Raw genomic sequence first — 51524 nt, 5'->3', positions numbered from 1 at the left:
CAAAGAGAGCCTGCCGGCCCTCGCCTACTATCTCTGGTGCGTGGTGATCTACATCGGCATGTCGTCGACCAACTTCAAATCGCTTTACCAGAGCAGCTTCTTTTTCTTCCCATTCCTGGTGGCCGTCACGGTGGCGCTGTCGCGTGGGGTCGGGACGTTTGACGTCCGCCTGTCGGCCACGGTGTCCGCCGCGCTCCTCGCGCTTGCCGTCCTCTTCATGCCCGCCAGCACGACATTTCAGGACAGCAGGGGCAGGCCCGGCGTAAACGAAATGATGGCGCAGATATCAGCCCTGGTGGCTGACGGCGTGAAGAGCGCGCCACTCTGCGGTAACCCGGTTCCATTGTGGGGAACGATTTCGCCCTACCCGATAACGCAAGAGGCTGTGCTGCTCGATCAGGCTCAGAAGTACGGCAACAACATCGACAAGAATTATCTCTACGTGGTCCGCACCATGGATGAAGCTCGGGCATCTATAGCGAAATCCAACTTCATCCTGGCGCCGAACCAAGCAGGCCTGAAAGAAGGCCTCGGTCAAAACCTTCCGGGGCCAAAGCTGCATGACGAAATGCTGCAGCTACTCCGCAGCGACAGCCGGTGGACCGAGCATCCTATCAATGCCAGCGACCCACCGACCTTGTTTATCCGCAACGCGTGCTAGAGGCGGTCGATAACGAACGGCCCTCCCTTCGCGCATATCTGACCATCGATATAACTCCCCGCTCCGCTCGGAGAGAATGATGCACCGAACGTCACCGCAAGGCCGGACGGCGTGACAGAATGCGTTATCGGCGGTGAGCCCGACGGCGATGTGGCGCCCGACATCTGGATGATTTCGGCAATGCTGCTCGGCCCAGCACGGATCAGGTACTTGGTCGAGATCGCGCAGCCGGAGATACCGCCTGAGACACCGACCACGTCGAATTCGACGACCGCAGACGCATTGGCAACTAGGGTCAGCGAGAACAGACTGAAGCCCTGTGCACCCGTCGCGTTCGTCGTGATGAGCCGGCCGGCGCGCCACTCCGATGCCTCCTGATCGTAGATCTGGCTGTTTCGGATTGGAGGAATTCCGCCAATCTTGGCACCGCCGCCGATGTTGCAGTTGATCAGTTTGATGTTGGTGTAGCCGATGGATCCGGTGCTTGACGCTCCGAAATAGTAATCGATGCCGGCGTCGGCCTGTACGTTGCTAATGCAGATGCGCTGGCGATAGACCGTGTTCGGGCCGATACCGATGATGACAGATCCTGTGGTCCCGCCGAAATGACCGCCATCAACCACGATGTCGCCGACCACATGACCGGAACCAGAGAACTGGAACACGGCGCCAGGCGTGGGCGTGCCGTTGACATTGCCGCCAATGCCGCCGCTGATGTTGTAATAGGCGTTGCCCGTTCCTGACCCTGTATCGAACTTCCATCCGGAAATCGCCGGGTTGTTGTAGCCGCGGATCGTGATGTTCTCGAAGGACGTCCACGCGACATTGCATTCTAGACCGAAAGCGGTCGTCCGGGCCACCTTCGTCACGCAGAACCAGGAATAGAACCCTTCCATCTGCAGGTTGGTGAACGAATTCCACTGGAAATACGTGGTGTTGTTTCCCGTCACCAGGAACGCGCAGCAGCTCGTGTAGGTCAATGCGAGGTTCGACCAAGCAGCACGCATCGTCATGTTGTCGACACGGCACCGCTCGATCGTGGCGGCATTGACCTGGATCTCGAAGATCGGGGCATTCAGGTCGGACGAGAAGATCACCGACTTGCCGGGTCCATCCCCTTCAAGGATGAAGGAGAAGTCGACAATCGTAGTCGTGGCCGTGACCTTGAAATTCCCATCGGGAATGTAGATCGGCAGACCGAGCGCCTTGGCGGTGTCCACAGCGGCTTGGAGCGAGACGCTGTCATCAGCGGTGCCATCGCCAACGGCGCCGAGCGCGCGGATGTTCACCCGACGGGTGGATAGCTCGTACCAGACAACCGTCGAGCCGTCGGAGAGCGTGATCGAGAGCTTTCCCGGGTGGGTCGGCTGGCTGCCGACCTTTCTATAGGCCGCGCCGCCGCTATCGCCCTGGGCATAGTAGCCGTTCGTCTCGATGAGATCGGGCCCCACCGATGGATGGAAATTGGCGATCACGTAGGCGCGCGAAAGGTCACTGTCGCCCAGGATGTCGAGCATCGCCTCAGAAACTTTGGTTACCATGGGGTCAGGCCTTTATTTCTTCGACGATGAGACGGACGCCGGAGACGCCGCCAAACAGAGGAGTAGCGACGTCGCCATTCATTGAGATGTTGACAGCCGAACTCGGCCCGACCCGCAGCGAGATGGTCTGTGCGGTCAGGACACCGGGGGTGTATTCGACGCTGCCGCAGACCGGGATGCGAGCGCTCGCGGCGGCGCCAACGACCATGGCCGCGTGGATCGCGTTGGCGTTTCCGTTGAAGATCGCAGAGATGATGTTGGTGGCGGCAGCCACGGAGCCCCAACCGTCGTATCGGATGCGGATCTTGTTCGTGATCGTCTTCGGGGTGATTGAGACGGAGATGAGCTGCGTTCCCTCGCCGATCTGCGGGATCGTGTTGTCTGCGGGGATCTGGGTGGTTAGCGTCGTGTTGGCGGTGTAGCTTCCAGTGATACTGTCGACGACTGCACCGGCGGGCAGGAACAAGTCGCGGAGCTCTGCCGCGCTGATTTCCTCAGGGTCACCTGCGCCCGCCGTCTTGCGGCCGAGAAGCCGAAGTGTCGCGCTGATGTCCTGCATCTTGTCGTAGGTCACCGCGCCGCTGGCCAGCTTTGGATTGGTGACACTGCCGTCCGACGGTGTCAGCACGTTGATCGCGTTGCTGACCCTGACGGCGCCGGTAATCCCGGACGGGATCGTTATCCTGATGCACGGGGTTCCGGCGATGTAGACCAACTGGAATGGGGGACTATCGCCACCTGGTACCTGATCGACTCCGCCGACCGTCACGAACATGTTGTTTTCTGAGCCGGGGTCTACGAGAAGCGTATAGTCCGTCTGCACACCGGTTCCGGTGAGCCGGGCGGCGATGGCCCAGTTGTTTCGGGCGAAGTCGGCATAGGCTGCGGCGGCTTCGGCTGCAGCGATTGCGGCTGCGGTTGCGGCTTCGATCTCGGCGGCGCTGACAATGGTCTGCGAGAAGCTGATGGAGTCGGTCCCGACGACGATCGGATTGCTTGAGACGACGCACCACAGGCTGCGCGTGTAAGTCGCCCCGTCGGTGACGAGAAGCTGCGTTCCTTCGACGACGTCATCCGTGCGGTTGAAATCCTTGGTCCGGCGCCATTGGCCGGTGTCGCAGACATAAATACCGTTCTCGTAGGCGGCCGTCTGATCCTTGACCAGAACACGGTTGCCGGTGACGACGGCGACACCGTCAATGGTCTGTTCGCCGTAGAGCGTGATATTGCCGGTCGTGGCGACGAGGCACGGCCCCTTGATTGCCGCCGCGGATGATAGGCCATCCAAGCGGTCGATCTTGATCGAGGTCATAAATTCTCCTCAAAAAGAGAAAGGCCCCTCGAAAGGAGCCTTTGTTTTGCGTTCCGGTTTGGCGTATGTGTTGAAAGTCAGATCAATCACGCGACCCAAAGGCCGGATGACTAAGAGCACTCAGCAGTTCATCGCTTTCCTTGCCGCCATGCTCGGCTTTGCCGCCGTCGGGGGCTTGATGATCAAGGAGCCATGGACGAGAGGCCTCGAGCTCCCGATAGGAATTCTCTGGATCGTCGGGCTTCTCGGCACGATAGGCTTCATTGTCAGCGGCCGGGATGGCGCCAAGGCGCTTGTCTCCTCAACCCTTCTCATGTGGCTCGCCGCTCTCGTCGGCGCCGCCTTCATAGCGTGGATGGCATTAGCGGGCGCTGGCCATAGTCTTTGAGCCGCTGCCTCTGCAGCCGGTTCGTGTAGCCGGGGCTTGCCCAGTTCCTCAACGAGTTCAGAAACAGGATGTCCAGCGCCGGTCGCGCATAGGTAAGGTTGATGAACGGCGTGTTTTGAAGCGCGAGGTTCAACAGATCCCCCGCCATCTTTGGCCGCTCGCCCTTCTCCAAGGCGGTCCTGGCTTTCAGCGGCACATTGACGATATCGCTCAGCGTTCCAATGAATGGGCCAGAGAATGTCTCCAGAGCCCCAGAACCGAAGCGGTTGGCCTCTCCGAAGAGGAAGTCGCCATAGATGCCGAGCGCCCCGCCCTGCGTGAGAGCAGCCGTGATGACCTTCGGGTCGAGCGGATCGCGTGGTGGCCAATAGCCCTTGGCCAGATCCTTCATCGTCATAGCCATGTAGCCGGCGACAGTCAGTCCACCAATGAGCGCTCCAAGGTGTGGAGCGTTGTTCATGATGCGCTCGTACTTGGTCGCGCCCTTGCCGCCGAACAGCGCGCGTCCAAGGATGCGCTGGGAGAAGGCGATCGGGAAACCCTTGAACTGCATCACGAAGCGCGCGGCCTCGCCGGCGAAGGTTCCCGGTCGAGTCCCGAGTGTCGAAATGCGGCGGGCCGCGGCGTCTGTTTCCACGATGGCATAGTTCGTTTCATCGGCCACGAAGCGCAGCGCCTGGAGCTCCAGATCGCGTCTGGCCTGATCGAGGATTTCAACCCTTCGCTCCGGCGTCTTGGCACTTGCCAGACGATCGGCAACCAACGGCTCCACAGCGGCGTCAGGAAGCTCACGGATCGCGTCCGGCGTGATGTAGGCGTTTCCGTTCACCTCGCGCCGGGTCGCCTGCCGTAGGGCCTCCCATTGGCGTTCACCGATGCCATGAAGGCCAAGCACATGAGAATAGTTGGCTGGCAGGTCAGCGAAGGCCGTGTCTGCCCTCATGCCCATCTCGGCGGCCACCGTGCGGCCAACGACCGAGCGACCGACATCCGTCCACCAGTTGAGGCCGTTCCACTTGAAGAACGACTCCGTCAGCTTGGACATCTTGCCGACTGGGCCATCATTGGCGAGGCCATGGGAAAGGACATCTCCAATCAGGCTGTCGAACCCTTCACCGAACAGGTAGGAGATTTCGGCCTGCTCCGCCTTCGGGCGTCCCTTCAGGATGCCGCCGATCTGCTTGACCATCCCATTGAAAAAGCCATTGCCTCGGAACATGGATGCCTGCGCCGCGCCAACCACGTCGGTCGGCATGGCCGTCAGGACCGCACCGCCAAGCTTTGCCATGCTCTGGACGGCCCTGATGTCGTTGCTGATCTTGGCCGCGTTGACGTTGCCTGGACGCGAGATCGCGCCGGACATGACATCGAAGGCGCTCCGCAGCGGGCCGGCGTCGGCATTGAGCTTCTGGATGGCCTTGACCTTCTCCTCGGGAGAGAGGCCCGGATTATCCCTGAGCTTGCGGCGCTGGCTCTCGACGAGGCTGTTGAACATGACTTCCGGGTTCGGCCCGAACATGTCCATCTGGGCTGCGAGGTTGGCCGCCCTGCGCTGGTGGGCCATGATGCCATAGATCGAATTGCCGTAGCCGAATGCATCCCGGTAGGCGATGGCGCTCTCCGCATCCTTGAAATGCAGCACGCGAGTCTTGCCGAGCGACTTGGCGAGGTTGGCCGGGTTGACCCGCTGGCCCTTCTCCTTGGCCGTCGCCTTGTTCGGAACGCCGGTGATGATGGTGTCGTAGATATCGCCAAGGATACCGCGGACCTCATCGCCGGTGACAGCATCCGGAAAGGTTCGGCTCAGATCGAGCAATGGCGAAACCTGTTCCACCCACGCTTCCTTGCCGGCCCTCATCATCTTCATGTCGTCATGGACCTGGGCCCCTGCCCAGCCATCGAGCTTTCCAATGGATGCGCCAAGGCGGTTGAGATCCGTCCGGCTGGCTTCGACGTGCTTGGCGAAGACGCTGGCGAGATACTTGGCGTCGTCATTGCCGGTTACACCGGGCTTCCCACCTTCACGAAGCTCGCCCATCTCGCGGAAGACGTCGTCGGAGAGACGCTTGTCGGCGAGCACGTTGACCAGATGCGGTCGGTTCTTCTGGATCTCTGACATCATCCCACCGACGAAGCGGGCCTCATAGCCGAGACGGCGGGCATGGACCGAGTCCCGAGCTCCGGCGATCCCCTGTTGCGACCCCTCCATGACGGCGAGGATCGAGTCCCTCGGGGATAGCCCCGCCTTCTGGAACGCGTCGATTGTCTGCTCGAGGCGGTCGCGGGCGAGGATGTTCAGGGCGGCATGTTTCTTCTGCAGGGCGGCAGCGATGCGCGTCCGCTCGGCAGTCGCCTCTGCGATGCCCTTGATCCGGTCAGCAACGTTGTCCGTCACGCCTGAGGCCTTGAGACGTGCCTTCTCCTCTGCCGCCTGTCTGTAGGCTGCGGCAAGGTCACGGTCGCTCAGCTTGGCGCCAGCAGCCTCGGCCGCATTGGCCGCGGCGGCATAGCAGGAAGAGCGCACGAAGTCGTTGTCAGCCATCTAGATCACACATGAAGCAAAGGATTTCAGGGCTTCGCCATAGGCGTTGGCGGTCTTGATCGTCTCGTCCGCCTCGTCGAGCGCGGCGATGTCTTCTTCCGTCAGGCGGCCTTCGGCGCGAAGCTGGTCGATGTCGGCCATCTCCGGGAACTCTCCGGTCTCCGGATTGACCCGATACTGCTCGGCCAGGGCCTTTGAACCTTCGGGCTTGCCAACGCGCTTTGCGGCGTCGTTGACGGCAGGATCGACTGGCGTTTGAGGAACGCGGGTATCGATCGGCGCAGCGGGGCGCTGTGTCGCGCCGATCTGCTGGACTGGTTCCGTGACGGCGGCCGGCATACCGTTGGCGGCCACAGGCTTGTCGACGTTGTTGTCTAATACGGCGGAAGGCGCTATATTCCCTTCTGCCGGCACGTCTCGCCCGGCTTCGGGGGTGCCAATCGAACGGTCCCCGGCAGTATCCCCCACGAGGTCACCAGCCTGTGGGCGGGATCCGGGCGAGACCGGCGGCCTCCTCTCCGACAAGGCTCTTGCCTCTTTTCCAGCCTTTGGCTTGTCGATGTAGGTCGTCACCAGATGGCGACCGTTATCACCCATCATCGTGTCTGCGTAGACAACCGTCCTGCCGTTGCGCTCTATGCGCCATTCACGGCGAAGCCCGTCTTCACTGACAGACGAAGGCTCATAATCGCGGACCACATTCGGCAGATCCACGATATCCTCTTTCGAAACCTGAAACTCTGGCGGCTCCTTGCTTTTGTCACCGTGGCCCCAGATGACCTTGACAAGCCCCCAGCCCCGCTTGCTGAACTCGACTTCGTTCACATCCCTGAAAGCGCCTCGCGACACGATCATGCCGTCAATGTCGTCAGGCGTAATCGAAACCAGCGGATCGCGTGTCGGTCCGGTCGGGTTGGTGCGAACGGAGTCGTATGCCTCGGAGAGGCGCCCCACTTCACGCGACAGGTTGTCGGCATAGCCGGAGCTTGCCCGCGACAGGTTCACTTCGCCTTCCCGGATCATGCCGTCCAATGCGTCATTCAGGGCAACACGAGACGATTGGACATTGTCCAAGGTGGCGAGTTTGGCCTCTGCATCGGCCCTAAGTTCCGCAGGCGATGCCCGCCCGAAGCGGCCATGCACAGCGCCGAAGGCCCCACCGATGAGCGCGGCCATGGCGATCTGCGAAACCGTCGACTGCCAGGAGACGTCATCTCCAAGCTGTTCCCTGACCGGTGCCGTGGTGAGGCCGGCAAGCGCCGTGTTGGCCGCTGCGTCCCCTGCCGCCGTCACGGCCCGTCCAGCGATGCGGCCGAAGCGCGCGACGTTCGCCGCCTGCACCACCTCTCCGAAGATCGGGATGTAGTTGATCGGGTCGATGGCCTGACCGCCGAGATTGCCGAAGAAGGCCGTGATCGGACGCTTCTGGGCATAGAAGTCGCGGACCTTGCGGATATCGTCCTGCTCGGCAAGCGAAGCAGCCCGTTCATCCGTCATCCCCTCGGACCATGGAACGTCCGCCCTATAGGAAGGCGAGCGCTTGTACTGGTCCTCGGTGATCGTGGCCGACCCGTCATAGGACGTGCCGAGCGCGCGACGGAGCAGGACGGACGGATCGATCGCGCGGTTGATCGATTGCAGCGTTTCCGAAAGCCAGCCATCCGCTTCAGGAGGGGCGGCCTCAGGAGTGGAGAAGTTCCTGATCCCTGTACCAAGGCCGAAGCTTTCGACAACCCCGCCCTTGGCCTGATCCCAGAACGTCGAGCCAAGCGACATCGGCTGATCGAGTGCCGACACCGCCAGGTCGCTGTCTGTCATTACCCCGCCGCGCGGAGCCGGAATGAAACTGAAGCTCATGGTTTGTACGTCTTCACGTCCTGGTCGCGCCGGCCGCGCAGATTGGTGTCACCACCGCGAATGTCGATGACCAATGGCCCCGAGTTTTCCAAGCTTCCACCCGCTGCAGCGCCGCCTGTGTTATGCGAGACCTGCGTCCCCAGATCTAGGATCGTCTGCAGCGGGATCGACAGCGGAGTGACTCCATCCGCTCCCGGTACGAACTGGCCGGTGTATGGATCGCGAAGGCCGACGCCATCGCCGGAGACGACGAACACCCCGTTTTCAAGGATGTCATCAATGCGGTTCTGCGTGGACTGATCGATGATGGCGCGGCCGCCATCGGCGACATCGGCCTTGGAACCGTCGATGACCCGCTGGCGCTGAAGTTCAAGTGCGGCCTTGAACGATGTCTTGGCCGAATTCAGCCCGCTGTAGAGCGTGTCTTCATCCGTATCGCTTGGGACCGGAAGGTTGGCGTTCACACCATAGCTGCCGTCGTAGACCTTCATGTCGCCGAACAGATCCTTGGAAGCACCGGCGACGGCGGTCTCCAGATCCTGCCCCTGAGAGACACGAAGCTGGACGGCCTTCTTCATCAGTTCGCCGCCGCGCTGCGCACGCTCAAGGCTTGCCGTATCTCCATAGGCCACGCCATAGGATGCATCGCCGATCGCTCCAGGCGCCCAGACGGACGAGTAGAGCTGATCGTCGATATCGGCTGGCTTGACGTCGCCGGACATCGGAAGCTTGCCGGTGTCGGTCAATGCGGCCTGCAGCAGACGATTGGCCGCGCCAGAGTCCCCACGCGCCGCTGCTTCCACAGCACCTTCGGTCATGGCCGGGAGACCGGCGTCGACCAACTGATTGAAGACGGCCTGGCGTTGCGTAGGGTCAGGCGTGGAAAATACAAGCGAGTTGACCGCCGCAAGCCGTTGATCATCCGTCGCTTCCGGGTTCTTGAACGTCGTAACAGCCTGATCGGCAACAGCCTTTGGAAGCAGCTTCATGTCCGTGATGCCGAGCTGCTGCTGGGCGGTCGCCGTGGCGTTCAATGCCGCCTGATAGTTGCCCGTATTGGCGGCATCGCTCCAAGCCCGGGCGACATTCGGGAACGCCTGCTGCGTGTAGGTGGCCGGATCAGCCCGGCGAGCCGCAAGGGTGGTGGTGGCCGCGCTGTTCAAGGCGTCATAGCGCGCCGCCTGAAGTGCAGCGTCATTGCCGCTCGATGTGGGCTTGGCCTCGTTGACCATGGCCTGTATGTCGTCGGCCGACATGGTTCGGAAGTTGTATGCCTGCTGGCTTACCTCCAGAGCGGCCGAGAACTTGTCATATCGCTCGTTGCCATCCTGCGCCCCGTAGGCGTCCATGAACTCTGTGCGGGTTGGAATGGCCCCGCTGTAGGTTCCGGTGTTCTGGATGGCGGTAGGAGCGTTCTGGACGACCGTTTCGATGTTGCCGCGCTGCTCGACGGCCATCTCGCGCTGGCGAGACTCGGCCTGATTGAATACGACCTGCTGTTCCTCAGGAGAGAGGTTCTTGAAATAGGCTGGGGCCTCGGAACCCATCTTCTTGTTTGACCATGCCCGCACGTCGGCGGCGCTCATGCCCTTAAGGAACGGGTTGGCGTCAACAGCATCCTGGCCCACGATGCTTGCGACCGAAGCGCTGGGGTCTGCTTTCAGGACCTGCGCCGCGCCTCTGGGCCCAAGAAAATGGGCGAGATAGATATCGCCGTCGGTCGGCTGAATGCCTTGGTTGCGGAGGAATTGCGCGTTGTCGTTGGCGAGGTAGGCCGTCATCTCCTTGGAGAGAGCCTTGTCATTCCGAAGCGCGAGAACCTCCTCTGCCGTGCGTCCATTGAACAGATCTGGGCGGTGGGCCTTGGCCGTCGCCAGCCACGTGGAGTCGATGAACTGACCCGCTCCGGTGGCAGAAGAGTTCGGATTCTTGGCGTTCGCATTGCCGCCGCTTTCCGCTCCCACGATACGATCGACGACGTTACCCGGCCTGAACTGGCTTGGATCGCGTTCAGCTTCAAGCTTGGCACGGTTGAAATCTGCGTTCCTCACGAACTTGTCGCGACGGGCTGAAGCCTGATCTGGCGTCAGCAGGCCACTCTTCTCGCCGGTGGCGATAGCGCCCTCGATATCGGCGCGTGCCTTCGTCCTTGCGGCTTCCGAGCTGTTCGGGTCCACATAGATGCGCCGGTTGGTTTCAAGAGCATCGTCGAACGCCACGGTCTCTGCCTGTTTTCCAAGCGAGCGCGCCTTGTCTCCAATGGAGTCGTTGACCCGGGCCGCATCGGTCTGGGCGCCAAGCTTCCAGCGCTCGCGCATCTGTGGGTCGCGGATCAGGTTGGCGGACTTGTCGACGATATCGCCGGTCTGCTTCGGAGCACGCTGGTTGAACGTCGAATAGTCGCCATCGTTGGAGAATGTGTTCTCCACGTCGATGAACCCTTGGGCCTTGGCCGCTTCCGCGCGCGCAAGATCCACCGTGTTCTGCTGGCGCTTCAGATCCTCGCCAAGGGCCGAGATAGACCCGCCGAGACTTGCCAGACCACGGCCAAAGCCGGACGTGTCGTATTCTGCGATCTGACGCCCGGAGCGCCCCGAGGGCTGCTGGCTGATATCGAACTTCGTGGGTAATCTTGCCATGTTCAACCGAACGCCTTGCCAACGCCGCTGGCGACCTGCCCGAACGCGCCAAGCTGACTGCCGAGGTAGGAAGCCCTGCCGGCTGCCCTGCGGCCCTTGGCGCTATCCCTGAGCCCCGCTGCGCGCTGCACACCGCCATAGAGGGTGGTGCCCGCGTTAAGCTCGCCCTGCCCCGCCGTGTCGCTCATGAGCTTGACGATGGTCGGAGCATCGGAGCCAGCACCACCGCCGGAGGAAGCCGCCAGAGCCTGTGCCCGGGAGTTGGCGAAGATCGCCTCTTTCCGGTTCTGTTGGGCCTCGCGCTGGGCCGCGGCCATCTCTTCGTTGGCCTTCTGGTCTTCCTGCTTGGCGATGTAGTCCTGATTGGTCTTCTCTGCCTTGCCAGCAGCCAGCGTACCGGCTGCCGTCAGGGCTGTGCCGGCAACGGTGGCAACGGTGCCGATGTTGCTGCTGAGCCACGCGCCGATAGCCGCGATTTCCGCCATACTTCCATTCCCTTTTCGATGCCGTGCAGCTTGAACCCCAAGACTGTCAGCAGCCGTTCGGATGTCTCAAATTCAGTGTCGCGCGGGGTGTAGACTTCCGTCTCGCCCAACTGCCATGCCTTGGCGAGCAACGCCTTCGTCCGGCGCATGACCGTGATCGCGTAGCTTGGCTTTCCATTTGGAAGACGAAGCCAGATCCAACATCTCCCGCCGCCCCAGGCCAGACCATACGAACCGACGATCTGGCCCTCGTCGATGCCGACATAGGCAACCGCCGGAATGCTGATATCGACGCCTTCGACGGCCGCGATGGTCGATGGGTCGACCTGGACAATCTCAAGCGTCATCGTTCGTTCGTGTTGATCCCCATCACCAGTCCCAAGGCGGTCATGGTGTATGGGCTGGAGCATTCGATGCAGACGCGGGAGTCCGTGTCCCACTCGCCGGGGAATGGAAAGGCTTCCTCATCCCTGATATCGCTGAGCACGATTGCCGGCTGTTCTTTCCCGTCGGCGTGCATCGGCAGACGATCGAGCGCCCGATATGGGTCATCGAACGCTTTGCCGTAGCGAATGCCGGCGCGGACGAAATCCGTGAGGATCAGGCCGAGGTTGTCGACCGTCTTCTTCTGCAGCATCGCTGTTCCGCCCTGAGCGCCATAGGCCAACCGAGCCGACTTGTAGCGCGCCCGGTATGGAAGGCCGGCCACCCAGTTGGTCACGGGAGCCGGCAAGGTGATATTGCCGACGACATCGACGACGAAGGTCAGCGGCACGCCGGGAGCCGATTCCACCGGCTGGCCATCCGCCCAGACCACGACAGATGCACCGGTGAGATGCTGTCCGACGTGGACCACGCTTGTGGCAGGCGGGTTTACCCCGGCCGTATAAGCGTCCATGACCTTGCAGAGCGTGGTCGGTCGAACATCGGTGTCCATGGCCATCTTCTCGATGTAGCGCACCGTGGAGCCGTTGATCGTCCGGCGGATCGCGAAATAGACTGTGTCCTGAATGAGCGACGGCAGGACCGCCACGCTCTCGAAGTCACCATCCGTCTCGATCGGGATGAAGGCAAGAACCTCCTGATCGGCCTCGTAGACCATGCAGACACATGATCCGTCATTGAGGACGAGCCAGATGCGGGTATCCGGCCGGCGCTGGACGGAGATCGACTTGACACCGCTTCCGAATAGGTCGGTCGTCAGCTTGCTGATCTGCGTCGCGATGTAGTCGGAGGACTCGCCGTTGAAGGTGAGTTCCAGCAATGCAGTCCCTGCCCGCTCCACGAAGATGCCGCGCATGTCGACCTTGATCGGGTCCACACCGGCCGCGCCCGTCGTCGACGAGTCCCTGATGCCGAAGTTGGTCGGGGTCAGCGGTTCATCCAGCGATGAGGACTTCACCGTTGCGATAGCGCCTTCCGTGCCCACCAGAAGCCGCTTGAGCGAGAGTAGCCACTGGGTGCTGTTCACCCCGCCGGTCGCGATCGAGCGCGAGATAGGGCCGCTGTCGCCTTCCACGGTGTCGTCGAAGGACGCGAAGGCATCGGAGACAGAACCCCAGATGCGATCCGCTCCAGACCACCACAGACGCCCGTCAGAGAGCGCCACGGCCGACGGCCAGCCGGAAGCGTCTGACCATTCAGATGGGCGCCAGTCGCGCGTCCAGTGGTTATTGAGGAACGGGGTGATGACCTCGATATTGACCTGGGTCGGCGAGACATAGTCCGTCACCCGGCAGATCCCGGTTCCACCGCCGCCGAAATACTGGATGGTGATGGAGGCCGTTCCCGAGACATACCCACCCGGCGCGAAGCCGACTCGATAGTAATAGACGGTGTTGTCGGCATTGTCGTTGTTGCCGGTCGTTCCATTGACGGTCACGGTACCGACGTCCACGAAGCCGGTGTCCGGATCGTCATAGGACCGCTGGTAGACAATCGTTCCCGACCATGTGCCGGCTACGGTGAATGCGAAGTCGCGGTCGCTGTCCGTGCCGGCGCGGTAGATGCCGGAGACCCGGATCGTATCCGTATAGGTGTCGTCCTGAGCCAGCGACTGGATGACCACCTGACCGGTGTGGGTCAGCGAGAACAGCGCCCCGACGTGCTGCGGGGTGAAGTATGGTGAACTGGACGTGAGGCTTGTATTTCCCTCAAGCGTGCCAGGACGCAGGCGCACCGCCTTGTCCGGCGATGGAAGCAAAGGACCGTCGTCGGAGACATAGAGAGCGACGGACCACGAACGGGTCGCACGGCGCTCGATGCGGCGCTGTTGATAGCCCTCGCATGCAACGAAGCAGACGTCGGCTGATTGGGCCACGCGAAGGCTCGGGAGGTCCGAAAGCAGCCAAGGCGTCGGCAGGATCATCGGGCCCGCGGCTTCGATCTGAATGCTGTCCACGATCTTGTTATAGCGGAGCTTGGACGTGAACTGGACGTAGAACGTGCCGGTAGGCGTGAAGGCCAGCGAATGCACGCCGGTGGGCAGCGTCGTCTCGGAGACATATTCGTCGCCGCCGCTGGTGGACCCGCATCGGAACGTCACAGGGCCACGCTCGACCACGATCCGAAGCGCATGCTCGACGTTCGGCGTGGACGTAGTTACCGACCGCAGGCAAACAGCGATACCTTCGATGTTGACCGCATTCATGGTCAGCTTGCCGCCGGAGATCGTGGACGTCCCGCCGCCGACGCCAGCCGTGTTCCAGCCGGTGGCAGAGGAGAAGTCGCCATTGACTACCGTGCTCGAGACAGCCGGACGCGTCACGATGACGTCGTTGACCATGACCCGGAAGTTCTGGTTAGTGAACTCCATCAGGGCCGCATCGGAGACGCCGAAGATAAACTCCTTCAGGCGCGCCTCGGCGTCGGTATACGTGGACGTGAGATAGCCAAGACCTGGGCGCATGAAGCCGGGACCAGTCGCGCGGCAAAGCAGGTTCGTCTGGATCTCGGCGGCCAGCCGCATGCGTTCCAGATCGATGCGCGGCAGTGCCGTCGAGTCATGGACGCCGGTGGAAAAGGCGTGGAGATAGGTGTTGACCTTAGCCACGCCAGCGCTCTCCGCGGTAGCCGGTGTTTCTCGAACGGGTCCACTTGCCCGGGGGCTTCTCGCGGACACGCTCGTCTACCGCGTCCTTGGTCTTGGCGTTCTGGAGCCGCTGCTCGAACAGGGTATAGAGGTCGTTGCGGTTGCCCTTGTCCGAAGAGATCGGTAGCCCGCACTCGAACGCCAGATAGGTCTCCAGAGCCTTGGAGAAGCTCTGACGCCATGCGCCGACGTTCCAGCCATAAGCAGGATCGTTGGAGACATACTGGACGTAGATCGGCGTATGCGAGGTGTACCAATAGCCGGTCTGGTCCTCGAACTCCCTGATGCCCTCTCGGTAGTCGACATAGGGCGAGATGGAGGCCGTTCGGACCCAGTCATCGGGCTTGGAGTAGGCGTAGTCGAACCCGAACAACGGCTGAACGTCCTCGTCCGGTTGGAGCGCCACCGAACGAATGGCGAAGTTCCAGAGGCCCTGCTCCAGCATGAAATCAACGGATGGACCCCACGCGGAATCCAGCTTGCGCTTGACCACGATGTCCTCGGTCAGAGACGAAAGCTCTGACGGCCCAAGGAGACGCAGGGCGCCCTGATAGATTGCCAGCCTGGAAGCCATCAGCCCCAATCCCCTGTTTCGATCATTTTCTCCCTGAGCCCGTCGGCGACAAAGGAAGGAAGCATTCGGACACCGACCAAGCCGGGCCTGTCGATGAAATATCCAATGCTGGACAGCCCCTGGCGATCCCAGCCGAACACGACGTAGCCCGCGAGTTCACCCGGCTCGTGAAAGCCGGAGATCGTGGCTGCGCAATCGACCAATTGTTTTTGAGGTTCATCCCGCTCGACAGTCGGGAGCTTGTGAAGGATGCCGCCCGACTTCAGCTTGACCTTGCCGATGCGGCACCCACTCATGCTGCGAGACCCTGAGCGCGGGCCGCATGATCGAGCGCCGCCTTGATGGCTTCGATCTTGGACTTGTGGTTCCGGCTGATCTCGACACCGCCATCCTTCAGGCGGGCACGCCAGCCGGTCTTGGAGTGGTGGTCGACGACATAGCCATCCGGGATGGTCGCATCAGCCTCGGCGTTCTGCTCTTCGGAGAGATTGGCGTCGGCGGCTTCCGAGATCCATGCGCGCAGGATGCGGGTCTCGACGAAGCCGATGCCCTTGCCGGTGACGCGCAGCGTGACGTCGAAGTCGTTGTGGATGACGTCGATCAGGTCATAGACCCGGATGCGCTCGGCGTGATGAGCCCAATAGCCAGGCTTCAGGACGTCTTCGAGCGTGTGATCCGCATCGACGATCACGTGGTGCTGCGAGCGCACATACTCGGCAGTGTTGCGCATCTTCGTGGGGTGAAGGGTTTTCATGATTGCCTCATTCATGGGTGGGAGAGTGTCCAACGAGAACCGAGAACGAGCGGCAGCAGGAGAGCGCCGCCGCCCGTATCCGGTCACGATGGAGGCAACATCGCGACACGAAAGCCGCGATCTGCCGCGTTTAGACAGCCGCTACAGCCTGAACCGTGGCGGCAGCGCCGCTCGTGCTCAGAACCTGGTAGCGGGTGTGCTTCGGGGTAGCGACGTTCACCGCATCCACAAGGTCACCCTTGCGCATGCCCATCGTTACGCCGTTCGTGAAGAAGCTGGCGCCGATGATGGTTGCGTTGCTGTCCGCATCTTCGTTGTAGTAGATGAAGAGGCGGGGAAGCGCGCCACTGGTCGGGTTAATGACCATGGCAAGGTTGTCAGATTTGTAGGCCATGTTCAGGTCTCCTTACGTGGCAACGAACGCGGAGCCATCGTGAGTCATCTTCACGACGCCGTTGTTCTGGAGAAGCTTTGCCCCATGGTAGACCGTGGCGCGCGACCAGGACGTGTCCTGCTTTTCGTCGTAGCCGATGGCGATCTTTTCTTCGCCAACGTTCACGGCGTAGCCGATCGCATTGCGGTGGTACATGTAGCAAATCTCGGCGGCCGTACCGAGGCCGGTGATGCGGCTCGAGACGATCCAGTTGATGCCGGCCCAACGGAAGAACTTCCGGGCTGGACCGTTCAGCGGCTTGGACTCCACGAAGTCGCCGGAAGCGAATTCCGTCGTCTGCAGGAGGTAGCCACGGAAGGCCGGGGAGATGACGGCGAACATGTTGTTTTCGTCTTCGACGTCGACATCATTGTTGCCGAGGATGGCCTGCGCACCGGTGACCATGTTGAGCGTTGCGGTCTGCGCCGTCGACGGGAAGTCGTTGGTCGCATTGGCGAGCTCTGCCAGGATGGTCAGGTCGATGTCACGGTTGATGACGTTCATCGACGCCATCTGCATGACCTTCTTCTGATCTCCCTGGGAGGCGAAGATGTTGAAGTTGGTCAGCTCGTAGGGCGCATGCTTTTCGACCAGGGTCGCAACGGGCTGCGAGTTGGTCGGGTTGCCATACGGGATCTGGCCGTTCGTGCCGCGGGTCACAGCGGTATCGCCGCCGGAACCAGAGACGAGGAACGTTGCGGTGTTCCCGTTGATGACGCTTTCCTTGGTGGTGGATGCCTTGAGCTGGCTCGTCCGCTGCTCAAAAGCCGCCACAAACTCTTTCCGGTACTGAGTCAATGCCGCTTCAATCGACATGTGGCTCTCCTTTCAGGTTTTGAGGGTTGGGATTTGGGCCGGAGCAATCGAGGGTGGCCGAAGGACATGCGGGGCCGTTACCGGGGTGGCCGCTGTCATCCGGGGCTTTCAAGCTTGGCGATGTCTGGGGGATGCCTTCACTCAGGGGCCGTTGCCGGGGTGGCCTTCGTGTCGGCGGTAATCAAGCCAGCGCTATTTGCGCTTGGCGTCTCGCTCGAGGATCTGGGCGTATTCCTTGTCCATGCCCTCGGAATAGTACTTGTCGATGTCGGTCTTCATGGTCTTCTCGATCTCGGCGCGGCGGCTGTTGTGCCGCTCCTGCGCATCGCTCGAGGAGAAGACGACATCACCAAAGGCGTTGCGCCCCTGGTCGGATGCCCATTGGACGAAGCCCGGGATATCCCCAAGGCGACGCCCGTCCGGCAATCTTGCCTCGGTCCATGCATCGCCGATATCGCCGGCAGACGACATGAAGCGCTTGGCGAGCGTCAGGTTGCCCTTGTATTCGTCGCGGGACCATGCATCGCGCAGGGCGTCCTCCGCCTCTTCGCTGGCCTTGGTGTCCGCCTGGGTCTGCGCCTCGGCTGCGCGCTCCGACATGTCCACGTACCATTCGGCCGCCATCTCGACGAAGGCCGGAGGTGCGTTCTTGCCATGGGCGAACTCGGTGAAGCTGGACAGCACAGGCTTGTCTGCATCGACCAGGCGCTTGGTCACCGGCTCGGGGAGCACATAGCCCGTCGGATCGGCAGGGATGCCCTGCTCTTTCCGCCATTCGGCCATGGCCTTTTCGTCCTTCGGATCAGGCATGTCGCGCTTGATCTTGCCGGAGCGGATGGTCTTCTGTGCCTCTTCCAGCGCCTTCACGACTCCATCCAGGGAGCCGTAGCGCTTCAGAAGCTTGAGCCGATCCTCGTTGTCGCCAGCCGCTAGCTCGCGCCAATTGTCCGGAAGAGCCGCGCCCTTGTCCTCGCCGCCCTTGTCGGCAGTGTCACCAGTGCCCTTGTCAGCGTCCGTGGTGCCGGTATCTACCTTGTCACCACCTTCGCCGCCTTCAGTGCCCTTATCGCTGCCAGCGTCCTTGTCAGCGCCGCCAGCGTCATTGTTCTGTGTATCCGCCTTCGCCGTGTCATCCACGACCTCTTTGATGTCTGCGATTGCCTCAGTCATGATTGCCTCATTCACTGGCCTTGCGGCCTGCCTCAGTTTTCTCAGCCATCTTCTCGGAGCGTGACCGGCCTTCGATCAGCTTCAGGGCCTCAGGCTCTCTCATGCGGGCGATCTGGAGCCCGATGTGGCGTTCTCCCTCGTTGAAGGCGCTGTCTCGTTCGTTGGCAGCGTAGCTCAGCGTGCCGATGTGGCAGGCGTTGAAGAGCAGCCATTCCATGGCCCGCTTCTGCTGCCCGTCGCTCGCCTTGCCGTCGAAGAGCGCCCGGAAGGCGTAGAGCACTTCCTTGTCGTAGGCGGCTGGCTTAGCGGTCATTGTGTGCCCACATGCCTAACTCGGTGAAGCCAAGCTCAACCCTCTTCAATTCGCCTGCCGAGGTCTCGTATTCGATTACCAACCCGCCTTCGAAGTCGAGGTCGCCGTCGCCATATGTCCCGAATGCCAGGATCCTCGATCCAACGAGGTCCGAGGGGATGGCTTGGCCCTCGTCGTTTGCTGATGGCAGCAACGCGATGATGCGCTTCTCAATATTGCTCATGCGCTATGCTCCGGCAGGATCAACCGGCTCGATGCCGACTGCCCGCTGGTAGCCTCAGTGCCGAAATCCACGTTAGCGTCGGCCATCTTGCGGAGCTCGAAGCGCTCGCCTCTGGTCTTGGCCTGCCCGATGGCAGCGCCTGCACAGAACGCCAGAACTCCGACGATGCTGTCATGCGTCATCGGAGTCTGCTGCGTGAACTTCTGGATGGTGTCGCCGATCGCCAGCATGAGCTTTTCATGCCGCTCGTCGACCTTCACTTTGGTAAAGGACATAGTTGCCTCCTATGTCGGTTGCTAAGCCAGTCCTGCGTTCTGCAGGGCCACCGAGGCGCCGGCCACATCGGTCGCCACCCCTGCCCCTTCGCGGAGCGCTGCAGCGGCCTGCGTGAGACCGTCCACGGCGTTCTGTTGCTGCTCCTCGCTCTGCTGGACCTCTTCGTCGTTGAACCAGTCAGCGGGCGCGCCTGTGCCCTTCACCGCGTCCTTGGTCATCTTCTTGAAGTCCATGGTCGACGGGATGGTCTTGTCGAACTGCGCAGCGCCGGCGAGGATCTGCACGCTCTCCTGGAACGATGCGACGAGCTGACGGCCTTCTGCGGTGTTCAGCGGGCTTTCGAAGGAGAAGGTCGTCTCCTCGCCATCCAGCAGATCAGGCAGCTCACCCAACTCGAACTGGCGATTGTGAAGCGCCAACTGGAAGCCTGTGTCGAGCAGCGGCAGATGATATTCGCTCTCGATCGGGCCGAAGAATGGAAGGGCTGCACGGCGGAACTCCGCAATGCGCTGCTGTGTCTCGTAGGCCGTCATCTCCCGCGTATCAGGCAGGAAGAGCTTGTTCAGCAGGAACGCCTCGGCGATCATCTCGCGGACGTCCTGCTTCATCTCCATGCCGATAGAGACGTTGCCGGTCTCGATGGTCTGGAACAGCTTGCGGATATCGTCATCCGCTTCCAGATCCACATAGGTCATGCCGCCGGCATACATGTTGACCGCATCGCGGAACATCTCGCCCTTGGCAACTGTCGGCGGGTCTACGGCCTTTTCACCCTGCTCGAGGATGATGCGGGCCATTGACTGGATCATGCGTCCGTCGGGCAGCGAGTTGATGGTGGACGGCGAGAAACCCTGCGGAATGTTCGACAGCGTGCGCCAGCGCGGCACCACATAGTTGAATACCGGCAGCCCGGCCTCGCCAAGGATCTGCTCGTGGTCGATGTCGACGTAGATCGAGATGAACGGAGTCTTGCGGTACTGCCGGCGCTTGATCTTGTCGTCCCCATAGATGTCGTCGACCGGCATCAGGATATGGCGAACGTTGAATTCCTTGGACGGGTCGGTCTCACAAGCCTGAACGATATCGGCGTGAACCTTGTCCTTGTAGAGCTTCTTCAGGTTCCGCGCCGTCTTCTTCATCTTGCGCTGGAGATGGTCAACCTTGCCGACCTCGTTCAGCATCCATGCGCAGTCACGCGGGTGCCACGCCCTGAACAGCATGTGATCGCGGGTCGGCGACTCCTCGACAGAGATGACGCCGTTGCCGAACGCCACCCAGTCGTGATCAACCTCGGTAGTGGCAGCGACGAAGTTGGAACGGCGGTCGTAGACAAGGCGACGGTAGCTCTTCGTGGCGTGTTCCAGCCAGCGAGCGGCCTCCGGATCCTCATCAATCTCCTCGCGGCCGGTCTTGACCTCGAACCAATCCCCTTGGCGGAGCATGGCAGACGGAGCATTGCCGAGCGTTTCCCGAGCCTGAACCGGATAGGACTCCATCAGGCCGGTCGTGAAATCGTCGCCTAGCGCAAGCTCACGCGTGAAGTCCGACCGAAGCGGGTAGTAGTTGTCGGCGATGTCCTGGCAGAGGGAGTCGTATGGCGCTTTCTTGGCGAAGAGAGACTGGCCGATGCGGCACAATTCTTTTGCACGACTATCGAGCATTCATCTCACCATTGTTGGGCTTGGCGAACTCCCCGAGGAGAGCAAGAGCGGCGGTATCGTAGGCCGCCGCTGCGTCTGCCTTTTCAGTGAAACGGCCAAGGCGATGGGTGATCCCCTTGACAGTTATGATGGCTCTCCACCGGCGGGTCTGGCGGCAGAACGAAACACCTTTCGCCCCAGACGAATTGTTCTTTTGCGCTCCACGGTTACCCATATTCTGGTAGTGCTCGCAAATACGCAGGTTCCGTTTGGTATTGTTGAGCTTGTCGCCGTCAGCATGATCGACATGCTCATCGCGTCCAGCACCGGCAATCAATCGATGCATGGAATACGTGACCGTCTTGCCGTGCTCGTTGGTATAGGCGGCGCGCGCATAGCCCTGCGACGTAAGACTCCATGTCATGGAGCCAACGAGAGCGGCGTCTGACGCGTCAATCTTCGCCTCTTTGCCGCGAGTGAGAGGGACATAGGCAAAATGCCCATCGAACCGGAGCGGGCGCGGGTTGCGCTCACCCAGCTTCCTTGCCAGACCTATGCTCGCCATCAATCAGTTCGCCTGACCCAGGAGGGAGTTGCCGTAGGCCTGCGTACCCGGCTGGCCATTCCCTGCCGAACTGCGCTGCTGGCGGCTGGTGAGCACAGTCGACGCCCGGCCTGAACGCGACTGGGCCTCTACGGCTGCCTTGCGACGGGCTTCCTTGATAGCCGGATCTTCCTCGTCAGGCATGCGCGTGACCGGCGTCGGGGTTGGCGCGGCGGCTTGTGAGCTTCCACCACCGAACAGCTTGCCCATGGGCTATCTCCTTCTCTTCATGTTGCTGTGGCCAAGGTTGACCTGTGGCGAGCGATTGACGTTCGCGCTATCTTGCCTCGTCATGGCCGGGAACAGCGATGCCAGCCCCCATATGGCGGCGTCAGCCCTATCCGGTGATCTGCTGCCAAGGTAGCCAGCGGTGGTCATGGCGCAGAGCTGGTCTTCCATCTCCGGGAAGTGCCCGACGAGAGAAACCTTCTGCTGTTCGAAGAGTGCGGCGATCGGCTCCGCTCTGGCGATCTTGCCCCTGCTGGCCTTGACTGCCCGGTATGGAACCGTGCCGCCGGTCTTGCGCTCCGGGTTTGTCGCGGCGCTGCGGATGACCTCTCCAACCATGGCGCCGCCGAAGTTCTCTTCAGCCACGATACAGTCTGCGTCCCATCGATCGAAGGCAGACACAGCAGCCTTGCCCCACTGGGCAGGAGCCATACGGCCTGAAAGGTCTTCCAGAATGTAGCCACGGCCATCCTTGCCCAGACCGCAGACGACCAGCCCTATTTCGTCTGAGCGCGTGTCTTCGTCGCCGGATGCTCCAGAGGGATCGACAGCGACAACGATGCGCACCATCTCTGGCACTTTGCCGTCAACGATGCGCTGCTGGTCGAGGAGCTCCAGCGTCCATAGAGCGCTGTCCGACGTGTCGGCAAACTGGCCAAGCATGAAGCGCCGGCGCATCGCCTCGGACATGTTCTGCAGCTCTTCCAGATACGTGGCCGGCAGATTGGCCTCGTTATCCTTCGGGTTCATGATCAGCGCCGCGAAGTTATCCGGATTGAGAACCGGCGTGCGTCGATCTGGATCACGCTTCTCCATGAACAGGCGATATGTCCAATGCGCCATGCCTGGAGGATTGCAGTCGTAGTAGGCCTTCAGCCTCATGCCTGGCACGTTCTGCGCCAGACGGGTCATTGCCATGTTGCGCGAGGCCCACGGGATCTGCGAGCACTCGTTCAGATAGATCGTGGCGTATTCCTGCCCGAGGATCTTTTCCGTTCGCTCCTTGTCGTCGAGACCACCGAACCAGACCTCAGAGCCGTTGGGCAAGGTCATGAACCAGTCGGTCTTATCCAGCCGGCTCCGCTCTGCCACCCCCGGATAGCAAGCTTCCAACACCTTCGGCAGCGTGTCGTAGATGATCGAGGCTTTGATGTGGTTGAACCGGTAACGCAGGATCGCGTGGCGGCTCTTGAGGGCGAGTGCTCGGAAGAGCAGCGACTTCAGGAGAATGAACGTCTTCCCCGATCGGGAGCCACCATAGAGCATGCAGTGCGTTGGATGGCCGCCGAGGATGTCGACTGCGATCTCTTGCTTGCGCGTGAGAGAGACCATCAGAGAAGCTTGGCGTCCTGCGAGGTGACGATGATCTGCACCGGATCGCCGCCCTTGCCTGTCAATTCGTTCTTGTCGGCGAGTCCCAGATCACGTGCGATGATGCTGTGGTTTAGCAGCCCAGCAGCAGCGCCTTCGAACTTCTGAGCCCTGATAATTTCGTCCACGCGCGTAGAGACCTCGGAAAAGTCATCTTTCGTCCGGTACTCATCCCACGTGCTTCGGTTGATATCCAGAAATATACACAACCCTGCAAGCGTCATGGCTCGCATCTTTGGAAGCTGCTGCACTTTAACCGAACCTTGATAGGCGAAGGCCTGGCTCTCATACAGCGGGTTCTTCTCTACCCACTCGAAATACTCGACGCATGCGTTCCAGAGGTCATCTGGCGTTGCGAATATGGGTTTGCGGCCGTGGCTGCTGCGGACCTTCCAGAACTGGTTGCCCTTGGGAGGAGCCATCGCTTTACACCTGCGCCGCTTCTGCGATCAGCTCGAGCGGGTTTTCCTTGCACTTGAAAGACACGATGCTCGGGCCGCCGATGACATAGCCCTCTCCGCTCGGGACGATGGTCGTAACCGACGACATGCGAATCCATCGGGTTTCTTCAGGACCGCCCACGCTGGTGACTTTGATGAAGCCGGTCACGTGGGCGATTTCCTTTTCTTCGTCTGTCATAGCTTGTTGCCTCCAAGCCGATGCTTCTGGTTATGGCTTCAGAACTAGGAAGCCGACGACGAGTGTGCCGTTGATAGCGGCTGCGGCTGCGATGTTCTGGATCGTGATGACCACAGAGCCGTTGCCCGGGGTGACGTCAGCAACGGTCGGGATACCTGTGGTAGCCGTGCCCTTGCCGACGGTGACCAGAACCGTATCGCCTGCCTGGATCTTGGAGTTCGTCAGGGTGAGGACATGGGTTGCGGCCGCTGCCGTGGTCAGAGCGCCGGTCGTGATCTTGCCCTGCGTCTTGTTGAGCGTCGCAGTACCGGTGCCGCCGGTTCCGGTTGCCGTTGCGGTCTTCGTGCCCTGGTCGGAGACGAGAGCGCCGGAGGATGGCTCAACACCGAAGTTGCGGCCATAGAGAGAGTGAAAAGCTGGCATGTGGAGCTTCCTTTGTCTTTGCTGTTGCTGTGGAAGACGGACTTAGTACAGAGCGTAGAGGCCAAGAGCGGCCGTCGTGCCGGAGTTCCTGATGGTGTGGACGCGCCAGGCGTAGTCGGTCCCCGCCTTGACGACGCGGGTCACGTTGGTGGTCGGAGCGTCCTCGAGAGTCATCACCACGGTGCCGTCGGCATTGGCGCCGAGACCGCGGGACACTTCAGCGAGTGGAACATCGCCGCCGCTATAGTCGATCGCCACCATCTTGGACGCGCCGGCCAAGACCGCTATGCTGTTCTTGCTGATCTTGTTCGCTGCCATGCCGTGATCTCCTTAGAACTTGATGCCGGCCGACTTCAGCACGGACTCTGCGGTCTTGATGACCTTTGCCCATTCCTGCTTCGTTCTCGGCTTGGCCTTCTTTGCGGCCGCGATCTTCCGCTTCGCTGTGGTGAGCGATGGCTTCTTCATCGGTTTGCCTCTTGGATCAGTTGGCGCCGGATACCCAGCAGTACTTGCATACCTGCGGGGTTTGGCAGGAGGCGAGCGCGAGAAGGGATGAAATGAGCAGCAGACGCAAAATCATTTCTATCCACTCGCTATGTCGGCGGAGAATTTTCTACAGTTTGTTCATTCCTTCGACGCCACGCTGCATGCGAGCGAGTGTACGGCTGTGAAGCCAGTGCTGGGCTTCCTCGATCTTGGTGAGGGCGAGCGCGTTCTCTCGGCAGGCGAATTGACCGGCTTGGAAGGACCGGAGGCGGTCGGCAACGATGGCGAGCAGCACCTCTTGCGTCAGGCCGTTGACGCCGTTCTCGTTGATCGGCCCGTTCTGGAAGCTGATCTGCCACGACTTGGCGGCAATGCCGACAGATTTGTCCGGAGGCGGTAGCGTCACTCGGTATTCGTGGTTCGCACCACCAGCACCGGGTTCATCGGTGACTTCGATAAGGATGCGGTCGTTTGCAGGATTTACCTTATGCTCGTTGATCGTGCGCATTTGGCACTCTCCTTGGGTTTATTGGTGGAATCAGAAACCCCGCCAGCGGTTAAGCTGACGGGCTGTGATTGGCTGGAACGGCAGGGATCGAACCTGCGACAAGGTGGTTAACAGCCACCTGCTCTACCGACTGAGCTACATTCCAATGTAGGTTGCCGAGCCATGCCGTGGCATGGGCGGATAGATGTCACCTCTCGGCTCGGGGAGGAACGACCAGGCACGGACCCCGATCTTCACGAACTACTGTCCGCCTTCCCGATCTCTATGCGGCCCTCTTTCCGCGACGCCGTCGATTTGCCTTTTCGAGCCGCTTGATCAGCGCTGCGAGTTCAGGACTATCCGGGTCGTGGAAGGGCTTGGCCCCTGGCAGCAGCATGTGCAAATCATGTTTGGCTGCAGGTGTTCTAACCTTATCCAATTCACTAGACGAATTCGGCATCATTGGCGACACCCTGGACCAGTTAGGCTCATGTAACGATTTAGCGTTTTTAATCAACGCGCTGGAAATGCTTTCATACTCAGATTGAACCCAACGATCCGCTGTCCTACGAATTCGGTTCTCTTTCTGGCAGAAACTGCGCCATGAACCGGCGACATGCGGGGCTGCGAGGCACATTGCCCATCTGCCGAGAAGGTAACGGCGCTCGTCTTCCCTCACGTATTCCAGCATCCAACCGTATAAGACTTCCTCGGCTCTGGATATGGCCCGTGCATCTGGCCGGTACCGAAGTTTCACCTCCTTGTAGTCAAGGATGTGCTCAGGCCAGAAAGCTTTCAGGTCAGCTGGCCAGAGACCACGAACGCCGACATGAAGCATGGTATCGGCGGCTTCAACGAACCGGGCCCTGACGATCAGGCTGGTGTCAGCGATCACCGCCGCATTCTCTGTCAGGTCTTCAAACCGCAAGGCGCTGTTCTGGTTCATCAAGGATGCTCTCCAAACGATCGTAGATGTAGGTTCTGAGGGTTGCGCGTACTGGCCATGGACGGCGTGCGACTGATTTGCCGCGGAGGATGCCAAGGGGGATGGTGTCGAAGGCGTCGAGGACTTCCGAAGGTCTGTCCAGTGCCCAATCCTGGCGCTGTATCAGGATGTCGGATATTGCACCGATCGTCTCGCTCCAGAGTTCGTCACGGTTGTTCTTGGTCTGCTTGATGCAGCGAAGGACGAACACGAGATGACCGTCACCGTACTGATTGCGGATCTCATGCATGGTGCCTCTGGCATGGCTCTGCGCGGCCGCACGACGTCGGTAAACCGGAACCAGCTTGATCCCGAGACCGTCTAGGAGCGCGTCGAGCCTGCCTTTGCTCATGCCGCCTCCTGCCGCGCCGCATGCGCCTTGACGGCCCGCGCGACCGTTGCCGGGTCTATCCGGTGCATCACGGCCACCGCGAGCATGCTCATCCCGGAGCGAACGTCCGCAATGATCTGGTCGACGTCGTAGGAATAGACCCAGCGTGTCTCCGGGGCAGGAACCCGGCGCCTGCTGGCCTCGCGACTGATGCTCTTCGAGATGGTGCTGTGGTCTCGGTTGAAGGCTCGGCCGATCGCCGATGTCCCGGCCTTGGGGAAGGCCACGGCCACGTCGAAGATGATCGCGTGCCGGATTTTGATCAGCGCGCGCATGCGGCGCGGCCCGACGATATCTCGGAAGGAGACACCGCGCTCGGCGCACTTCTGCTCGACGAAAAGCCGCATCGCTGTCTTGCCGTCCATGCGGGTCAGATGGGATTCGTACGCGGTGGGGGTTTCAATGCGGAGGTTCATGCCGTTGCCCTCCGGCGCTCGACTTCGATCCGCTTGCCCTTTCGGAAGATCGCTTCGGCCGCCTTCTTCGCCACGCCCTTCTTGCTGCCGCCCATGGAGGAGATTCCGACGATTGGGCTGTTGAGGTATTCGAAGAACGCGGTGTTGGCCGCCTTCAGAGCCTCGGCCTCGGTCGCGAAGATGATGTCGTGCCGGCCGTTACGCAGCACTCGGTTCTCGGCGTGGTGCACCATGCGGAAATAGCCGATCCAGCCGGTCGGGGTCTTCATGGCGCCTGCGTCAAATTTGTTCATCAGAAAAGCTCCCGGCTGTTCATCTGCGCCTTGTAGGAAGGCCCGTAGCTGGTGGAATTGCCGTCCCAGGCGATGTCTCGGCGGCGGGGAAACTCGCTCTCGCGAGACAGGGAAAGCAGGATCTCCGCCTTGCCTTCTGTCTGATCCATGAGGGATTTCCAGACGTTCCAGTCCGGTGTTCCCTCCCCCGGCTCCATTCCGGCCAGGATCGGCCGCGGCTGGAATGGGATGATCACCTGGTCGGCGTCCTTATCCATGTTGCCGATAAGGTCGCGGTAGGTCGGGCGGCGGTGCAAGACTGCGTGAAGGCGCTTCTCGAGGCTGCTGCCCTGATACTCCTGAAATGCAGACTTCTTCAGATGGGTAAGTGCGACGACCGGGAGATCAAGTTCCATGGCGAGGTCTTTCAGCTTCGACGTCGCGATCTGCCCCTGCTTGAACTCCTCCTCGTATTGCATCTTTCCTTCCCATTGGATCTTGCCGATGTGGTCGACGAAGACGGCGCCGATGTTGTGGGATTTCTTGAGGGCCCGCGCCTTGCGGCCGATCTGGTCGAGCGTCATCTTTCGGGTGTCGATCTCGATATGCTGGGACCGCTTGATCTCCACACCGGCCTCGAGAAGCATCTGGACTTCCTGATCGGAGACGCGGCCGCGCTGCTGCTGACGGGCCGATATGCCGGTTCGGCGGGCCTGCTCGCGCATGATGATCTGCTTGACCGTCATCTCGCCGCTGTAGAGGAAGACCGGGGCCGACTTGGCGATCTCGAACATGCATTGCATCGCGAGCGCTGTTTTGCCCTGCTTGACGCCGCCGCCGATGATGATGAGCTGTCCCTTCTGCCATGGGCCGGTGAGCTGCATCACCTCGGGAATGCCAGGGTCCACCCCTTCCGCCTTGCGGCCGCGCGACGCGTCGTTGACGGCCTCGAATGAGTTGTCGATGGCGTCGGCAAGGGAAAAGGTCGCTTCCTCACCAGCGAGGCTCCTGGTGACCTCTGCGAGGCGCTGGCGTAGCGCATCGACGTCGTCGGGTATCCGCAGCTCTTCCTCAAGCGATATCTGCCTGAGGTCATCGGCGAGTCCGTAAAGCTCACGCCGGGCAGCGGCGGCCGTGATTGCCCTGCACCAATCCTTGACGCCGAAGTATCCGACCGCCTCGCCCATCAGGCGGGACATGTACTGAGCGATGCTGATCCCGCCGATCGGCTGGTTAGGCAACATGCCCTTGAGCGTGATCGGGCTGAACGTCTTGCCGGCGGTGCGCAGTTCGATCATGCCTTCGAACATCAGCCGGTGGATCTGCTCCTCGAAGTGGTTGGGCTCAAAGCTCGACGGGATATCGTCGATGCAGTCGTTCCTCATCAGGAGAGCGCCGAGTAGCGCCTGCTCGGCCTCGATCGCGTCGGGCAGTGTCGGCGAACCGTGGATGTCTCTTGGATGGGCGTTCATGCTGCACCCACCATCGAAAAGAGCGTGTCAGTCTTTTCGCGATCGAGTTCCGCGATATTCTTTAATGCCTGTCGGAAATAGGATGGCTTGAGCTCGAAGCCGATGCCCTTCCGACCGAGCTTGACGGCGCTATAGACCTCGCTGCCAATGCCGAGAAATGGTGTGAGGACAGTTTCGCCAGGAGCAGACCAAAGATCGAGGCATCGCTCGATCACGTCCAATTGCAGCGGGGAAATATGCTGCTCGTCCTTTTCGTCGCGACCAGCGCGGTACTGCAGCGTGTTCGTCTGATTGATGTCCATCCAGACCGGCGACGCGTATCGCTGCCAAACCAAGATTGATCGCCACTGCTCGAAGGGCCACGCCTTGCGCCCCTCAGCTTCGGTCTGCTTGCGATGACGCTCGTAGGCTTCGCGACTGATATCTAGGCTGTCGTCACCGGACCAACGATCGAACATGCCATCGACAGGGTTTTCATTGTCGCCCGGCTTGCGAAACGACACGATGTAGTCGGCAAGGCCCATGCCACTGATCGTGCTATCCTTCGTGATCTGCTTATGAAGCAACCGAATGGACTTGGTCCGCTGCTGAGCGATCACCGGGTCTTTCCAGATGCAGACCTCGGAATGAAATATCCACCCGGCATCTTCGTAGGCGCGCACGATCTCACCACGGAAATCGCGCATACCGATAAAGCCGTGCCGTGTCTTGCTGGTCGGCAGTTGCATGCAATGGACGGAGTGTATGCGGCCGGCTTTTGTAACGCGAAACAGCTCGGAGATCAGGAATGCATAGTGCTCCCAGAACTGCGGACCATCGTTGTTGCTGATGTCTCGGTCATAGTTCGAGAACTTGTAGAGCCCCTCGAATGGCGGGCTATGAATACCGAAATGGACGCTTTCGCCTGAAACACCGCGGATGAGCTCGCAGGCGTCACCCTGATAAATGGCATAGCGGTCCGTTATAACCTGGTCGACGGCGTTGATCATGCCGCGCACTCCCCTACCCAAGATGGAATTTTCATCGGAATTTTCGGATCGTAGTCCGGTCGGTCGCGCACGGACCCGCGCACGGCTGCGCTGGAAAGATCGGCCATATGCAGAACCATGGCGGCGGCCATGCGCTCCGCATCAATCTCTTTGCGTCTGATATTGGCGACGGTCGCTCCTTCCATCTCGGATGCGATGAAGTGAACGTTGACTGGGTTTGTTTGCCCGAAGCGCCAGAAACGACGGATGGCCTGATAGATTTGCTCGAAGCTGTCATTGAGCCCGACAAACCCCGTATCGGCGCAGTGCTGCCAGTTCATGCCGAACCCGGCGATCGATGGCTTGGTGATCAGGACGCGGATACGACCTTGCGAAAAGTCGACCAGCTTGTGCCGCTTGTCGTCGTCCTTGTCAGCACCGGAGAGATTGACCGCTCCTGGGATCAGCTTCGCCAATGCATCAGCTTCACCGTTCAGATTGCACCACCAAACGAAGGGACGGTCCGCAGGTGTCATCTGCACCGCGAGATTGACGCGCTCGCCCACGCTGTCCCTGCGGGCCGCTATGCGCTCCTGCAGAGTGCGCGCTTCCATCGGGAAGAGCAGTCCGGTGTCCATGCTCGGTGCGTAATCGACGCCTGCCGTGTGCTGGTGGTAATGGAGCGGAGGAAGATCGTATCCGGCGTTGTCGTATCCAAGATCGGAGGGCTTTCGGAGCATGACTGCCCATGATGCCATCCACTTCCAAAACTCCGTTTCCGCGTGTCCCTTCAATCGCCACTTCTGCGTGTCGCCGCCGTCGTGTGTGAAAAATGTGGCTAGCATGTCGGTGTAGGACATGACGCCGAGGAATTCAGCGTGGTTCCCGAGCTCCATGAAGTCGTTTGGCGCCGGCGTTGCGGTGGCGGCAAGGCGGAACGGTATCTTTGCGCATTCCTCGATGAGGCGGGTCCGGTACTTGCCATCAGTGCTCTTGAGGATCGAGCTCTCGTCCAGGCAGATGCCGCCAAACGCCGACAGGTCAAAGTGATCCATCTTCTGGTAGTTCGAGACGTTCACTCCCCACCCTTCGTCCGGATGGAATGATACAAGGTTGGCAGCCATACCGAACTTTTCGGCTTCCGATATATGCTGCTCAGCAACCGCGAGAGGTGCGAATATCAACGTCGGCTTGCCGGTGTGCTCTGACACCCTGGATGACCATGTGATTTCCATGAGGGTTTTGCCCAGGCCGGTGCCGGCGAAGACCGCGGCGCGACCGCGGCGAAGAGCCCAGCGGACGATATCGGCCTGATGTGGCTTCATGACAGCCGGAAGAACGCCCACGGCGGATATACCGGTCTCAGGGTCGTTGATGCGCTTTCGGGCAAGGAAGTCAGCGTAGGCGTTCATGCCGCGCTCCTCTTGGCTTCGAAAGCACCGGACCGAAGCTCCATGAACCGCTGCTGCATCCACTTGATTTCCGGAATGGCGCAGTTGTGCCAGCATGTGCAGACCCCGACCGCCTCGGCCGCGTCGCGCTGCTCTGCCTTTGTGGTAGGGAGAGCGATGTGTTCGCGGTTGCAGGACTCGATCGCCAGATCCTTCCAGTCCTTTCCCTCCGGCGGCTTCACGCCCTTGCCGTAGTAGACCGGGCGCCAGGACGTGGCGGCGATGGTTCCATAGGGAATGTTGCGGATCTGGCAGATCGCGATCACCGCGCCGGCGATACCGGTGAGCTGCAAAGCAGCCGGGTTGATCGTGGAGACTGTCTGCTCCTCGCCGGTGAGGTCGGTCTTGCCCTTCTTCTTGAACTGCCGAACGCCGTGTTCCGGGCGCTCGATGGCGACGAAGTCGGGACGATGGTCCTTGACGAGGCGATAGAAGAGGTTCGCGGCGATGGCGTATTTCTCTTCCCAGTCGTAATCCTTGACCGAGAACGTGCCGCAGATGATGGAAGAGCGATGCTTGGCGCTGTCGCGCACTGCCCATCCTGATGTTGTTGCGAGGTCGAGACCCATCACGATCATTGTCCTGCCTCCGTCGGAATGAGCCTGTAGAATGTGGCTGACCCTCTGCCGCCGCCGCTGGTGACGATCGACCAACCGTAAGCACCGATGAACTTGCGCAGGTAGTAGAGTTGGGTCGAGAGCACGAGGGAGGCATTGTCTGGACCGCCGTCGGCTCGATCGTCGTAGAGGAGCGCTAGAACGCTCTCCTTGGCCACTGTTCGGCCCACACGTCGGGAAAGAAGCTCGAGGATGGTTTTCTGCTGCCCGCGAGCAACACGCTCAAGCACGGCATCTATTGGCGCTGCCTCTCCAATGAAGCCTTGGCAGCAAGGGCATGTATAGCTCTGGATTCTCGGTGCAATATTCATCGTGTCGCCCTCGGAGAGAAGTTCGGCGCATTCGCGCGCCGATAGTCGGGCGTCTGGCTTGGGAGGATCAGACGCCTGCGGGGAACTCAGTCTTCGTCGTCGGTCGGCGGCGCTTCCGGGTCGGATGCGGCCTCGATGCGGGCAACGATGTCGGGGACGATGGTCTCGTATTCCTTCTTTCCGGCCTCGTAGCTCTCAAGCCACGCCTTATCCTCGGTACTGCCGGCGGCGTAACTGGAGATGCGATCAAGGCCGTTCAGGCCGGCGTGGAAGCCCTGCGCAGCGATAAGCTGCTCGCGGCTGGCGCGATCGGCGAGAAGGTCGCCCTGCGGATTGTCGTGAATGAGACCTAACCAGATCAAATTTTCACGTTCAGACCGATGCTTGTCGACCGGCTTATCCTGATCCTCGGCGAGGAAGGACTTGAGGTAGTGGTCAAGCTTGGCAGATGCGAACCCGGCAGCCTTTGCGTTCTGCCGGTTCGACTTCTTCTGCTCTGCGAGTTCGCGCATGCGGGCGGCGATCTCACGATCCTTGCGGTGGTAGTATGAGAACGTGACCCGGCGGTCACGCTCTGCCTTTTCTGCGTTATGCCCTGCGGCTGCCGTCATCGGTCACCTTCCTTTCGCTTTCCTGATTTTATCCGCCAAAGCCTCAGCCTCAGCAGCCAGACCTTCAAAAGAGCCATCAGAGTTCCTCGTCATCTCGATGTGAATTTCATGCTGGAGGCGCGCGATCTGCTCCTGGCAGTAATCCAAATACGCGCCTCGGACCCGACCGAGGACAGTCAGCTTCGGGTCTTTGGTTTCGCCCTTCATCAGGCGCTCATAGCTTCTCTCGGACATGCGACTCCGCTTGGCGCATTCCTTGACGGCTAGGGGTTGATCCCCCCAGCCTTTCACGACCAATTGAAAGAGCTTTTTGGCATAGCCAGACGCCCTGTCCGGCGAGTACGCATCTACAAAAGACATCTGTTTTCCCTGCTGTTTCTTTGATTCGTTCTGGTTGAATTTCATCCAGTTCATGTTTCCCAGCCCTGATATGTTGACCATCGTCGGGGCTGGGGTTTTCAGGTTCTGCGTCAGACGCCGCCGACGCACTTGTGAAGCCAGTAGGAGTCCTCAGGAGTGGAGCCGGTGCGATCCAGACGGAAACGCTGCCTCGACAAGCCCACCCTGATCTTCGCCAATGAGATGCAAAGCATGTGGAAGGAAAGAACCGGCTCAGACCGCCAAGCCAGACCGGAGATTTCCATAAGTGACTTTGCAGATACCGCCACCGGATACGCATCGCTGAGGGCCTTATAGATAACGGCTTCTCGCGATGGCTCCGGGAGGGTTTTGGAGGGAGAGACGCTCACAGCGCGCCTCGCATCTGGCCTTCGAAAGCCGAGATCAGAAATGCCGGGTGAACGCCTTCTTCAGCGCCGGACACATCGTCCTCGTCCTTGGCAATCTCGCCTGACTTCCAAGCGGCACGAAGAGCGAAGACCGCACAGCCGAAACAGAAGCCGACAACCAACGCGGCCAACAGGCTGGAGAAGAAAATCAGAAACCCGCTCATGCCAGACCATCCTTCCTGTCTCGCTCTGTCTCAGCGTCCTGCCGGAGAGCCTCGATGTGAAAACCGTAGATTTTTGGCGCGCCCCAGATCAGGACGAGCACGAGGAGGATCGGCCAGATCACTGCCGTGTCCTCAACTGCTTGGTCGAAGCGCAGTATTCAGACGTGCCAAGCGATACTGCGATGTCGGTGTAGGCTCGCTGCATGCCGCGGACGATGTTGAACGCGTCGTTCAGCGTGACGTTTTCCTCGACGGAGCCATGAACGATGATCTCGCGTAGGAAGTCGCTGTCCGCCTTCTCGCCGCAGGTATCGACCTGCAGGGCGAAGAGAGCTGCCATCTTCAGGCTATCGCCCGCTGCGGCCGGAGTTGCCAGGATGAGAGATGCGATTGCGATTGATGCGAATTTCATTTTCCCCTCCATTGTCTTGGTTGATTTGACCGATCGTTCGGCGTCGCGCCTTCAACGGCGCGCTGGGCGACTGCATCGAGTGAGCTGCGTGGGAGGATCGGAGTCACTGTCCGCTCCCGCAGTCGTCGAGAATGAATGCCGGGGAATCGCCGCCCCGGCTCGGCCTACTCGCATCTCCCGTCACGCGGTCGGCTGTCACCTTTTCGGACTGCCCTGTTGCGCCGTTGTCATCGGATGCTTTCGCTCGGAATGGATACTCTGGAACTACGAAGTGCTGCCACGCGACGGGAGCCTTGCCGTTCGTCGCGAAACCGGACCACTGTCCGCGCTTCTCGTCCCAGTAGGACTTGATGACCTTCTTGCACTCGGATGCGAGCCAGAGATGACGGTCGCGCGGGGCGGCGGTGATGTCGAATGACCACTGGTTCATGCCGACACCGCCAGATTAGCCGCAGCAGCTACTTTCGCTTCCCTAACCCGATCTTGTTCCCGGTTCTGCTTGAGAACCACAGACTCGTGTCCAAGCAACCCGCGCAGAGCGTCGGTCGGCCAGTTGACGTATTGACCTCGTCTAGCTGCAACTATGGCAACTGCAGCGACAACCTTGCTGGACCGATAGCTCTTCTTGGAAGCCCGCTTTTCGTAGTCACTTTCTCGGAACCCCAGAACCGCACATGCCTCTGCAAGCGTGACTCCATGAAATGTCATGAATGCCTGAAGGGCACCTTCTGGAAGAGTGTCAGTTCCGGCGGTGTCCTTAATGTTGAGATAAGGGCTTCCGGTAGTGGCGCAGCGCTTGACGAACTCAAGCACCCTGCCTCTCGCGTGGAAATATTCTCCGGAGATGCAGTCTTCCTTGAGGCTGATGTGGAGAGCTTTCTCCATCACGTATCCGCCAAGAACAGTTGCTTCAATTTCGACGGTGAACGGCATTCCAGAGCCGATTTGCTTGGCCCTTTCATTCCATCCGTACGAGCAGCCTATTTTGTACGCTCCTATCGGATCCCCCGTTGGGCCGATGCATCTTGCGAAATAAACGCGCTGGCTCCGATCGATCATTGCGCCGCCTCCGCCGTCTCGGCCGCATCGATGAACGCCATGATGCGGTTGTATGTGTCGATGCTGATCGGTTTCCCGTCCTTCAGCCTCGCGATGAGCTTCCCATCGTTGACGGCCTTGCGACCGAACGTGGAGGACGCCATGCCTGTTGCTAGGCAGTGCTTTTCGATGCTGTCGATGATTGACTGGTTCGTGATCATGTTGACCACATTAGATGGGCTTTATCCCATTTGTCAATGGGCTTTAACCCACGTGACCTTTTTTTCGTCACAAGTTATCGATCAAACATGACAAAGAAGATCGAAATTCAACCAGATTGGCCAGAATGGAAGCGCGAGGTCGCCGAGCGACTGAACGCTCTCGACAAGTCTATGAAGCACGCTTCGCTAGAGGCTGGGCTAGGCGAGACGTGGGTTCGTGACGCTTTGAAACGTGACAAAGACCCAACTCATGGAAACTTGACCAAGATCAGAAAAGTGCTTGGTCTACCTATTGGCGAGCCGCAACTGATCACGGATATACTGACCCTTCGTGTCGTTGGGAGGGCGCAAGCAGGTGCGTTTTTGGATGTGTCGCTAAGTGATGAGAGTTACGAGAATGAGACGATCCCGATGGCTCGGGACGGCAGGTATCCGCAAGCGCAGCAATATGCGCTTCTCGTGGTCGGAGACAGCATGAACAAGCTGTTCGATGATGGTAGTTATGTAACATGCGTGAACTGGGCGGACACCGGTCTGTTGCCTCGGCCAGGAATGGTGCTCCACGTCGAGCGGCATCAGGGTTCTCTCGTCGAAGTGACGCTGAAGAGCCTGTTTATGGTCGATGGCGAGCCAATGTTGGTGCCAATGAGCACAAATAGCGCTCACCGTCCGATTCGCTTGGAAGGAAATGAGGGGACGGAGTTCGTCATCAAGGGTCTTGTTACTGGGTCTTGGAAGCCAATAAACTTCTGATCCCCACCCTTCCAATTACTCCCCTCAGAGCAAGAATCTCAAACAAGCAAAGTACCCTTTAGAAATTCAGCTTTATATATTGGACCCGCAAATCTGCGACCCTATTGACCCGCAGATTTGCGACCCTAGCCAAAGTCGAACGGCAACCGGATGTGGTAGTAGTTCGGTTTTCGATGTGACCTGACAACGATCAAGACGCCCTTGTCTTCGAGCTCCATTACAGCTCGGATGACCTTGTCTTCGGATAGCCCCATTCTCTTGGCTACCTCGCGCTGCGTATACCAGCAGCACTGGTCGTCGCCGTTCATCCGTTTGGCCAGCCAATAGCCGACGCGGAAGGCCCGATCGGTCAGTCCATCCACCTCACAGATGAAGTCCAACCACTTCCTGCGCTTCTCGTAGAAGGCTGCAGCAGATTCGCCGTTGTCGTTTCTTTGTAGCATGCAATGGGATTTATCCCATCTTTTCTCTTGACGCAATGGGACAAAGCCCATTATAGTCCTCCTCAACAGCAACCCGAACCGATCACGGACCGGGCAGCGCAGAGGGAGCAAGGCAATGATCTCCAGCTACAACTTCGTCACCCCGGACTTCATGAACGGCCTTCGTGAAATGAAGCTCGACCCGCGGTTCAACGAGATGATCCTGTGGGTCGCGAAGGCCGGGATGCAGTTCTCGACCACGTACTCGACGGAAGCGGACAACGCGGAAGTCTTCGAGGATCTGCAGGTCACTCTCATGAACAACCTGCGCCTTCTCGCGATTTCCGCCGGCGCCGACATGATGGTCTACGACGCCGGCCGCGAGGATTATGAGGGCGCCGTCACCGAGGCGTTCCCTCACCTTTTCTCCAAAGCGCAGTCGCTCGGCAAGCGCGCCGCACCCAGCATCTACGACGCCACGCGCGAAGAGCCGGTCATGGGGGCGATGTTCCATGTCTGAGATGCCCAAGCCATTCTGGTCGATGACCTACGCGTCCGACCGTAGGAAGCACAGTCACCGCTGCCAGTGCTGCCGAAAAATCATTGCGGAAGGTGATGCGGTCATCATGGCTCGCGTCGTTGGGAAAGCTACGCGCTGCATTCACGAGAGCTGCGCCAAGAAGCCGTACGGCGGCAGCAAATTCAGCTGGCGTGATGCGCTCGAGGCGTGGGGCATGGAATATCTCGCCAACTGCGGCTTCCAAAAAGCCAAGGATTTTGTCGAGACGGCCCCAATTTGGAGGTCGCCGCTATGACGGAATGTACCCTCCGCGCCTTCGACGGCTGCCGCTGCTCTCCCGGCCAATGCCAGAGCCCGACGGTACGGCTTGCAAGAGCCAACGCCGGGATACAGGCCGCGACGTTCGAAAAGCTCCGCCTCCTCAACCGCATCTACGCTTTCACCCTGTCTGCCGTGGTCTGCTTTGCCCTCGGCGCATGGGCTGCGTTCAACATCTAACCGGAGATCGCTTCCGTGGATAAGATCATCGACAAGGACAGTTTCCAGAGCGTCGGCTCAACGATCGGTGGAATGATCGCCGGCCTCAAGGGCGAGCGGAAGTGGAGCGGATCCACGATCAAGCTCAGCGGCGTCTATTCAGGCATCAGCCTGGATGACTACCACGGCAAGCGTGATTTGCTAGACGGACCGTCGGTATCGAAGAGCGCGCTGAAGTGGCTGCTTCCCGCGCATGGCGGCTCGCCAAAGGCATTCTGGGGCCGCTGGAAGTGGAACCCGGATCACATCGAGCAAGAGACGACGGCCGCGCTCGATTTCGGCAAGGCGGCGCACTGCCTCCTGCTTGGCGACGAGGTGTTCGAAGAGCGCTTCTGCATCCGCCCGGAAAAATATCCGGACTACCGGACCAAGGAAGCTCGGGACTGGCGCGATGCACTCGTGGCCGAAGGAAAGACGATCATCACGGCCGAGCAGTTCGACCGGATCAAGCGCATCCATGCCGACGCCAAGACCTACCCTCTCATCAAGCTCGGTCTTCTCAATGGTCGCATCGAACGATCGATGTTCTGGAAGGATCCGGAAACGGGGATCTGGCTTCGAGCTCGGCCCGACGCGCTCCCGAATGTCGACGGCGTCTACAGCGACCTGAAGACGGCGAGCAAGTTCGACGAGGATTTCCTCGAGCGCCAGATCTTCGACGCCGGCTACTACCTGCAGGCGGCAATCACTCGCATGGTCTGCCGTGGCCTCGGAATGCCGTTCGACACCTTCACGCTCCTCTACGTCCTCAACGACGACGTCCCGGATACAGCGCATGTCGAGATCGACGAGTTCGACATAGACCGCGGCGAGCGTGCGGTCCGTTGGTGCCTTCGCACGATCCGCAATTGCCTCGACGCCGGCGAGTGGCCTGGCGCCCGACCTTTCAACGACGGCGAGCGCCGAATCCAGATGAAGGTCTGGGCCAAAGAACGCCTCGACAACTTCCTCGACATCGCAGAGCGCCAGGAGGCGGCATAACCCATGAACCAGATCGCCCGCACCGACGACAACAAGCAGCTATCGCCGTCTCAGCAGTTCCGCGTGGAGCTCGACAAGATGGCCGACCAGTTCGCGGCCGCCCTACCGTCGCACATCAAGCCGGAGAAGTTCCAGCGCGTCGTCATGACCGCCGTCGTCTCCGATCCGGACATCCTCAAGGCAGATCGCAAGTCGCTCATGGAGTCGGCTATCCGAGCTGCACAGGACGGCCTTCTGCCGGACAAGCGCGAAGGTGCCTTCGTCGTCTTCAACACCAAGGTGAAGGACAACGGGAAGGACGTTTGGGTCAAGGCGGTGCAATGGATGCCCATGGTGGGCGGCATCATCAAGCGCGTCCATCAGTCCGGCGATATCAAGATGCTGACCGCTCGCGTCGTTTACGGCGGCGATCATTTCCGGACGTGGATCGACGACACCGGCGAGCACATCGAGTACGAGCCGGCCGAAGATCAGGATCAGAACGTCGTGCGTCGTGTCTTCGCGATGGCGACCACGACCGACGGCGCAGTCTATGTCGAGCCGCTTTCAGCAAAGGACGTCGAGAAGATCCGAAACGTCTCCAAGCAGAAGGATCGCGGTCCGTGGGCTGACTGGTGGGAAGAGATGGCCAAGAAGTCCGCTATCCGCCGACTGGCGAAGCGGCTGCCGCTGTCGGTCGATATCCATGACCTGCTGCAGCGCGACAACGGCATGTACGAGCTGACCCAGGATCAGGACGCGAGGCCAACCCTGGCTGATCGGTTGAAGGCAGCGAAGAATATCACTCCTGACGACAAGGTTGCCCCAGGGCGCGAAGAAGGCTTCGATGCCTCATTCGTCCATTCCGAGACAGCAAGCGCTCTGACGGGCGAAATACTGACCGACAACGAAACACCCGAATCCGACGCCCCTCCTCCTGCGTCGGAGACTGACGGAGATGTCCCCGCTTCTCCGTCAGATGAAGAGTCCACCGGCTCCCCTCTCTCCTCCCTCACGCCGGTGGACTCCAATCTTTCCGATGACGACCGAACAACCCTCGTCGCGTTCTGCAATCGCGTCATCGACCTGAAGCGCGTTCCGGATCTGGAAGCCCGCGAACTGGACTGGCGCGACATGCTGCCGGCCGAGGTATGGCCGAAGCTGGAGAGTCTGTCTCTGGCAGCGCGCGCGGTGATCAACGGCAAGCGGACACGCGCTGCGGCGATCTCGTTCATGGCTGAAGTGCTTGGTGTCGAGCAGAGCGAGATCGGAGGTGCGGCATGACCCACTATGCTACATGCCTCAACTGCGCTTTAGATAAGTCCGCTTGTGAGCGTCGATCAGCCCTTCAGAGGGCTTTGAAGGGCAACGCGGTTTATAGCGTGAAATTCAAATGCCCCGAGCGACAGGCGTTCTTTTACCCTGGACAGCGTGTCTCGTTCTCTTGGTCCATGTGGGAAACTGACGACTACGACAACTCCAGCGAGCTTCCCCTCGTCTTCCACGGAACTGTAATCAGGGAACGAGGATCTAAGTTCGTCGTCCAGGTAGACAGGGGCAAGGACGCCTCGAATGAGGGCATCGAAGCTTCCTATGTCTTCAAGAAGAATGACTCCCTTCTGATCAAGGTTCGCCCCGCCAACATGCAGGCCCTCGACGAGCCGGCCCGGGCGGTGTGTGCCACCTGCTACCATGTCGAAGGTCACGACGAGTACCGTTGTTACAAGCAAGCAGACTGGACTCCGAACGGGTGCATCCATCCGGAAGCGATCGGAGGTGCGCCGTGATCGCCTCCATCATCGCCTACTCCATGGCTATCGGATGCATGCTCGTCGGCGTTCCTTGCCTTCTCGTCGCAATCTTCAAGGCCAAGACCATGAGCCCGGGCCAGGTCGTAACCGGCCTCGGCATCTTCGTCGTCTTCGGCTCGATGGCTTGGGGCTTCGCTTATCTGGGAGGGCTGTCGTGATGGCCTTCCGCGTCGCTCACACGAAAATAGAGCCGGTTCCGCACAGGCGCCCGGGCAAGCGCAAGGACTACCTCGCATGGCTTCACACGCTTCCGTGCGTCGTCACAGGCCAGTCGGTCGTTGAAGCTGCTCACGTGTCATTCTCGGCGCCGTGGCACGGCCACTACGGCCGCGCAAAGGGCACCAAGGCCCCGGACCGGTTTGCACTCCCGCTGTGCAAATCAGAGCACGACCGCCAGCACTCCATGAACGAGCGAGCCTATTGGGACTCGGTCGGCATCAACCCGCACGAACTGGCGAACACGCTCTTTGGGATTTTCAGCGACTACGACGAGTACGAGGCGACCGAGCGCGCCAAGTCTCGCATCCTGTCCGGCTTGGCTGTGTCCGAGCGGCTACCTTCGAGGGATTTGGCATGAGCAAGATTGCATGCGAAGAAGTTGGCTGGTTGGCTGGTGAAAAGTGCGGGCGAAAAGGTTGCGCCGGCATCATCGAAGAGCATGCTTCCGACAGATGCTGCTCCTGCCACATAAACCCGCCATGCAGCTACTGCACTGACCCACGCGAATATTGCGAGGCGTGCGGCTGGGAAGCGGAGAAGGATCTTGTAGTTCAGGCCGAGGGCACGATCTACCTGAACCCATTCCCTTATGTGGAAAAGGTTCGTCGCGTCTTGGACCCGACCAAGATCGACTACCACATCAGTGCACACACCAACAGTTCTCAGAAGGTCGAAGGCGTCTATCCATCAGGAACGACGCGCGAGGAAGTCGTTGCGCGCGTCCAAGGCACATTCGGCGGTCGCTTTGAGAGCTTCGGTGGCGGCAAGTTCACCTACATCGCGTACACGGATTGAGGCGCGCCATGAACCACGAATCCCTCGACCGCATCCAGGCACTTCAGGCCGCACAGGCCCACCAGCGCAAGCTCACCGCCCCTCTCGCCTCCACACGCCCCACAGAGCAAGAGCGCGAGATACGCAGGATGCGGGCATGCGCGGACGCATTGGAGCCGTTCGCTGCGGAATACGAGCGCCGCGAAGCTGAGTACAAAGCCCTTCCCTTGGACTCCAAGCCGTTCTCAGGGCTGGATATCACCGTTGGAAACCTGAAGGCGGCTTATGACGCGTGCAGGCGGAGGGCGGGGGCATGAACCTTCCAGCACGTCAACGCACCGTCGCCGACCTCATCGAAGAGTACGACGAGAAGAGCGCCAACGTCGACAAAGCCATTAAGGCTTATGAATATGCATGTAGAGCCATAGAAATGGCAGGCACCATCATGGGAACCTACGTTAACCCGGTTCTGCGTGGGCGAGCTTATGTTTATGCCAATGAGATGCGCAAGAACTTACTGCAATCGGGATGGAAGGCCTTATATAGCCGCCTTAACATCGACCAGATCGCGAGCGCCAACGATAAGCGCCTTTTCGAACGCACGCTTGCCGACCCTCCGGATCTGACGTTCGATAATGCTAAGGCTACCTTTGGTCCCTATCTGGAGAACCCTCGTTCTCATATTCTCCGGGGCCTGGCCGAATGCTTCGCTTCCCTAGACCCGGCCTATAGGTCTCACAGCAAAGTCAAGATCGGCGTCAAGGGTCTGCCCAAGCGTGTGATAATCCAAGGCGTCGGCGCCTATGGCAATTCGTTTGGCAGCTATGGGCGCGACAAGCTGCGGGACATCATCAATGCTCTTGCTGCCTACCAAGGAAAGCCGCTGCTGTCGCATGACGACCTTTCGCTGATCCTGTCAGATGGCAATGCCCTTCTCGAAGATAGCGAGCAACCGGACCTAAGCCAGTCGAAATACGAGCGTGAGCGTGACCCTAAGACGGTGAAAGTGATAGGCCGCGATGTGTGGCTAAAGCGCTATGAAAATGGTAACGGGCATCTCTATTTCGGTCCGCAAGCATTGCTCGATATCAACCGGGCGCTTGCGGAGTTCTACGGCGACGTTCTGCCTGATGCCGAAGAGGAAGACGCCAAGCCCCAGGCAAGCACCGCGGTATCGAAAGATCTGCAGTTCTACTGGTCACCAAAGGACGTTATAGCGCGCGCTCTTGATGCTGCCGGCATTTATGCGCCGCGCGACTACAGCCGGTCGGATGCGCCAGCATATCGCGTCCTTGAGCCTTCCTGTGGTGACGGTCGCATTCTAGACGAGCTCCGCGCCCGTGGTTGCCGCCCGTTCGGAATCGAGGTTCATGCCGGTCGCGCCGCGGAAGCCAGAGCCAAGGGCCATTCGGTGTTGACCGGAAATTTCCTCGAACAGCCGGCACGACCCGAGTTTGATTTCGTGGTGATGAACCCGCCGTTCTATGGGCGCCACTACGTCAAGCATGTTCGCCACGCCCTGCAGTTCCTGAAGCCTGGCGGCTCGCTCGTGTCGATCCTGCCGGCAACCGCTCACTACGACCATCAAGAGCTTGATGGCCAGTGGACCGATTTGCCGGTCGGTAGCTTCTCGGAAGCAGGAACGAACGTGCCCACGGGCATTCTCAAGATACGGAGAGCAGCATGACCGAACACAATGAGAACTCCGCTTTTGTTCCTGTTCCGGAAAAAGGCACAGTTGTTCCGACTTCCGACCCTTCCGCCCGCATCCGTGAGCTTGAAGCCGCTCTCGCAAAGGCGCTCGATGCACTGCGAACTGAGATCAAGGGAAGCACCACAGCTTATAAAGCATACCTTGATGAGCAGGAACGCGCCAACCGCCTCGAAGCCAAACTCCGCGAGGCGCTGGCGGCAATGAACGGCGCGACGAAGGACGCTAAACGCGTGGACCTCAACAACAACGGCGCGCACACAGATTTGGTTATTCCGTACTGGATCGACCGACTCCGCACCGTCGCCCAATCAATCGAACAGGAGTTGGGACTGTGAAAGCCAAGGGAATAGTAGATCAGATTGAGAAGGCGATGGAAGGCGCTACGCCGGGACCGTGGTATCCAGGCCACCTTTGCGACGACGATCACGAGTGCAACTGCTCCTCGATCGCCCTCCTCTCCAAGCTGGAGGCCGGCCGATGAGCCAACATTGTAGAGCAAATCCGTGCTGCGGCGATGTTCCGTGCAGTGGTATCCCGTTGCCGCAACATACCTCCGGCCTCACATTCCACAACAAGACGCCAGAGACAGCACATCCAGACGATGAAGCTGTAGACCGGTTCGCTGCTGCCATGAAGGCGAAGCTTGCCAAGAAGCGGGCTGAAGGTCGCGGCGGGTGGGAAAACAAGGACGAATGCAGTGCAGAGTTCCTGTCTTTCCTGCTGCGTGAACACGTCGATAAAGGCGATCCCGTTGATGTTGGCAATCTCGCCATGATGCTCCAGCAGCGCGGGGAACGGATATCCCCGACCCCCACCGACACCGCCACGGCGGGGCGGTTGGAAGAGGCAATGCGCTATGCGGAGAACTTGGCCGTTGCCATACACGAAACGCACTACAGCGAAGTAACGCAATGGCGCCCTCTGTCTGGCGATCTCGTCGGGCTTCTAACACAAATCGACAACATGATCGCCGGACTCTACCCGCGCACCCTCACCCACCCACACCCCAGCAATGGTGATGAGGTGGAGCGGTTGCGGGAGGCGATACGGACAACACGGGCAATTGTCTGCGATGGGGCTCTGGTTGGCTTCAACCCCTTGGAGGGCGATTGGGCAGAGCGCCTCTACACCAACAACGGATCGCTGACCGCCGCCCTGAAAGGACCCTCCCATGAGCTACGCTGAACTGTGCCGCCGGCTGCGGGAACTCCTGACGATGTCCATGTTCCGCAACTCATCCGACCTATTCGAGGCGCTTAACCAGCAACGTGCCGAAGCGGCAGACGCAATCCAGGACCTTTCCGCTAAACTGGCTGAGGCCAATTCCGATCGTTGCTACCACGACGACGAGGACCCGGCGTGCAAGCTTGAATATGCGTTTACCAATCAGATCACCTCCCTCACCGCCAGAGCAGAGAAGGCGGAGGCTGCGCTGCGGGATGCTAAGCCGGAGATACAACAGTGGTGCGCTCATGAGAATGGGAGCCAGTGCACAAGTTGGTATCCTGAAGGGTACGGCGACCGCGCCGGGTGGGACGCACTGGCAAAGCGAAGCCCGGATAAGTATCAAATCGTCACGCGTCCTCTCTACGTTCTCCCCGCCCTCTCAGCTATCGGGGAGGCGTGAGATGGACGACCTGAGGAGCAATCTCGCCTACGTCATTCAAGGCATCATTGGCGATGAACTGTGGGTTGACGCCGATTTCGAGATTAATGGCGTCGGTCCAGCAAGTTTCAAGATCGCGGATTTTCTCATCTTAAACGACGGCGACAAGCGCATATCCGACGAACTGCTCACCGCCGCCGTTGACGACTACGACGGCGTTGTGAAATCCGTCCAATCCGCCATCGCCTACATCCGCGACCGCATAGCCACCGGACACTTCCGTTCCGACTACCAGATCGGTGAACTCAAGGCTTGCGAGGAGATTGAGAAGGCTATCAATGGGGGTGGGGAATGAGCCGCCGCCCGTCTATCGCCCGCTTCAAATGCGGACATCCAGGTTGCGAGGAATACGCAAGGTACGAGGCTGACAATCGCCAACACTATATCGATCTTGATAGGCGATACGGCAATGGCCAGTACAGGTGCGTGCGGCATTCGCAACCGGACTCCGTGCTCTCTCTAGACAATATCAAGATCGTGGACGAGATGACGGTCTTTGAACAACCTCACGGCTTGTATTGGGGCAAGGAAAGTGCGTCCAGCGGCTTTGCTCACGGCCCGGGTTTCAAGGCATTCGCAACCGATTTCCCCCCTGGGACCCGCCTCCGTGTGACTGCTGAGGTGATCCTTCCGGACGGCGAGAAGGCTATGGAGGGGCGGGAATGACAGCCACTGCATTTCCATTGGCATGGCCGGCCGGGTGGCCTCGCACGACACATCCGAAGTCATCGCGCTTCGACGTCTCTTTCGCCGCAGCACGTGATGGGCTGATCGAACAGATCAGATTACTCGGCGGACGATATGCCGTTCTTTCGACAGATATCGAGCTTCGACGTGATGGTCTGCCATATGCCAGCCAGAAGGAACCGGCTGATAAGGGCGTCGCTGTCTATTTCGAATGGAAGGGCAAGCAGCGCGTCTTCGCGTGCGACCGGTGGGACAAAATCAAGGATAATATCCGGGCTTTGGAGAAGACTATCGAGGCGATGCGTGGCATCGAGCGTTGGGGGGCATCCGACATGCTCGAGCGCGCCTTCTCCGCCTTCACCGCTCTGCCGTCCTACGATGGGGCGCACTGGTCGGATGTTCTGAACGTCCCGCGTGACGCCACCATTGACCAGATCAAGGCTGCATATCGCGACAAGGCCCGTACAACGCATTCGGATGCCGGCGGCAATGACACGGCCATGTCCCGGCTCAACGTCGCCAGGGATCAGGCGATGAAGGAAAGGGGCGGCAAATGACCAGAGCCGCATTCCGCCAAGCAGACATGGAACGGATCTTCCGCGCAGCCAAGAGTCAGGGCATGGCCGTGCAAATCGACATCCGTACGCTAGTTGTTACCGCTATCCCCGATATCCACAAGGCAGATCCGGTTGACGCGGGCGCCGGCCGGTCGCGCATCCTCCCTGTGGGCAATCTCGCCCCAGATGGAGAAGAGAACTTTGAGGACTGACCGACCCGGCTACCAATACCGTCCGAACAAGGACGGGACGGTCGCCCATTATTGGAACCCGCGCAGAGCGGTGAAGGGCTCATCACCGAGCCTTTCCACGATAAGGCTCCCCGACGGCAGCACCGACGAGGAGATCAAGGCAGAGTGCCAGCGCCTGACAGCGCAATTAAGGGATGAGCTTCGACAGTTGACGGCTCCCCGTACGTTCGACGGAACGATAAAGTCGCTCATAGACCTTTATCGACACGACACGACGAGTTCGCTCCACAGCGTCAAGCACTCCACCCGCATCCGTGACTACGAACCGAGCCTTCGGGTGCTTGAGAAGAGCGTCGGAAAGCGCCGGATAGATCACCTCGTCGCATCGGACTTCAAGCGCTGGTATGCAGACTGGCGCAAGAAAGGCCACAGAAGGGCGTCAGGCGCGATCAAGCTCCTGAGGGTGGTTATCAGCTACGGGGCTGGAGAACGTCTCCTTGGGTGTTCTACGGCGCGGGAAATCTTATCCTACATGCGCTTCGAGCAGCCAGCACCTCGCACGGTCGCGATGACCTACGACCAATGCCTGGCAATCGTGAGGAAGAGCGCCGAGCTGAAATGCCCTTCGATCGGCTTTGTGGAGGCCGTGAAGTTCGAAACCGCGTTGCGGCGGATAGACGTGATTGGGGAGTGGGCGCCAGTGCCGGAAGGTGGGGAGTTCCGCTGGACGGGGCTTATGTCGCCTCGGGATGTATCGAAAGATATGATTCTCTCGATCAAGACGAGCAAGACCGGCGCAAAGGTGGCGCGCGATCTGGGCAGCATGCCGCTCGTCGTGGAGGCGATGAAGGCCTACAAAATCCCGGATATCGGTCCTGTCGTCATCGACGAAGACCACGGGAAACCATACTGGGAGAACCGATACACGGAGAAATTCCGCAAGGTGCGGGATGCGGCCGGGGTTCCATCAAACGTCTGGTCGATGGATTCGCGGGCCGGTGCGGTATCGGAAACGGTGGAGGCGACAGGCTCTCTTGAGGCTGCCCGTGATCTGGCAACCCACACCACGACGAAAACGACGCGTCGCTATAGCCGTGGAGACGGACTCGAGTCGAGCCGGAAGATTGCCGAGGCGAGAGCCGGCAACCGGAAGAAGGCTGACTGACACGCCATGACACGAGTGACACGGGGCATAGCTAAGTGGTTGAAAGTCTTGGAGCGGGTAGCGGGAATCGAACCCGCGTATTCAGCTTGGAAGGCTGCTGCTCTACCATTGAGCTATACCCGCGGGTGGTCAGATCCATGAGACGGAATGGTGGAGGGAGTTGGATTTGAACCAACGTAGGCTGAGCCAACGGATTTACAGTCCGTCCCCTTTAACCACTCGGGCATCCCTCCAGATTCCATCTGGATCTTGCGACCAAGCTCGTCAGACAGGAAGCGTTGCCGCCCCCGATCTGCGCCGCGTATATGACCGGAGCATTTCCGCATGTCAACACGAAGACAATGGAAAAAGAACGAAAAATTTCATCGCCGTCGAAACAGCCGGGCATGAAAGAAACCCTATGCGCGATCAAGTGCCGCCGCTATAAAGCCGCATGAGCAAAGACAACAAATCCGGCGGCAAGTCCGCAACAGGCAAATCCCCTCAGGACACGCATTACGCTACGCTGAGGCGCGCGCACCGCGACGCCAAGCGCGAGCGCGGCGAAATTCCCACGCCCGCCCCGCAGAAGCGCAGGCACGGCGGCGCCGGCGACTGGAAGCCCCCGTCCCTTGCGCCCGACCAGGTCTTTCTTTATGGCCTGCATACGGTGCGCGCCGCGCTCGACAATGCCGAGCGGCAGAACGTGAAGCTATCGGTCACGCAGAATGCGCTTGCGCGCCTGGAGGTCGATCCGGCCACGCTCGGAATTCCCGTGGAAATCGTCTCGCCGCAGGAGATCGACAAGGTACTCGGCCCGGAGGCGATCCATCAGGGCGTGATGCTGGAGACGCGGCCGCTGCCGGTCCGGCGCCTCGAAGCGCTGAAGGACAGCCCTCTCCTCCTCGTCCTCGACCAGGTAACCGATCCGCACAATGTCGGCGCCGTCATGCGCTCGGCTGTCGCCTTCGACGCCGGCGCGGTGATCACCACTATGCGGCACAGCCCGACCGAATCGGGCGTCCTCGCGAAATCCGCCTCGGGCGCGCTGGAACTCATTCCTTATATACAGATCACCAATCTTTCCGACGCGCTCGGCGAACTGCATCGGCTCGGCTTCTTCACGATCGGCCTCGATTCGGAAGGGCCGGAGCCGATCGAAGGCACTTTTTCGGGCGAAAGGATCGCCCTCGTGCTGGGCTCCGAGGGCAAGGGTCTGCGCCAGAAGACCCGCGAGACGGTTAACGCACTTGCCCGCCTCGACATGCCGGGACAGATCAAGTCCCTCAACGTGTCGAACGCGGCGGCGATCGCCATGTATGCGGCAAGGCTTCATCTGAAGCGCTGATGACGCGTGGATACGGGCCGGGCCGCCATTTTCTCGCCGGCCCGGTTTTGCGCCCTATCTCGATATATTCCACAGCCGCCCTGAACCGTCGGACGACGGGCAGGAGTCCGATTTCGGGAAATTCGAGAAAATTGCAACTTTTCGGTTTACGCTATCTTCGACCTTTTGCGGCATGTTCGGGCAACCAACCGCCACAGACGGGGACTACCGTGAAACGCGTGCCTGTAAAATCGAGAATCATTACCGCAATCGAATATGACCGCGTGCAGGAGAAGCTGGATATCCACTTCCGCAACGGCGAAACCCGCCATCTGCTCAACGTTCCGCACACGATCGTCAAGAAGCTTGTCGCGGCGGATTCTCCCGGGAATTTCTACCTCTCCAGCGTACGCGGCCTCTATCCCCGCGCCTGATCATCGCTGGGCGGTCATCGCAAGCCGTGCGGAGACCGTGCATTCGACGAGGTGAGGCCCGCCGAGAGGCGCATTCATCCCCTCACCCTCATTGCAGTGCCCCAGCAACAAGATCGGTGATCGCCGCGCCGGGCTCTTCCTCCTGCCGTTCGTCCGTCACCTTGTGCAGCAGCGATCCGGCGGCTGCGGTCGGGCACTCGCTGCCCACCTTCTTCCAGGATGTAACGTTCAGGACCATTTCGCAGCGAGCCAGATAGCGCTTGCCATCGACGTCCAGGCAAGTCACCTGGCCGACGTGGAATTCGCCGCCGTCCCGATTGGTGCAGGTGCAATCAGGATCCGCGGCGACAGGAAAGGCGGCTGCCGCGCACGCAATTGCGAGTGCGAGCCTCACCTTCCCCCTGCTGCACAGATGTCCGTCGTCCATGAGCGAAAGTGTAGGCGTAATTTAGAGATTGTAAATATTTCAGAGCACCGTCCACCTTCGCTCACGGGACAAGCAGAAGCTTGGAAGTCCGTTGGCGGGAAACTCGCGCGCATCAAAGAGCACGGACCGGTCCGCGGCTGTCTTCTATTAGCGAGATCGTTCGATGAAGCTCCACCGCATCGTCGAAAGTCGGGCCCAGATGGCTGCCTGATCGCATATCGGCAGCGAGCCTCTGATAGCTGAGCGCCATGCTCTGCGTAAGGCCGGGCTCGAAACCGTTCTCGTAGGTCTTCGGCACCTCAAGATCATGCAGCGTCTCGCCTTGCCGCGCGCCCTGGAGGCGGAATCCGCCGGCGCCGGTATAGCCGACCGGGGTCGTCAGCAGAAGGTCGCCGCTGCTGCCGTTTATCTCCCAATGGAAATTGGTAGCGCGCGACAGTCCACCACGAAAATGGGCGTTTATGAACGCACCGTTCTGCAGCGTGCCGGAGACAGCGACCTGGTCAGGGGTCCCCATCAGCACATCCTGCCCTGTCTCGACGATCCGCGTCGTCTTGCGGCTGCTGGCGAAGTTGGCGGCCACCGTCGCCAGGCGGGTGTCGAGGCCGTGGAGGACGGCATCCAGGGAATGAGCAAAGGGAATCTGGAGCATGCCGGCGCCATTGCGCGGATCCAGGGTGTAGAGGAAACTTTCGGGCATCTCTCCGCCCCAGGAGATTCCTGAGCCGACCAGCGTCGTCGAAAGCACATCCCCGACATAGCCGTCCTTGATGAGATCGCGAATGTAATTGATCACCGGAGTGGCCCGCGTCTGAAGGCCTATCGCCGCGTGCACCCCCTTTGCGTGCGCCAGCCTGGCCATCGCGATCGCCTGATCGAGATTGATGGCAAGCGGCCATTCGCAGTAGACCGACTTGCCGGCCCCTAGCGCCTCCTCGACCAGTTCCCGGTGGCGCATGACCTTGACCGAGATGACGACGAGATCGACCTGCGGATCCCGGACCAACTCCTGCGTGGTTCCATAGGCGTTCGGGACGCTGAATTTCGCTGCCGCAGCCCTGGCGACCGCCGGATCGTAGTGGCTGACAGCGGTGATTTCGAAATCCGGCACGAGCTTCAATGCGGGGATATGCGCGATGGTGGCCCATCCCTTTTCGGGGTGGACGCCTACAATGCCAACTCTGATCTTGCTGCTGTTCATGCGGTCTGCTCCTTGGGCTGAAATTCAAGGAGCGTGCGCCGCAACTCCATCGGTTCATTCACCCGGTCGTCTTTGTCGGCAAAGCGGACTGACTGTTGCATCGCATCTCCTTTCACCCCCTATCTAGTGCGGAGATCGGAGACACTTCAGTTCATTTCGTCTATGATAATTACCCGATCGTCCAATTCTGGGGGCTGATGTGGACCCGATTACAGAAATCCTGGCGGCCATGCGCGTCGAGAAGGCAACCTTCTATCGGGTCGAGGCGACCGCGCCCTGGGGCTTTGCCTCGGCGGGCGAGCCGGTGGTGAAGTTCGTCTACGTGATGAGGGGCGCCGCCGTCCTCACCACCGCCAGCCAACCAGCACCGGTGCCCCTGAGAGCCGGCGACGTCTTCATCATGTTCGATGCCGAACCCTATTCGATCTTCGACGACCTGAGGTCGGCGGCGATAGACTGCATGGTGGTCGAGAAAATGCGGGTCGGTAGCCGCATCGACGTTGGCGGCGGCGGCGCCCTCACCACCTGCATCAGCGGCTTTTTCCAGGTCAATGCAGAGCCGGTAAGGCCCCTTCTGGAGGCGCTTCCGAAATTCCTGCATCTCAAGTCTGAGCAAGCGAGGACGCTGGCCTTTCAATCGGTACTCGAATTGCTCGCGGCCGAGACAGAGGATGCCATGATCGGTTCGGACGCCGTGATCGGCCGCCTCTTCGAATTGCTCTTCGTCCACGCGATCCGCGCCCATGCCAGCCAGACGCCAACCGCGACCAGGAGCTGGCTCGCCGCCATATCCGATCGCCATCTCGGCCCGGTCATCTGCTCCATGCATGCGAGCCTCGATGAGGGCTGGACGGTCGAGTCGCTTGCCAGGCTGGCAGGAATGTCGCGCTCGGCCTTCGCCGCGAGGTTCAAGAACGTAGTCGGCGAGGCGCCGCTCGAGTACCTGACGCGCTGGCGCATCCACAAGGCAATTCAGATGCTTCAAAGCGGCCAACATTCGCTTTCAGCAATTTCGGCCAATATCGGCTACGAGTCCGAGGCATCCTTCAACCGCGTTTTCAAGCGGGCCGTCGGAATGACGCCCGGCGCCTTCCGGCGAAGCATCAC

The 51524-nt window shown here is 60.2% G+C and carries 71 protein-coding genes, 3 tRNA genes and 1 pseudogene (2 of these 75 running past the window's edge); 25 read left to right on the top strand and 50 right to left on the bottom strand.

The features are described from left to right. Positions 1-661: the end of a glycosyltransferase family 39 protein gene (locus tag EV286_RS20600; protein WP_132959017.1), read on the top strand. 920 nt of this gene lie to the left of the window's left edge; only the last 661 of its 1581 coding nucleotides appear in the window; its start codon lies off the left edge, out of view; it ends in the stop codon at positions 659-661. On the opposite strand, the gene EV286_RS20595 is transcribed toward EV286_RS20600, so the two are convergent. Further along, complete coding sequence (locus tag EV286_RS20595; protein ID WP_132959016.1) at positions 658-2202, bottom strand: glycosyl hydrolase family 28-related protein; 1545 nt, start codon at positions 2200-2202, stop codon at positions 658-660. The two genes, EV286_RS20600 and EV286_RS20595, sit on opposite strands and share 4 nt — an antisense overlap. A gap of 4 nt (positions 2203-2206) precedes the next feature. Next, on the bottom strand, positions 2207-3514 hold the full coding sequence (locus tag EV286_RS20590; RefSeq protein WP_132959015.1) for a hypothetical protein: 1308 nt from the start codon (positions 3512-3514) through the stop codon (positions 2207-2209). Between the two features lie 106 nt (positions 3515-3620). On the opposite strand from EV286_RS20590, the gene EV286_RS20585 reads away from it, so the two are divergent. Next, on the top strand, positions 3621-3902 hold the full coding sequence (locus tag EV286_RS20585) for a hypothetical protein (protein WP_132959014.1): 282 nt from the start codon (positions 3621-3623) through the stop codon (positions 3900-3902). On the opposite strand, the gene EV286_RS20580 is transcribed toward EV286_RS20585, so the two are convergent. The 43 genes and pseudogenes from EV286_RS20580 to EV286_RS20380 form a co-directional block, all read right to left on the bottom strand. Beyond that, positions 3859-6444, bottom strand: a complete 2586-nt coding sequence (locus EV286_RS20580; RefSeq protein WP_132959013.1) for a hypothetical protein — start codon at positions 6442-6444, stop codon at positions 3859-3861. The genes EV286_RS20585 and EV286_RS20580 overlap by 44 nt on opposite strands. Then, on the bottom strand, positions 6445-8262 hold the full coding sequence (locus tag EV286_RS20575) for a hypothetical protein (protein WP_132959012.1): 1818 nt from the start codon (positions 8260-8262) through the stop codon (positions 6445-6447). A gap of 35 nt (positions 8263-8297) precedes the next feature. Continuing rightward, positions 8298-10940 (bottom strand): hypothetical protein, encoded by a 2643-nt coding sequence (locus EV286_RS20570; RefSeq protein ID WP_132959011.1) that lies wholly within the window; start codon positions 10938-10940, stop codon positions 8298-8300. A gap of 2 nt (positions 10941-10942) precedes the next feature. Beyond that, complete coding sequence (locus EV286_RS20565; RefSeq protein ID WP_132959010.1) at positions 10943-11425, bottom strand: hypothetical protein; 483 nt, start codon at positions 11423-11425, stop codon at positions 10943-10945. Next, entirely contained in the window at positions 11347-11772 is a 426-nt protein-coding gene (locus EV286_RS20560; RefSeq protein WP_132959009.1) for a hypothetical protein, read from the bottom strand. Before EV286_RS20560 ends, EV286_RS20565 begins: the two co-directional genes overlap by 79 nt. After that, positions 11769-14477 (bottom strand): hypothetical protein, encoded by a 2709-nt coding sequence (locus tag EV286_RS20555; RefSeq protein ID WP_132959008.1) that lies wholly within the window; start codon positions 14475-14477, stop codon positions 11769-11771. Before EV286_RS20555 ends, EV286_RS20560 begins: the two co-directional genes overlap by 4 nt. After that, entirely contained in the window at positions 14470-15090 is a 621-nt protein-coding gene (locus EV286_RS20550; RefSeq protein ID WP_132959007.1) for a hypothetical protein, read from the bottom strand. Before EV286_RS20550 ends, EV286_RS20555 begins: the two co-directional genes overlap by 8 nt. Next, positions 15090-15386: a hypothetical protein gene (locus EV286_RS20545; protein ID WP_132959006.1), complete on the bottom strand. Its 297-nt coding sequence runs from the start codon at positions 15384-15386 to the stop codon at positions 15090-15092. The genes EV286_RS20550 and EV286_RS20545 overlap by 1 nt, the downstream gene beginning before the upstream one ends. Next, positions 15383-15844 (bottom strand): hypothetical protein, encoded by a 462-nt coding sequence (locus EV286_RS20540; protein WP_132959005.1) that lies wholly within the window; start codon positions 15842-15844, stop codon positions 15383-15385. The genes EV286_RS20545 and EV286_RS20540 overlap by 4 nt, the downstream gene beginning before the upstream one ends. Positions 15845-15974: 130 nt before the next feature. Next, the gene (locus EV286_RS20535) at positions 15975-16238 is read right to left on the bottom strand and encodes a hypothetical protein (RefSeq protein WP_132959004.1); all 264 of its coding nucleotides are present in this window, start codon (positions 16236-16238) and stop codon (positions 15975-15977) included. 12 nt (positions 16239-16250) lie between these two features. Next, a complete protein-coding gene (locus EV286_RS20530; RefSeq protein WP_132959003.1) occupies positions 16251-17093 on the bottom strand; it encodes a phage capsid protein in 843 nt (280 codons plus the stop codon). A gap of 192 nt (positions 17094-17285) precedes the next feature. Then, entirely contained in the window at positions 17286-18263 is a 978-nt protein-coding gene (locus EV286_RS20525) for a hypothetical protein (protein ID WP_132959002.1), read from the bottom strand. A 7-nt stretch (positions 18264-18270) separates the two neighbouring features. Beyond that, entirely contained in the window at positions 18271-18576 is a 306-nt protein-coding gene (locus EV286_RS20520) for a hypothetical protein (RefSeq protein WP_132959001.1), read from the bottom strand. Next, positions 18566-18799, bottom strand: a complete 234-nt coding sequence (locus EV286_RS20515) for a hypothetical protein (protein ID WP_132959000.1) — start codon at positions 18797-18799, stop codon at positions 18566-18568. Before EV286_RS20515 ends, EV286_RS20520 begins: the two co-directional genes overlap by 11 nt. Further along, entirely contained in the window at positions 18796-19074 is a 279-nt protein-coding gene (locus tag EV286_RS20510; protein WP_132958999.1) for a hypothetical protein, read from the bottom strand. Before EV286_RS20510 ends, EV286_RS20515 begins: the two co-directional genes overlap by 4 nt. A gap of 21 nt (positions 19075-19095) precedes the next feature. Next, complete coding sequence (locus EV286_RS20505; protein ID WP_132958998.1) at positions 19096-20736, bottom strand: portal protein; 1641 nt, start codon at positions 20734-20736, stop codon at positions 19096-19098. Beyond that, entirely contained in the window at positions 20726-21280 is a 555-nt protein-coding gene (locus tag EV286_RS20500; protein WP_245500776.1) for an AP2 domain-containing protein, read from the bottom strand. Before EV286_RS20500 ends, EV286_RS20505 begins: the two co-directional genes overlap by 11 nt. A gap of 3 nt (positions 21281-21283) precedes the next feature. Beyond that, entirely contained in the window at positions 21284-21529 is a 246-nt protein-coding gene (locus tag EV286_RS20495; RefSeq protein ID WP_132958996.1) for a hypothetical protein, read from the bottom strand. A 3-nt stretch (positions 21530-21532) separates the two neighbouring features. Beyond that, on the bottom strand, positions 21533-22879 hold the full coding sequence (locus tag EV286_RS20490; protein ID WP_245500773.1) for a phage terminase large subunit: 1347 nt from the start codon (positions 22877-22879) through the stop codon (positions 21533-21535). Further along, positions 22879-23340: a DNA-packaging protein gene (locus EV286_RS20485; protein WP_132958995.1), complete on the bottom strand. Its 462-nt coding sequence runs from the start codon at positions 23338-23340 to the stop codon at positions 22879-22881. Before EV286_RS20485 ends, EV286_RS20490 begins: the two co-directional genes overlap by 1 nt. 4 nt (positions 23341-23344) lie before the next feature. After that, on the bottom strand, positions 23345-23557 hold the full coding sequence (locus EV286_RS20480) for a hypothetical protein (RefSeq protein ID WP_132958994.1): 213 nt from the start codon (positions 23555-23557) through the stop codon (positions 23345-23347). 30 nt (positions 23558-23587) lie between these two features. Next, positions 23588-23980, bottom strand: coding sequence for a hypothetical protein (locus EV286_RS20475; protein WP_132958993.1), 393 nt, complete (start codon positions 23978-23980; stop codon positions 23588-23590). Between the two features lie 42 nt (positions 23981-24022). After that, positions 24023-24298 (bottom strand): hypothetical protein, encoded by a 276-nt coding sequence (locus EV286_RS20470; RefSeq protein ID WP_132958992.1) that lies wholly within the window; start codon positions 24296-24298, stop codon positions 24023-24025. A 12-nt stretch (positions 24299-24310) separates the two neighbouring features. After that, a complete protein-coding gene (locus tag EV286_RS32050) occupies positions 24311-24448 on the bottom strand; it encodes a hypothetical protein (protein ID WP_165932898.1) in 138 nt (45 codons plus the stop codon). Between the two features lie 148 nt (positions 24449-24596). Continuing rightward, on the bottom strand, positions 24597-24977 hold the full coding sequence (locus EV286_RS20465; RefSeq protein ID WP_207909895.1) for a hypothetical protein: 381 nt from the start codon (positions 24975-24977) through the stop codon (positions 24597-24599). A 69-nt stretch (positions 24978-25046) separates the two neighbouring features. Then, positions 25047-25122 (bottom strand) — tRNA-Asn (locus EV286_RS20460). A 117-nt stretch (positions 25123-25239) separates the two neighbouring features. Then, complete coding sequence (locus EV286_RS20455; RefSeq protein ID WP_132958991.1) at positions 25240-25902, bottom strand: hypothetical protein; 663 nt, start codon at positions 25900-25902, stop codon at positions 25240-25242. Further along, entirely contained in the window at positions 25874-26293 is a 420-nt protein-coding gene (locus EV286_RS20450; protein WP_132958990.1) for a hypothetical protein, read from the bottom strand. The genes EV286_RS20455 and EV286_RS20450 overlap by 29 nt, the downstream gene beginning before the upstream one ends. Further along, positions 26290-26748 (bottom strand): hypothetical protein, encoded by a 459-nt coding sequence (locus tag EV286_RS20445; RefSeq protein WP_132958989.1) that lies wholly within the window; start codon positions 26746-26748, stop codon positions 26290-26292. Before EV286_RS20445 ends, EV286_RS20450 begins: the two co-directional genes overlap by 4 nt. Further along, positions 26745-27041 carry a hypothetical protein gene (locus tag EV286_RS20440; protein ID WP_132958988.1) on the bottom strand — a complete coding sequence of 99 codons (297 nt, stop codon included), beginning with the start codon at positions 27039-27041 and terminating at the stop codon, positions 26745-26747. Before EV286_RS20440 ends, EV286_RS20445 begins: the two co-directional genes overlap by 4 nt. Continuing rightward, positions 27041-28492 (bottom strand): DnaB-like helicase C-terminal domain-containing protein, encoded by a 1452-nt coding sequence (locus EV286_RS20435; protein WP_132958987.1) that lies wholly within the window; start codon positions 28490-28492, stop codon positions 27041-27043. Before EV286_RS20435 ends, EV286_RS20440 begins: the two co-directional genes overlap by 1 nt. Further along, entirely contained in the window at positions 28489-29481 is a 993-nt protein-coding gene (locus EV286_RS20430) for a DNA methyltransferase (protein ID WP_132958986.1), read from the bottom strand. The genes EV286_RS20435 and EV286_RS20430 overlap by 4 nt, the downstream gene beginning before the upstream one ends. After that, positions 29478-30872, bottom strand: coding sequence for a DEAD/DEAH box helicase (locus EV286_RS20425; protein ID WP_165932897.1), 1395 nt, complete (start codon positions 30870-30872; stop codon positions 29478-29480). Before EV286_RS20425 ends, EV286_RS20430 begins: the two co-directional genes overlap by 4 nt. Continuing rightward, positions 30869-31489: a hypothetical protein gene (locus EV286_RS20420; RefSeq protein WP_132958984.1), complete on the bottom strand. Its 621-nt coding sequence runs from the start codon at positions 31487-31489 to the stop codon at positions 30869-30871. Before EV286_RS20420 ends, EV286_RS20425 begins: the two co-directional genes overlap by 4 nt. After that, positions 31486-31758, bottom strand: coding sequence for a hypothetical protein (locus EV286_RS20415; protein WP_132958983.1), 273 nt, complete (start codon positions 31756-31758; stop codon positions 31486-31488). Before EV286_RS20415 ends, EV286_RS20420 begins: the two co-directional genes overlap by 4 nt. 167 nt (positions 31759-31925) lie before the next feature. Beyond that, positions 31926-32450 carry a hypothetical protein gene (locus EV286_RS20410; RefSeq protein ID WP_132958982.1) on the bottom strand — a complete coding sequence of 175 codons (525 nt, stop codon included), beginning with the start codon at positions 32448-32450 and terminating at the stop codon, positions 31926-31928. 3 nt (positions 32451-32453) lie between these two features. Next, positions 32454-32864, bottom strand: a complete 411-nt coding sequence (locus tag EV286_RS20405) for a hypothetical protein (RefSeq protein WP_165932896.1) — start codon at positions 32862-32864, stop codon at positions 32454-32456. Positions 32865-33195: 331 nt separating this feature from the next. Further along, entirely contained in the window at positions 33196-33402 is a 207-nt protein-coding gene (locus EV286_RS20400) for a hypothetical protein (protein WP_132958980.1), read from the bottom strand. Beyond that, positions 33399-33524 (bottom strand): hypothetical protein, encoded by a 126-nt coding sequence (locus EV286_RS32765; RefSeq protein ID WP_281041097.1) that lies wholly within the window; start codon positions 33522-33524, stop codon positions 33399-33401. Before EV286_RS32765 ends, EV286_RS20400 begins: the two co-directional genes overlap by 4 nt. Then, on the bottom strand, positions 33521-33814 hold the full coding sequence (locus EV286_RS20395) for a hypothetical protein (protein WP_132958979.1): 294 nt from the start codon (positions 33812-33814) through the stop codon (positions 33521-33523). The genes EV286_RS32765 and EV286_RS20395 overlap by 4 nt, the downstream gene beginning before the upstream one ends. A 103-nt stretch (positions 33815-33917) precedes the next feature. After that, complete coding sequence (locus tag EV286_RS20390) at positions 33918-34244, bottom strand: hypothetical protein (protein WP_132958978.1); 327 nt, start codon at positions 34242-34244, stop codon at positions 33918-33920. After that, positions 34241-34873, bottom strand: coding sequence for a GIY-YIG nuclease family protein (locus EV286_RS20385; protein ID WP_132958977.1), 633 nt, complete (start codon positions 34871-34873; stop codon positions 34241-34243). Before EV286_RS20385 ends, EV286_RS20390 begins: the two co-directional genes overlap by 4 nt. Positions 34874-34887: 14 nt before the next feature. Beyond that, positions 34888-35073 (bottom strand): annotated as a pseudogene (locus EV286_RS20380) (hypothetical protein); the annotation flags it as partial. A gap of 87 nt (positions 35074-35160) precedes the next feature. Here EV286_RS20380 and EV286_RS20375 point away from each other — a divergent pair. Next, entirely contained in the window at positions 35161-35826 is a 666-nt protein-coding gene (locus EV286_RS20375) for a S24 family peptidase (protein ID WP_132958975.1), read from the top strand. A 125-nt stretch (positions 35827-35951) separates the two neighbouring features. Here EV286_RS20375 and EV286_RS20370 read toward each other — a convergent pair whose 3' ends face one another. Further along, positions 35952-36320, bottom strand: coding sequence for a helix-turn-helix domain-containing protein (locus EV286_RS20370; protein WP_132958974.1), 369 nt, complete (start codon positions 36318-36320; stop codon positions 35952-35954). A gap of 64 nt (positions 36321-36384) precedes the next feature. On the opposite strand from EV286_RS20370, the gene EV286_RS20365 reads away from it, so the two are divergent. The 19 genes from EV286_RS20365 (at position 36385) to EV286_RS20275 (ending at position 47049) form a co-directional block, all read left to right on the top strand. Further along, the gene (locus EV286_RS20365; protein ID WP_132958973.1) at positions 36385-36768 is read left to right on the top strand and encodes a hypothetical protein; all 384 of its coding nucleotides are present in this window, start codon (positions 36385-36387) and stop codon (positions 36766-36768) included. After that, a complete protein-coding gene (locus EV286_RS20360) occupies positions 36761-37063 on the top strand; it encodes a hypothetical protein (RefSeq protein WP_132958972.1) in 303 nt (100 codons plus the stop codon). Before EV286_RS20365 ends, EV286_RS20360 begins: the two co-directional genes overlap by 8 nt. Continuing rightward, on the top strand, positions 37060-37266 hold the full coding sequence (locus EV286_RS20355) for a hypothetical protein (protein WP_132958971.1): 207 nt from the start codon (positions 37060-37062) through the stop codon (positions 37264-37266). The genes EV286_RS20360 and EV286_RS20355 overlap by 4 nt, the downstream gene beginning before the upstream one ends. A gap of 15 nt (positions 37267-37281) precedes the next feature. Beyond that, complete coding sequence (locus tag EV286_RS20350) at positions 37282-38286, top strand: PD-(D/E)XK nuclease-like domain-containing protein (RefSeq protein ID WP_132958970.1); 1005 nt, start codon at positions 37282-37284, stop codon at positions 38284-38286. Between the two features lie 3 nt (positions 38287-38289). Continuing rightward, a complete protein-coding gene (locus tag EV286_RS20345; protein ID WP_132958969.1) occupies positions 38290-39549 on the top strand; it encodes a recombinase RecT in 1260 nt (419 codons plus the stop codon). Beyond that, the gene (locus EV286_RS20340) at positions 39546-40052 is read left to right on the top strand and encodes a hypothetical protein (RefSeq protein WP_132958968.1); all 507 of its coding nucleotides are present in this window, start codon (positions 39546-39548) and stop codon (positions 40050-40052) included. The genes EV286_RS20345 and EV286_RS20340 overlap by 4 nt, the downstream gene beginning before the upstream one ends. After that, entirely contained in the window at positions 40049-40234 is a 186-nt protein-coding gene (locus EV286_RS20335) for a hypothetical protein (protein ID WP_132958967.1), read from the top strand. The genes EV286_RS20340 and EV286_RS20335 overlap by 4 nt, the downstream gene beginning before the upstream one ends. Beyond that, the gene (locus EV286_RS20330) at positions 40234-40653 is read left to right on the top strand and encodes a DUF968 domain-containing protein (protein WP_132959052.1); all 420 of its coding nucleotides are present in this window, start codon (positions 40234-40236) and stop codon (positions 40651-40653) included. Before EV286_RS20335 ends, EV286_RS20330 begins: the two co-directional genes overlap by 1 nt. Continuing rightward, positions 40650-41090, top strand: coding sequence for a hypothetical protein (locus EV286_RS20325; RefSeq protein ID WP_132958966.1), 441 nt, complete (start codon positions 40650-40652; stop codon positions 41088-41090). The genes EV286_RS20330 and EV286_RS20325 overlap by 4 nt, the downstream gene beginning before the upstream one ends. An 8-nt stretch (positions 41091-41098) precedes the next feature. After that, on the top strand, positions 41099-41386 hold the full coding sequence (locus tag EV286_RS20320; protein WP_132958965.1) for a hypothetical protein: 288 nt from the start codon (positions 41099-41101) through the stop codon (positions 41384-41386). Further along, positions 41383-42756, top strand: a complete 1374-nt coding sequence (locus EV286_RS20315; RefSeq protein ID WP_132958964.1) for a class I SAM-dependent methyltransferase — start codon at positions 41383-41385, stop codon at positions 42754-42756. The genes EV286_RS20320 and EV286_RS20315 overlap by 4 nt, the downstream gene beginning before the upstream one ends. Beyond that, positions 42753-43118 carry a hypothetical protein gene (locus EV286_RS20310; RefSeq protein WP_132958963.1) on the top strand — a complete coding sequence of 122 codons (366 nt, stop codon included), beginning with the start codon at positions 42753-42755 and terminating at the stop codon, positions 43116-43118. The genes EV286_RS20315 and EV286_RS20310 overlap by 4 nt, the downstream gene beginning before the upstream one ends. A gap of 142 nt (positions 43119-43260) precedes the next feature. Then, positions 43261-43968, top strand: a complete 708-nt coding sequence (locus tag EV286_RS20305) for a hypothetical protein (protein ID WP_132958962.1) — start codon at positions 43261-43263, stop codon at positions 43966-43968. Further along, positions 43955-44410 carry a hypothetical protein gene (locus EV286_RS20300; protein WP_132958961.1) on the top strand — a complete coding sequence of 152 codons (456 nt, stop codon included), beginning with the start codon at positions 43955-43957 and terminating at the stop codon, positions 44408-44410. Before EV286_RS20305 ends, EV286_RS20300 begins: the two co-directional genes overlap by 14 nt. Position 44411: 1 nt before the next feature. Beyond that, positions 44412-44744 carry a hypothetical protein gene (locus tag EV286_RS20295; protein WP_132958960.1) on the top strand — a complete coding sequence of 111 codons (333 nt, stop codon included), beginning with the start codon at positions 44412-44414 and terminating at the stop codon, positions 44742-44744. Then, complete coding sequence (locus EV286_RS20290) at positions 44741-45115, top strand: hypothetical protein (RefSeq protein ID WP_132958959.1); 375 nt, start codon at positions 44741-44743, stop codon at positions 45113-45115. The genes EV286_RS20295 and EV286_RS20290 overlap by 4 nt, the downstream gene beginning before the upstream one ends. Continuing rightward, positions 45112-45693, top strand: a complete 582-nt coding sequence (locus EV286_RS20285; RefSeq protein WP_132958958.1) for a J domain-containing protein — start codon at positions 45112-45114, stop codon at positions 45691-45693. The genes EV286_RS20290 and EV286_RS20285 overlap by 4 nt, the downstream gene beginning before the upstream one ends. Then, positions 45690-45905 carry a hypothetical protein gene (locus EV286_RS20280; protein WP_132958957.1) on the top strand — a complete coding sequence of 72 codons (216 nt, stop codon included), beginning with the start codon at positions 45690-45692 and terminating at the stop codon, positions 45903-45905. Before EV286_RS20285 ends, EV286_RS20280 begins: the two co-directional genes overlap by 4 nt. Further along, positions 45880-47049 carry a hypothetical protein gene (locus tag EV286_RS20275; RefSeq protein ID WP_132958956.1) on the top strand — a complete coding sequence of 390 codons (1170 nt, stop codon included), beginning with the start codon at positions 45880-45882 and terminating at the stop codon, positions 47047-47049. Before EV286_RS20280 ends, EV286_RS20275 begins: the two co-directional genes overlap by 26 nt. A 49-nt stretch (positions 47050-47098) precedes the next feature. On the opposite strand, the gene EV286_RS20270 is transcribed toward EV286_RS20275, so the two are convergent. Both EV286_RS20270 and EV286_RS20265 read right to left on the bottom strand, forming a co-directional pair. Beyond that, a tRNA-Gly gene (locus EV286_RS20270) sits at positions 47099-47172 on the bottom strand. A gap of 25 nt (positions 47173-47197) precedes the next feature. Next, a tRNA-Tyr gene (locus EV286_RS20265) sits at positions 47198-47282 on the bottom strand. Between the two features lie 200 nt (positions 47283-47482). Here EV286_RS20265 and rlmB point away from each other — a divergent pair. Both rlmB and EV286_RS32045 read left to right on the top strand, forming a co-directional pair. Continuing rightward, complete coding sequence (rlmB, locus tag EV286_RS20260) at positions 47483-48376, top strand: 23S rRNA (guanosine(2251)-2'-O)-methyltransferase RlmB (RefSeq protein WP_132958955.1); 894 nt, start codon at positions 47483-47485, stop codon at positions 48374-48376. A gap of 209 nt (positions 48377-48585) precedes the next feature. Continuing rightward, positions 48586-48789: a KTSC domain-containing protein gene (locus EV286_RS32045; protein WP_165932895.1), complete on the top strand. Its 204-nt coding sequence runs from the start codon at positions 48586-48588 to the stop codon at positions 48787-48789. Positions 48790-48877: 88 nt separating this feature from the next. Here EV286_RS32045 and EV286_RS20250 read toward each other — a convergent pair whose 3' ends face one another. Further along, positions 48878-49183 (bottom strand): hypothetical protein, encoded by a 306-nt coding sequence (locus tag EV286_RS20250; protein WP_132958953.1) that lies wholly within the window; start codon positions 49181-49183, stop codon positions 48878-48880. Positions 49184-49328: 145 nt separating this feature from the next. Further along, positions 49329-50417, bottom strand: coding sequence for a Gfo/Idh/MocA family oxidoreductase (locus tag EV286_RS20245; protein WP_132958952.1), 1089 nt, complete (start codon positions 50415-50417; stop codon positions 49329-49331). 199 nt (positions 50418-50616) lie between these two features. Between EV286_RS20245 and EV286_RS20240 the strand changes: the two genes are divergently transcribed. Then, positions 50617-51524 carry the 5' portion of an AraC family transcriptional regulator gene (locus EV286_RS20240; RefSeq protein ID WP_132958951.1) on the top strand. Its footprint extends 10 nt past the window's final position, so 908 of the gene's 918 nt are visible here — the first part of the coding sequence; it begins with the start codon at positions 50617-50619; its stop codon lies off the right edge, out of view.

The sequence above is a fragment of the Rhizobium sp. BK251 genome (assembly GCF_004345245.1).
Taxonomy (GTDB): Bacteria; Pseudomonadota; Alphaproteobacteria; order Rhizobiales; family Rhizobiaceae; genus Rhizobium.
This window is presented reverse-complemented; position numbering and strand designations above follow the sequence as displayed.

What these genes read in the sequence shown, in the direction of transcription:
- EV286_RS20595 (WP_132959016.1), bottom strand. Translation starts at nt 2,202, where the DNA reads ATGGTAACCAAAGTTTCTGAGGCGATGCTCGACATCCTGGGCGACAGT.
- EV286_RS20590 (WP_132959015.1), bottom strand. Translation starts at nt 3,514, where the DNA reads ATGACCTCGATCAAGATCGACCGCTTGGATGGCCTATCATCCGCGGCG.
- EV286_RS20585 (WP_132959014.1), top strand. Translation starts at nt 3,621, where the DNA reads ATGACTAAGAGCACTCAGCAGTTCATCGCTTTCCTTGCCGCCATGCTC.
- EV286_RS20580 (WP_132959013.1), bottom strand. Translation starts at nt 6,444, where the DNA reads ATGGCTGACAACGACTTCGTGCGCTCTTCCTGCTATGCCGCCGCGGCC.
- EV286_RS20575 (WP_132959012.1), bottom strand. Translation starts at nt 8,262, where the DNA reads ATGACAGACAGCGACCTGGCGGTGTCGGCACTCGATCAGCCGATGTCG.
- EV286_RS20570 (WP_132959011.1), bottom strand. Translation starts at nt 10,940, where the DNA reads ATGGCAAGATTACCCACGAAGTTCGATATCAGCCAGCAGCCCTCGGGG.
- EV286_RS20565 (WP_132959010.1), bottom strand. Translation starts at nt 11,425, where the DNA reads ATGGCGGAAATCGCGGCTATCGGCGCGTGGCTCAGCAGCAACATCGGC.
- EV286_RS20560 (WP_132959009.1), bottom strand. Translation starts at nt 11,772, where the DNA reads ATGACGCTTGAGATTGTCCAGGTCGACCCATCGACCATCGCGGCCGTC.
- EV286_RS20550 (WP_132959007.1), bottom strand. Translation starts at nt 15,090, where the DNA reads ATGGCTTCCAGGCTGGCAATCTATCAGGGCGCCCTGCGTCTCCTTGGG.
- EV286_RS20545 (WP_132959006.1), bottom strand. Translation starts at nt 15,386, where the DNA reads ATGAGTGGGTGCCGCATCGGCAAGGTCAAGCTGAAGTCGGGCGGCATC.
- EV286_RS20540 (WP_132959005.1), bottom strand. Translation starts at nt 15,844, where the DNA reads ATGAAAACCCTTCACCCCACGAAGATGCGCAACACTGCCGAGTATGTG.
- EV286_RS20535 (WP_132959004.1), bottom strand. Translation starts at nt 16,238, where the DNA reads ATGGCCTACAAATCTGACAACCTTGCCATGGTCATTAACCCGACCAGT.
- EV286_RS20530 (WP_132959003.1), bottom strand. Translation starts at nt 17,093, where the DNA reads ATGTCGATTGAAGCGGCATTGACTCAGTACCGGAAAGAGTTTGTGGCG.
- EV286_RS20525 (WP_132959002.1), bottom strand. Translation starts at nt 18,263, where the DNA reads ATGACTGAGGCAATCGCAGACATCAAAGAGGTCGTGGATGACACGGCG.
- EV286_RS20520 (WP_132959001.1), bottom strand. Translation starts at nt 18,576, where the DNA reads ATGACCGCTAAGCCAGCCGCCTACGACAAGGAAGTGCTCTACGCCTTC.
- EV286_RS20515 (WP_132959000.1), bottom strand. Translation starts at nt 18,799, where the DNA reads ATGAGCAATATTGAGAAGCGCATCATCGCGTTGCTGCCATCAGCAAAC.
- EV286_RS20510 (WP_132958999.1), bottom strand. Translation starts at nt 19,074, where the DNA reads ATGTCCTTTACCAAAGTGAAGGTCGACGAGCGGCATGAAAAGCTCATG.
- EV286_RS20505 (WP_132958998.1), bottom strand. Translation starts at nt 20,736, where the DNA reads ATGCTCGATAGTCGTGCAAAAGAATTGTGCCGCATCGGCCAGTCTCTC.
- EV286_RS20500 (WP_245500776.1), bottom strand. Translation starts at nt 21,280, where the DNA reads ATGGCGAGCATAGGTCTGGCAAGGAAGCTGGGTGAGCGCAACCCGCGC.
- EV286_RS20495 (WP_132958996.1), bottom strand. Translation starts at nt 21,529, where the DNA reads ATGGGCAAGCTGTTCGGTGGTGGAAGCTCACAAGCCGCCGCGCCAACC.
- EV286_RS20490 (WP_245500773.1), bottom strand. Translation starts at nt 22,879, where the DNA reads ATGGTCTCTCTCACGCGCAAGCAAGAGATCGCAGTCGACATCCTCGGC.
- EV286_RS20485 (WP_132958995.1), bottom strand. Translation starts at nt 23,340, where the DNA reads ATGGCTCCTCCCAAGGGCAACCAGTTCTGGAAGGTCCGCAGCAGCCAC.
- EV286_RS20480 (WP_132958994.1), bottom strand. Translation starts at nt 23,557, where the DNA reads ATGACAGACGAAGAAAAGGAAATCGCCCACGTGACCGGCTTCATCAAA.
- EV286_RS20475 (WP_132958993.1), bottom strand. Translation starts at nt 23,980, where the DNA reads ATGCCAGCTTTTCACTCTCTCTATGGCCGCAACTTCGGTGTTGAGCCA.
- EV286_RS20470 (WP_132958992.1), bottom strand. Translation starts at nt 24,298, where the DNA reads ATGGCAGCGAACAAGATCAGCAAGAACAGCATAGCGGTCTTGGCCGGC.
- EV286_RS32050 (WP_165932898.1), bottom strand. Translation starts at nt 24,448, where the DNA reads ATGAAGAAGCCATCGCTCACCACAGCGAAGCGGAAGATCGCGGCCGCA.
- EV286_RS20465 (WP_207909895.1), bottom strand. Translation starts at nt 24,977, where the DNA reads ATGCGCACGATCAACGAGCATAAGGTAAATCCTGCAAACGACCGCATC.
- EV286_RS20455 (WP_132958991.1), bottom strand. Translation starts at nt 25,902, where the DNA reads ATGAACCAGAACAGCGCCTTGCGGTTTGAAGACCTGACAGAGAATGCG.
- EV286_RS20450 (WP_132958990.1), bottom strand. Translation starts at nt 26,293, where the DNA reads ATGAGCAAAGGCAGGCTCGACGCGCTCCTAGACGGTCTCGGGATCAAG.
- EV286_RS20445 (WP_132958989.1), bottom strand. Translation starts at nt 26,748, where the DNA reads ATGAACCTCCGCATTGAAACCCCCACCGCGTACGAATCCCATCTGACC.
- EV286_RS20440 (WP_132958988.1), bottom strand. Translation starts at nt 27,041, where the DNA reads ATGAACAAATTTGACGCAGGCGCCATGAAGACCCCGACCGGCTGGATC.
- EV286_RS20435 (WP_132958987.1), bottom strand. Translation starts at nt 28,492, where the DNA reads ATGAACGCCCATCCAAGAGACATCCACGGTTCGCCGACACTGCCCGAC.
- EV286_RS20430 (WP_132958986.1), bottom strand. Translation starts at nt 29,481, where the DNA reads ATGATCAACGCCGTCGACCAGGTTATAACGGACCGCTATGCCATTTAT.
- EV286_RS20425 (WP_165932897.1), bottom strand. Translation starts at nt 30,872, where the DNA reads ATGAACGCCTACGCTGACTTCCTTGCCCGAAAGCGCATCAACGACCCT.
- EV286_RS20420 (WP_132958984.1), bottom strand. Translation starts at nt 31,489, where the DNA reads ATGATCGTGATGGGTCTCGACCTCGCAACAACATCAGGATGGGCAGTG.
- EV286_RS20410 (WP_132958982.1), bottom strand. Translation starts at nt 32,450, where the DNA reads ATGACGGCAGCCGCAGGGCATAACGCAGAAAAGGCAGAGCGTGACCGC.
- EV286_RS20405 (WP_165932896.1), bottom strand. Translation starts at nt 32,864, where the DNA reads ATGAACTGGATGAAATTCAACCAGAACGAATCAAAGAAACAGCAGGGA.
- EV286_RS20400 (WP_132958980.1), bottom strand. Translation starts at nt 33,402, where the DNA reads ATGAGCGGGTTTCTGATTTTCTTCTCCAGCCTGTTGGCCGCGTTGGTT.
- EV286_RS20395 (WP_132958979.1), bottom strand. Translation starts at nt 33,814, where the DNA reads ATGAAATTCGCATCAATCGCAATCGCATCTCTCATCCTGGCAACTCCG.
- EV286_RS20390 (WP_132958978.1), bottom strand. Translation starts at nt 34,244, where the DNA reads ATGAACCAGTGGTCATTCGACATCACCGCCGCCCCGCGCGACCGTCAT.
- EV286_RS20385 (WP_132958977.1), bottom strand. Translation starts at nt 34,873, where the DNA reads ATGATCGATCGGAGCCAGCGCGTTTATTTCGCAAGATGCATCGGCCCA.
- EV286_RS20375 (WP_132958975.1), top strand. Translation starts at nt 35,161, where the DNA reads ATGACAAAGAAGATCGAAATTCAACCAGATTGGCCAGAATGGAAGCGC.
- EV286_RS20370 (WP_132958974.1), bottom strand. Translation starts at nt 36,320, where the DNA reads ATGGGCTTTGTCCCATTGCGTCAAGAGAAAAGATGGGATAAATCCCAT.
- EV286_RS20365 (WP_132958973.1), top strand. Translation starts at nt 36,385, where the DNA reads ATGATCTCCAGCTACAACTTCGTCACCCCGGACTTCATGAACGGCCTT.
- EV286_RS20360 (WP_132958972.1), top strand. Translation starts at nt 36,761, where the DNA reads ATGTCTGAGATGCCCAAGCCATTCTGGTCGATGACCTACGCGTCCGAC.
- EV286_RS20355 (WP_132958971.1), top strand. Translation starts at nt 37,060, where the DNA reads ATGACGGAATGTACCCTCCGCGCCTTCGACGGCTGCCGCTGCTCTCCC.
- EV286_RS20345 (WP_132958969.1), top strand. Translation starts at nt 38,290, where the DNA reads ATGAACCAGATCGCCCGCACCGACGACAACAAGCAGCTATCGCCGTCT.
- EV286_RS20340 (WP_132958968.1), top strand. Translation starts at nt 39,546, where the DNA reads ATGACCCACTATGCTACATGCCTCAACTGCGCTTTAGATAAGTCCGCT.
- EV286_RS20330 (WP_132959052.1), top strand. Translation starts at nt 40,234, where the DNA reads ATGGCCTTCCGCGTCGCTCACACGAAAATAGAGCCGGTTCCGCACAGG.
- EV286_RS20325 (WP_132958966.1), top strand. Translation starts at nt 40,650, where the DNA reads ATGAGCAAGATTGCATGCGAAGAAGTTGGCTGGTTGGCTGGTGAAAAG.
- EV286_RS20320 (WP_132958965.1), top strand. Translation starts at nt 41,099, where the DNA reads ATGAACCACGAATCCCTCGACCGCATCCAGGCACTTCAGGCCGCACAG.
- EV286_RS20315 (WP_132958964.1), top strand. Translation starts at nt 41,383, where the DNA reads ATGAACCTTCCAGCACGTCAACGCACCGTCGCCGACCTCATCGAAGAG.
- EV286_RS20310 (WP_132958963.1), top strand. Translation starts at nt 42,753, where the DNA reads ATGACCGAACACAATGAGAACTCCGCTTTTGTTCCTGTTCCGGAAAAA.
- EV286_RS20305 (WP_132958962.1), top strand. Translation starts at nt 43,261, where the DNA reads ATGAGCCAACATTGTAGAGCAAATCCGTGCTGCGGCGATGTTCCGTGC.
- EV286_RS20300 (WP_132958961.1), top strand. Translation starts at nt 43,955, where the DNA reads ATGAGCTACGCTGAACTGTGCCGCCGGCTGCGGGAACTCCTGACGATG.
- EV286_RS20295 (WP_132958960.1), top strand. Translation starts at nt 44,412, where the DNA reads ATGGACGACCTGAGGAGCAATCTCGCCTACGTCATTCAAGGCATCATT.
- EV286_RS20290 (WP_132958959.1), top strand. Translation starts at nt 44,741, where the DNA reads ATGAGCCGCCGCCCGTCTATCGCCCGCTTCAAATGCGGACATCCAGGT.
- EV286_RS20285 (WP_132958958.1), top strand. Translation starts at nt 45,112, where the DNA reads ATGACAGCCACTGCATTTCCATTGGCATGGCCGGCCGGGTGGCCTCGC.
- EV286_RS20280 (WP_132958957.1), top strand. Translation starts at nt 45,690, where the DNA reads ATGACCAGAGCCGCATTCCGCCAAGCAGACATGGAACGGATCTTCCGC.
- EV286_RS20275 (WP_132958956.1), top strand. Translation starts at nt 45,880, where the DNA reads ATGGAGAAGAGAACTTTGAGGACTGACCGACCCGGCTACCAATACCGT.
- rlmB (WP_132958955.1), top strand. Translation starts at nt 47,483, where the DNA reads ATGAGCAAAGACAACAAATCCGGCGGCAAGTCCGCAACAGGCAAATCC.
- EV286_RS20245 (WP_132958952.1), bottom strand. Translation starts at nt 50,417, where the DNA reads ATGAACAGCAGCAAGATCAGAGTTGGCATTGTAGGCGTCCACCCCGAA.